At 72.0% G+C, this 56,242-nt stretch carries 58 protein-coding genes (1 of these 58 cut by a window edge); 30 read left to right on the plus strand and 28 right to left on the minus strand.

Annotated features, from left to right (window positions below; translation table 11 throughout):
• From IE244_RS39190 to IE244_RS42910, 4 genes are all read right to left on the minus strand, one after another.
• Positions 1-2,026, minus strand: a 2,026-nt coding sequence (locus IE244_RS39190) for a non-reducing end alpha-L-arabinofuranosidase family hydrolase (RefSeq protein ID WP_229854760.1), incomplete at its 3' end; no start/stop codon positions are given.
• Between the two features lie 206 nt (positions 2,027-2,232).
• Complete coding sequence (locus IE244_RS39195) at positions 2,233-3,030, minus strand: hypothetical protein (protein WP_191878351.1); 798 nt, start codon at positions 3,028-3,030, stop codon at positions 2,233-2,235.
• Entirely contained in the window at positions 3,027-3,557 is a 531-nt protein-coding gene (locus IE244_RS39200) for a SigE family RNA polymerase sigma factor (RefSeq protein WP_191878352.1), read from the minus strand. Before IE244_RS39200 ends, IE244_RS39195 begins: the two co-directional genes overlap by 4 nt.
• A 138-nt stretch (positions 3,558-3,695) precedes the next feature.
• Positions 3,696-3,824, minus strand: coding sequence for a hypothetical protein (locus tag IE244_RS42910; protein ID WP_268252927.1), 129 nt, complete (start codon positions 3,822-3,824; stop codon positions 3,696-3,698).
• 320 nt (positions 3,825-4,144) lie between these two features.
• Between IE244_RS42910 and IE244_RS39205 the strand changes: the two genes are divergently transcribed.
• Complete coding sequence (locus tag IE244_RS39205) at positions 4,145-4,870, plus strand: glycoside hydrolase family 16 protein (protein ID WP_191878353.1); 726 nt, start codon at positions 4,145-4,147, stop codon at positions 4,868-4,870.
• A gap of 200 nt (positions 4,871-5,070) precedes the next feature.
• On the opposite strand, the gene IE244_RS39210 is transcribed toward IE244_RS39205, so the two are convergent.
• On the minus strand, positions 5,071-6,108 hold the full coding sequence (locus tag IE244_RS39210) for a fatty acid desaturase family protein (protein ID WP_191878354.1): 1,038 nt from the start codon (positions 6,106-6,108) through the stop codon (positions 5,071-5,073).
• A gap of 40 nt (positions 6,109-6,148) precedes the next feature.
• A complete protein-coding gene (locus IE244_RS39215) occupies positions 6,149-7,270 on the minus strand; it encodes a ferredoxin reductase (RefSeq protein WP_191878355.1) in 1,122 nt (373 codons plus the stop codon).
• A 612-nt stretch (positions 7,271-7,882) separates the two neighbouring features.
• On the opposite strand from IE244_RS39215, the gene IE244_RS39220 reads away from it, so the two are divergent.
• The 17 genes from IE244_RS39220 to IE244_RS39300 all read left to right on the plus strand — a co-directional run bounded on the left by IE244_RS39220 (position 7,883) and on the right by IE244_RS39300 (position 20,587).
• On the plus strand, positions 7,883-8,086 hold the full coding sequence (locus tag IE244_RS39220) for a cold-shock protein (RefSeq protein ID WP_030342329.1): 204 nt from the start codon (positions 7,883-7,885) through the stop codon (positions 8,084-8,086).
• Between the two features lie 180 nt (positions 8,087-8,266).
• Positions 8,267-9,751 carry a DEAD/DEAH box helicase gene (locus IE244_RS39225; RefSeq protein ID WP_191878356.1) on the plus strand — a complete coding sequence of 495 codons (1,485 nt, stop codon included), beginning with the start codon at positions 8,267-8,269 and terminating at the stop codon, positions 9,749-9,751.
• Between the two features lie 101 nt (positions 9,752-9,852).
• On the plus strand, positions 9,853-10,200 hold the full coding sequence (locus tag IE244_RS39230; protein ID WP_191878357.1) for a CBS domain-containing protein: 348 nt from the start codon (positions 9,853-9,855) through the stop codon (positions 10,198-10,200).
• A 61-nt stretch (positions 10,201-10,261) separates the two neighbouring features.
• A complete protein-coding gene (locus IE244_RS39235) occupies positions 10,262-10,582 on the plus strand; it encodes an SCO5918 family protein (protein WP_191878358.1) in 321 nt (106 codons plus the stop codon).
• A 696-nt stretch (positions 10,583-11,278) separates the two neighbouring features.
• Entirely contained in the window at positions 11,279-11,629 is a 351-nt protein-coding gene (locus IE244_RS39240; protein WP_191878359.1) for a MerR family transcriptional regulator, read from the plus strand.
• Positions 11,630-12,034: 405 nt separating this feature from the next.
• Positions 12,035-12,295: a hypothetical protein gene (locus IE244_RS39245; RefSeq protein WP_191878360.1), complete on the plus strand. Its 261-nt coding sequence runs from the start codon at positions 12,035-12,037 to the stop codon at positions 12,293-12,295.
• A gap of 76 nt (positions 12,296-12,371) precedes the next feature.
• Entirely contained in the window at positions 12,372-12,689 is a 318-nt protein-coding gene (locus IE244_RS39250) for a hypothetical protein (RefSeq protein WP_191878361.1), read from the plus strand.
• A gap of 193 nt (positions 12,690-12,882) precedes the next feature.
• Complete coding sequence (locus IE244_RS39255) at positions 12,883-13,266, plus strand: DUF5994 family protein (RefSeq protein WP_191878362.1); 384 nt, start codon at positions 12,883-12,885, stop codon at positions 13,264-13,266.
• A gap of 71 nt (positions 13,267-13,337) precedes the next feature.
• Positions 13,338-13,793: an STAS domain-containing protein gene (locus tag IE244_RS39260; protein WP_191878363.1), complete on the plus strand. Its 456-nt coding sequence runs from the start codon at positions 13,338-13,340 to the stop codon at positions 13,791-13,793.
• On the plus strand, positions 13,790-13,948 hold the full coding sequence (locus tag IE244_RS39265; RefSeq protein WP_191878364.1) for a DUF5994 family protein: 159 nt from the start codon (positions 13,790-13,792) through the stop codon (positions 13,946-13,948). The genes IE244_RS39260 and IE244_RS39265 overlap by 4 nt, the downstream gene beginning before the upstream one ends.
• A gap of 211 nt (positions 13,949-14,159) precedes the next feature.
• A complete protein-coding gene (locus IE244_RS39270) occupies positions 14,160-14,498 on the plus strand; it encodes a MerR family transcriptional regulator (RefSeq protein ID WP_191878365.1) in 339 nt (112 codons plus the stop codon).
• Between the two features lie 228 nt (positions 14,499-14,726).
• A complete protein-coding gene (locus tag IE244_RS39275; protein WP_067116135.1) occupies positions 14,727-14,933 on the plus strand; it encodes a cold-shock protein in 207 nt (68 codons plus the stop codon).
• A gap of 194 nt (positions 14,934-15,127) precedes the next feature.
• Positions 15,128-16,663 carry a DEAD/DEAH box helicase gene (locus tag IE244_RS39280; protein ID WP_191878366.1) on the plus strand — a complete coding sequence of 512 codons (1,536 nt, stop codon included), beginning with the start codon at positions 15,128-15,130 and terminating at the stop codon, positions 16,661-16,663.
• Positions 16,664-16,742: 79 nt separating this feature from the next.
• Entirely contained in the window at positions 16,743-17,165 is a 423-nt protein-coding gene (locus IE244_RS39285) for a CBS domain-containing protein (protein WP_191878367.1), read from the plus strand.
• 19 nt (positions 17,166-17,184) lie between these two features.
• Positions 17,185-17,472 (plus strand): SCO5918 family protein, encoded by a 288-nt coding sequence (locus tag IE244_RS39290; RefSeq protein ID WP_191878368.1) that lies wholly within the window; start codon positions 17,185-17,187, stop codon positions 17,470-17,472.
• Between the two features lie 268 nt (positions 17,473-17,740).
• Positions 17,741-18,568, plus strand: a complete 828-nt coding sequence (locus tag IE244_RS39295) for a ZIP family metal transporter (RefSeq protein WP_191878369.1) — start codon at positions 17,741-17,743, stop codon at positions 18,566-18,568.
• Between the two features lie 180 nt (positions 18,569-18,748).
• A complete protein-coding gene (locus IE244_RS39300) occupies positions 18,749-20,587 on the plus strand; it encodes a glycoside hydrolase family 15 protein (protein WP_191878370.1) in 1,839 nt (612 codons plus the stop codon).
• Between the two features lie 19 nt (positions 20,588-20,606).
• Here IE244_RS39300 and IE244_RS39305 read toward each other — a convergent pair whose 3' ends face one another.
• The 6 genes from IE244_RS39305 to IE244_RS39330 all read right to left on the minus strand — a co-directional run bounded on the left by IE244_RS39305 (position 20,607) and on the right by IE244_RS39330 (position 26,916).
• On the minus strand, positions 20,607-21,416 hold the full coding sequence (locus IE244_RS39305) for an SDR family oxidoreductase (RefSeq protein ID WP_191878409.1): 810 nt from the start codon (positions 21,414-21,416) through the stop codon (positions 20,607-20,609).
• A 198-nt stretch (positions 21,417-21,614) separates the two neighbouring features.
• Positions 21,615-23,195 carry a GMC family oxidoreductase gene (locus IE244_RS39310; RefSeq protein ID WP_191878371.1) on the minus strand — a complete coding sequence of 527 codons (1,581 nt, stop codon included), beginning with the start codon at positions 23,193-23,195 and terminating at the stop codon, positions 21,615-21,617.
• A 120-nt stretch (positions 23,196-23,315) separates the two neighbouring features.
• Positions 23,316-24,281: a cyclase family protein gene (locus IE244_RS39315; protein ID WP_191878372.1), complete on the minus strand. Its 966-nt coding sequence runs from the start codon at positions 24,279-24,281 to the stop codon at positions 23,316-23,318.
• A 233-nt stretch (positions 24,282-24,514) separates the two neighbouring features.
• Complete coding sequence (locus IE244_RS39320) at positions 24,515-25,192, minus strand: GAP family protein (protein ID WP_191878373.1); 678 nt, start codon at positions 25,190-25,192, stop codon at positions 24,515-24,517.
• Between the two features lie 210 nt (positions 25,193-25,402).
• Positions 25,403-26,152 carry a ferritin-like domain-containing protein gene (locus IE244_RS39325; protein WP_191878374.1) on the minus strand — a complete coding sequence of 250 codons (750 nt, stop codon included), beginning with the start codon at positions 26,150-26,152 and terminating at the stop codon, positions 25,403-25,405.
• Positions 26,153-26,238: 86 nt separating this feature from the next.
• Positions 26,239-26,916, minus strand: a complete 678-nt coding sequence (locus tag IE244_RS39330; protein WP_229854769.1) for an HNH endonuclease family protein — start codon at positions 26,914-26,916, stop codon at positions 26,239-26,241.
• Positions 26,917-27,220: 304 nt separating this feature from the next.
• Between IE244_RS39330 and IE244_RS39335 the strand changes: the two genes are divergently transcribed.
• Positions 27,221-29,875, plus strand: a complete 2,655-nt coding sequence (locus tag IE244_RS39335; RefSeq protein WP_191878375.1) for a SpoIIE family protein phosphatase — start codon at positions 27,221-27,223, stop codon at positions 29,873-29,875.
• A 75-nt stretch (positions 29,876-29,950) separates the two neighbouring features.
• On the opposite strand, the gene IE244_RS39340 is transcribed toward IE244_RS39335, so the two are convergent.
• Positions 29,951-30,853: a serine/threonine-protein kinase gene (locus IE244_RS39340; RefSeq protein WP_191878376.1), complete on the minus strand. Its 903-nt coding sequence runs from the start codon at positions 30,851-30,853 to the stop codon at positions 29,951-29,953.
• 104 nt (positions 30,854-30,957) lie between these two features.
• Here IE244_RS39340 and IE244_RS39345 point away from each other — a divergent pair, with 104 nt between their 5' ends.
• From IE244_RS39345 to IE244_RS39355, 3 genes are all read left to right on the plus strand, one after another.
• A complete protein-coding gene (locus IE244_RS39345; protein WP_191878377.1) occupies positions 30,958-31,503 on the plus strand; it encodes an RNA polymerase sigma factor in 546 nt (181 codons plus the stop codon).
• 17 nt (positions 31,504-31,520) lie between these two features.
• Positions 31,521-32,267, plus strand: a complete 747-nt coding sequence (locus tag IE244_RS39350; RefSeq protein ID WP_191878378.1) for a hypothetical protein — start codon at positions 31,521-31,523, stop codon at positions 32,265-32,267.
• Positions 32,268-32,405: 138 nt separating this feature from the next.
• A complete protein-coding gene (locus tag IE244_RS39355) occupies positions 32,406-33,104 on the plus strand; it encodes a hypothetical protein (protein WP_191878379.1) in 699 nt (232 codons plus the stop codon).
• A gap of 123 nt (positions 33,105-33,227) precedes the next feature.
• Here IE244_RS39355 and IE244_RS39360 read toward each other — a convergent pair whose 3' ends face one another.
• Positions 33,228-34,031 (minus strand): calcium-binding protein, encoded by an 804-nt coding sequence (locus tag IE244_RS39360; RefSeq protein ID WP_191878380.1) that lies wholly within the window; start codon positions 34,029-34,031, stop codon positions 33,228-33,230.
• 149 nt (positions 34,032-34,180) lie between these two features.
• Between IE244_RS39360 and IE244_RS39365 the strand changes: the two genes are divergently transcribed.
• Positions 34,181-34,672 (plus strand): MarR family winged helix-turn-helix transcriptional regulator, encoded by a 492-nt coding sequence (locus tag IE244_RS39365; RefSeq protein ID WP_191878381.1) that lies wholly within the window; start codon positions 34,181-34,183, stop codon positions 34,670-34,672.
• Entirely contained in the window at positions 34,669-35,151 is a 483-nt protein-coding gene (locus IE244_RS39370) for a winged helix DNA-binding protein (protein ID WP_191878382.1), read from the plus strand. The genes IE244_RS39365 and IE244_RS39370 overlap by 4 nt, the downstream gene beginning before the upstream one ends.
• Positions 35,152-35,411: 260 nt before the next feature.
• On the opposite strand, the gene IE244_RS39375 is transcribed toward IE244_RS39370, so the two are convergent.
• The 4 genes from IE244_RS39375 to IE244_RS39390 form a co-directional block, all read right to left on the minus strand.
• Positions 35,412-35,666 (minus strand): hypothetical protein, encoded by a 255-nt coding sequence (locus IE244_RS39375; protein WP_191878383.1) that lies wholly within the window; start codon positions 35,664-35,666, stop codon positions 35,412-35,414.
• 287 nt (positions 35,667-35,953) lie between these two features.
• On the minus strand, positions 35,954-36,601 hold the full coding sequence (locus tag IE244_RS39380; RefSeq protein ID WP_373305832.1) for a hypothetical protein: 648 nt from the start codon (positions 36,599-36,601) through the stop codon (positions 35,954-35,956).
• 317 nt (positions 36,602-36,918) lie between these two features.
• Entirely contained in the window at positions 36,919-37,545 is a 627-nt protein-coding gene (locus IE244_RS39385) for a transposase (protein WP_506005186.1), read from the minus strand.
• Positions 37,546-37,657: 112 nt separating this feature from the next.
• Positions 37,658-38,689: a medium chain dehydrogenase/reductase family protein gene (locus tag IE244_RS39390; protein WP_191878386.1), complete on the minus strand. Its 1,032-nt coding sequence runs from the start codon at positions 38,687-38,689 to the stop codon at positions 37,658-37,660.
• Positions 38,690-38,795: 106 nt separating this feature from the next.
• Between IE244_RS39390 and IE244_RS39395 the strand changes: the two genes are divergently transcribed.
• A complete protein-coding gene (locus IE244_RS39395; RefSeq protein ID WP_191878387.1) occupies positions 38,796-39,452 on the plus strand; it encodes a TetR/AcrR family transcriptional regulator in 657 nt (218 codons plus the stop codon).
• A 538-nt stretch (positions 39,453-39,990) separates the two neighbouring features.
• Here the strand turns inward: IE244_RS39395 and IE244_RS39400 are convergent.
• The 3 genes from IE244_RS39400 to IE244_RS39410 form a co-directional block, all read right to left on the minus strand.
• Positions 39,991-41,199, minus strand: coding sequence for an NAD(P)/FAD-dependent oxidoreductase (locus IE244_RS39400; RefSeq protein WP_191878388.1), 1,209 nt, complete (start codon positions 41,197-41,199; stop codon positions 39,991-39,993).
• Between the two features lie 106 nt (positions 41,200-41,305).
• A complete protein-coding gene (gene sigJ / locus IE244_RS39405) occupies positions 41,306-42,250 on the minus strand; it encodes an RNA polymerase sigma factor SigJ (RefSeq protein WP_191878389.1) in 945 nt (314 codons plus the stop codon).
• Between the two features lie 65 nt (positions 42,251-42,315).
• Entirely contained in the window at positions 42,316-42,585 is a 270-nt protein-coding gene (locus IE244_RS39410) for a hypothetical protein (RefSeq protein ID WP_229854771.1), read from the minus strand.
• A 185-nt stretch (positions 42,586-42,770) separates the two neighbouring features.
• On the opposite strand from IE244_RS39410, the gene IE244_RS39415 reads away from it, so the two are divergent.
• A complete protein-coding gene (locus IE244_RS39415; protein ID WP_191878390.1) occupies positions 42,771-43,874 on the plus strand; it encodes a hypothetical protein in 1,104 nt (367 codons plus the stop codon).
• Here the strand turns inward: IE244_RS39415 and IE244_RS39420 are convergent.
• Positions 43,861-45,159 carry an MFS transporter gene (locus IE244_RS39420; RefSeq protein ID WP_191878391.1) on the minus strand — a complete coding sequence of 433 codons (1,299 nt, stop codon included), beginning with the start codon at positions 45,157-45,159 and terminating at the stop codon, positions 43,861-43,863. The two genes, IE244_RS39415 and IE244_RS39420, sit on opposite strands and share 14 nt — an antisense overlap.
• Before the next feature lie 10 nt (positions 45,160-45,169).
• Entirely contained in the window at positions 45,170-45,928 is a 759-nt protein-coding gene (locus tag IE244_RS39425) for a GntR family transcriptional regulator (protein WP_191878392.1), read from the minus strand.
• A 187-nt stretch (positions 45,929-46,115) separates the two neighbouring features.
• On the opposite strand from IE244_RS39425, the gene IE244_RS43310 reads away from it, so the two are divergent.
• Entirely contained in the window at positions 46,116-46,247 is a 132-nt protein-coding gene (locus tag IE244_RS43310) for a hypothetical protein (RefSeq protein ID WP_373305831.1), read from the plus strand.
• A 101-nt stretch (positions 46,248-46,348) separates the two neighbouring features.
• Here IE244_RS43310 and IE244_RS39435 read toward each other — a convergent pair whose 3' ends face one another.
• Positions 46,349-47,122 (minus strand): VOC family protein, encoded by a 774-nt coding sequence (locus tag IE244_RS39435; RefSeq protein ID WP_191878393.1) that lies wholly within the window; start codon positions 47,120-47,122, stop codon positions 46,349-46,351.
• A gap of 189 nt (positions 47,123-47,311) precedes the next feature.
• Between IE244_RS39435 and IE244_RS39440 the strand changes: the two genes are divergently transcribed.
• Positions 47,312-48,256 carry an SCO2400 family protein gene (locus tag IE244_RS39440; RefSeq protein WP_191878394.1) on the plus strand — a complete coding sequence of 315 codons (945 nt, stop codon included), beginning with the start codon at positions 47,312-47,314 and terminating at the stop codon, positions 48,254-48,256.
• A gap of 82 nt (positions 48,257-48,338) precedes the next feature.
• Positions 48,339-48,878, plus strand: coding sequence for a hypothetical protein (locus IE244_RS39445; RefSeq protein WP_191878395.1), 540 nt, complete (start codon positions 48,339-48,341; stop codon positions 48,876-48,878).
• A 23-nt stretch (positions 48,879-48,901) separates the two neighbouring features.
• Here the strand turns inward: IE244_RS39445 and IE244_RS39450 are convergent, their stop codons facing one another.
• From IE244_RS39450 to IE244_RS39460, 3 genes are read right to left on the minus strand one after another with little or no spacing between them, the layout of a single operon-like run.
• Positions 48,902-49,483: a hypothetical protein gene (locus IE244_RS39450; RefSeq protein ID WP_229854773.1), complete on the minus strand. Its 582-nt coding sequence runs from the start codon at positions 49,481-49,483 to the stop codon at positions 48,902-48,904.
• Between the two features lie 59 nt (positions 49,484-49,542).
• A complete protein-coding gene (locus tag IE244_RS39455; protein WP_191878397.1) occupies positions 49,543-49,863 on the minus strand; it encodes a hypothetical protein in 321 nt (106 codons plus the stop codon).
• A 1-nt stretch (position 49,864) separates the two neighbouring features.
• Positions 49,865-55,033 (minus strand): caspase family protein, encoded by a 5,169-nt coding sequence (locus IE244_RS39460; protein ID WP_191878398.1) that lies wholly within the window; start codon positions 55,031-55,033, stop codon positions 49,865-49,867.
• Between the two features lie 129 nt (positions 55,034-55,162).
• Here IE244_RS39460 and IE244_RS39465 point away from each other — a divergent pair, with 129 nt between their 5' ends.
• Complete coding sequence (locus IE244_RS39465) at positions 55,163-55,558, plus strand: hypothetical protein (RefSeq protein WP_191878399.1); 396 nt, start codon at positions 55,163-55,165, stop codon at positions 55,556-55,558.
• A 122-nt stretch (positions 55,559-55,680) separates the two neighbouring features.
• Here IE244_RS39465 and IE244_RS39470 read toward each other — a convergent pair whose 3' ends face one another.
• A protein-coding gene (locus tag IE244_RS39470) for a DNA repair ATPase (protein ID WP_191878400.1) crosses the window boundary here: on the minus strand, positions 55,681-56,242 show its 3' end. It continues 4,319 nt past the right edge of the window; the window shows 562 of its 4,881 coding nt (coding positions 4,320-4,881); its start codon lies off the right edge, out of view — the gene reads right to left on this strand; it ends in the stop codon at positions 55,681-55,683.

Raw genomic sequence — 56,242 nt, forward strand, 5'->3', positions numbered from 1 at the left:
GGAAGTTCCCGATCGGCATGCTCGCCCGGTAGATCTTGCCGTTGTCACCGGCGAAGAACAGGTACATGTTCTGGTCGTCGGCGATCAGGGTCTGGTCGATCGGGCCGGTGGGAGATTCAGTCTTGGGGATGCTGCCGGTGAACAGCGGCTGCGGCGCGGACCAGCCGTTGGGGTCGGTGGGGTCGCTGGACGTGCGGTAGACGAAGGGCGACGCGCCCCACTGGGACGCCAGGACCCAGATCTTCTTGGGCGCGAAGTAGAACAGCGTGGGCGCCACCGCTGACTGGCTCGTCCCGGTCTGGCCGGCCGACGCCATGTCCGACCAGTTCGTGAAGGGCTTGAACATCATCGAGCCGTACGACGATCCCGACACGCTCGACGCGTAGACCAGGTGCTTGCCGTTGTACACCACGTCGGTGAAGTCCTTCACCGCGTCCCACCCGTTCGCCGGCTGCGCCAGCGCACCCGTCGAGCTCCACCGATACGTCGACGGAAGAGCACACGTGGCGCCCGCCGGCGCGGGCGTCGAAGTCCTGAGGTTCCAGTGCTGGTGGGCGCCGCCGCCCGAGTCCCAGATCTGGACGGGAGTGCCGTTGGCGGTCCGACCGCCGGGGATCTCCAGCGCACGGCCGCTGGCGACGTTGGTCAGCGTGTAGGAGCCGTCACTGTCGCGGTCGGCCCGCCAGTGCTGGTTGGCGCCGCCGCCCGAGTCCCAGACCTGCATCCTCGTCCCGTTGCCCGTCCGGTTGCCCGGCTCCTCCAGGACCCGGCCGCTGGCGACGTTGGTCAGCGTGTAGGAGCCGTCGCCGTTCCGGGCGGCCCGCCACTGCTGATTGGAGGCACCACTGGCGTCCCACACCTGGAGCGGGGTGCCGTTGCCGTTGTATCCCGCGGGCTCGTCGAGAACGCGTCCGGCGGCCACGTCGGAGAGCGTGTAGACGGTGCCGGAGGTGATGCCCCCGCCCGCCGTGCCGCCGCTGCTGCCGCCCAGGGCGGTGAGCACGGCGTTGTAGGCGGGCTTCTTGTTGCCGCTGCCGTCGAACAGCAGCGGGTTCTCACCGGTGCGCCAGGAGTCGCTGTCCCTGATCCCCCACGCCGTGATGCCCGTGCAGCGGGCGACGTTCATGCACGCCTGGACGGCGCCTGCGTACGCCGTCGGCGACGCCTGGGCGATGTCGAGTTCGGTGATCTGGACGTCCACGCCGAGCGCGGCGAACTTGGACAGAGTGGTCTGGTAGCCGGCCGGCGGGCCGCCTGCGCCGAAGTGGCTCTGGAAGCCGACGCAGTCGATGGGCACACCGCGGGACTTGAAGTCCTTGACCATCGCGTAGACACCCTGCGTCTTGGCGTCGGTCCAGTTCTCGATGTTGTAGTCGTTGTAGCAGAGCTTGGCCGAGGGGTCGGCGGCCCGGGCCGTGCGGAACGCCTCCTCGATGAAGCCGTTGCCCAGCACGTCCTGGAAGACCGAGCTGCGGTGCTGACCGCTGCCGCCGTCGGCGAACGCCTCGTTGACCACGTCCCAGGCGTAGATCTTGCCCTTGTAGTGGGTCATCTCGGTGGTGATGTGGTTCTTCATCACGCTGCGCAGGGTGTTGGCGTCGGTGATGGACCTGACCCAGCGGGGCAGTTGGGAGTGCCAGACCAGGGTGTGGCCACGCATCCGCTGCCCGTGCGCGGAGGCGTGGCCGACGATCGAGTCGGCCGGGCCGAAGTTGAAGGTGCCGCGGGACGGTTCGGTGGTGTCCCACTTCATCTCGTTCTCCGGGGTGATCATGTTGAACTCCCGGTCGAGAATCGTGGAGTACGTCGAGTCGCCGAGCCTGCCCGAGGACACCGCCGTACCGAAGTAGCGGCCGCTGCCGGCCGCCGTAGCGGCCAGGGTCGGCGTGCGGGCCTTCGGCGTGTGTGCGGCCTGGGCGACCAGCGGTACGGCGGCACCCGCGGCGGCGAGGACCACGGCGGCGGCGAGCACGCGGCGGGTGGCCGGACGGCGGCGATGAGAGCGGTTCTGATCTGACAACGGCATGTCCTTCTGGCACAACGGGCCTTGATCCGGCCCTGGTTACCCGCCAGTTGCCGCCGCGCACACAAAGGTTGCCGCGATCGAGGGAAGAATTTTCACGGCCGCCGTCACCGTCCCCACCCGGTTCCACGGCGACTGCGGGCGACGGCTTTGTTCTCCCCTCGGGGCTGTGCGGCAAGGGGACGAGTCCCCTTGCCGCACGGCGGCGTTCACCGGGTCGGGACGAACCCTCCCCGGACCGACGCGGAGCCGCCCGACCCCTGTGCGTCGACGCGGTAGCCGTCGCCCGCGGCACTGCGCACGCCGGTGGCGTGGTTGAACTGGGCGGCAAACTCATGGCTCCCGGCCGGCACGGTCAGGCCCGGCTTGAGGACCCAGCGGTAGACCAGGGTGCCGCCGGCCTCCTGGGCGGTGACGGTGAAGTCGGCACTCGGCAGGGTCTGCCAGGTGCCGGTGTTCTTCACCCCGCCGCTCTGCACGATCCGCATCTCGATCGTGAGCGAGGTGAGCGGCTGGGTCGTCTTGAGGACGAGGTTGCTCTGCGTCCAGTAGACGGTGCTGTGCGGGTCCACCGAGCCGGCCGACCACAGCGCCCCGTTCTGGCTCTCACCGGCGGCCGGCGATGGACTGGCGGCCGGCGGAGTCGGGTGCGCGCTGCCCGGGGTGGTGGCCGGGGTGGTGGCCGGGGCCGGCGCGACAGGGGTGGGGCGGGCCGATGTCGGGTGCGGGGAGCCGGCGGTCGGGGACGGGGTGGCAGGCGTGGTCACGGTGGGCGACGGCGACGAGTGCGCGACGATGGCGGCGACGGCGAGGCCGCCGGTCGCCAGGATGCCGGTGGCGGCGAGCCCGGCGAGCGCGACCCTGGTCCCGGACCTCGCGAACGGCCTGGCGCGGTGACGGACGGCGGGGCCGGCCATGCCACGTTGCACCCGGGCCAGCATCCTCGCACGGTCGGGCCGGTGGGCCTCGGCGGCCTCGCGCAGCCGACGGGCGATCTCCTCGTTCACCGGTTCCTCCTCCCTGCCACCAGGTCCCCGACCGCTCGCGCGCCCAGTATCCTTTCCAGCTCGGCCATTCCCTTCGAGGTCTGGCTCTTCACCGTACCGACCGATATGCCCAGCGCTGCCGCCGTGTCCTTCTCCGACAGGTCGAAGGCGTGCCGCAGCACCACGCAGGCGCGCTTGCGGAACGGCAGCCGGGCGAGCGCCGCGCGGACGTCCAGCACGGCCGCCATGTCCGGCCCCTCCACCTTCTCGGGGCTGCGGGACCAGAACAGCGTGATCCGGAGTCGCTCGCGCACCGCGCTGCGGATCCGTCCTCGCGCCAGGTTGGCCACCACACCGCGGGCGTAGGCGAGCGGGTGCTCGGCCTGCCGCAACCGGTCCCAGCGCTGCCACAGGGCGACCAGGGCATCCGCCGCGAGGTCGTCCGCCGCGTCGGCCTCGCCGGTCAGGAGGCGTGCCAGACGGGCGAGTTCGGCATAGTGGCGTTCGAAGAATTCGTGGAACTCCGCGGACGCGTCATCGAGGAGCATCCCCCGCCCTCTCCTGGCAACGATGTGCGCGTTAGTTGCGCGTTTAACAATGGGGGCGCAGCCTAACAGTGCCCAGCCCGGGATCCGAACGGCGGTCGTGCTCGGTTGCGGGCCGGTGACGGCCGACCGCCAGGCTGGTCAATGCCGGGCGAACCAGACCCTGGTCGGCTGCGCGACGTCCGGCCGCACGGCGATGCCGTCGGCGGTCAGCCGCTCCCGGTAGATGCCGGTGATCCTGACACCGGTTCCGCCCCCCCCGGGGGGCACGCCGGCACACCGACGACCGGCAGCGCCAAGGGAATGCCCGTGACCAGTCCGCGCCTGCGCCACGGTTGCGGGGCAGGGTCGCGGGCCACAACCTCGTGCGGGGCGAAGGGCCCCGGCCGCGACGCGTGTCGGGGTGGGGTCGGGGCCTGTATCCAGTTGCCGTCGAGCCGGGGTGCGGCACATGGCGTCTTCAACTCCGGAAGCCGTGAAGCGATCGACGCCGCACATCTTGTCAAACCTTGAACTGACTTCTAGAGTCCGGCGCCAAGGGAGCGTGGGACCGCTCCCACGCCTCATGTCATCCGAGCATTGGAGCCGCGATGTCCTCTGCACTTCTCAGGCCGGGGCGCCTGACAGTCGCCGCCCTGGCGACGCTGTCACTGCTTCTCCTGGGACAGCCGCAAGCGCACGCGGCGTCCTGGGGAGCCCCCCAGACCATCGACTCGTGGAACACCATCAACGGACGGTGGACCGCCAACAACGAGCTGGAGACCTACACCCCCGACTGCGTCTGGTACGAGGGCAACACCCTCGTCATCAAGACCTACAAGTCGGGCAGTACGTACTACTCGGGCCGCGTGGAGTCCAAGGCACTCTATGGCTACGGCACTTACAGCTTCACCGCGAACATGCCGGGCGGCCAGGGCCTGCTGCCTGCGGTATGGGCGGCCTACCTGAATCCGTGGCTGCCCGAGTTCGACGCCGCCGAAATCGTCGGCCAGAAGCCGAACACCGTCTACCAGACCTCCCACGACTCCAACAACGCCCAGACCCAGTTCTCGAAGACGAATTCTGCGGGCTGGACCAACGCGTACCACACGTACTCGTTCACCTGGTGGCCCGATCACATCGACTTCGCCGTGGACGGCACCATCACCGGCACCAAGTGGTACACCACCGCCCCCGGTGTCGGGATGCACTTCATCGTCAACACCGCCGTCGGCGGCGACTGGCCGGGCAACCCCAACGACTCGACATGGGCCACAGCAGACGGCGCGAGGTACCTGAAGGTCTCCTCGATCACATACACCCCGTACCAACCGTAGGGGTTCCGCTTCAGGACCCGAACCGGAGGACTACCGAGACCGTGCCCGCCGGTCTGGCCGGGCGCCGTCCACGGAGACGACCCCCACGCAGCGCGTCTGTCAGACCTCGCCGCCCGGATCGTCTCGGGCGGCTTCGACACGGTGGTCGTCCCGGCGCCCGAGCAGCCCGGTGCCCCCGAAGCCGACCGGCCCGCGGCGGATCACGGCAGCGCGTGCCGAACGACGCGGCCCCACATCGACAAGTACTGCCGCCACAGCGGCCCGGTCACGTACGGGACCCCGTACTTCCCGCACAGGCGGCGCACCCGGGGGGCGATCTCGTCGTAGCGGTTGCTGGGCAGGTCGGGGAAGAGGTGGTGCTCGATCTGGTGGCCGAGGTTGCCGGACAGCACGTGGAGCAGGAAGCCGCCCCCGAAGTTCGCCGAGCCCTGGATCTGGCGCAGATACCACTGGCCGCGGCTCTCGCCGTCGATGTCGTCCTCGGTGAAGGTCCGTACGTCGGAAGGGAAGTGGCCGCAGAAGATGACCGTGTGCGCCCAGATGTTGCGCAGGCCGTTGGCGGTGAGGTTGCCGAGCAGGCAGGGCAGCGCGGAGGGGCCCGCGAGCAGCGGGAAGAGGACGTAGTCCTTGGCGGACTGGCGCACTGCCTTGCGGCCCAGGTTCGCGATCTCGCCGAGGAAGGACCGCACGCTCTTGCGCCCGGCGACGACCGAGTCCGCCTCCAGGTCGTACAGAGCGATGCCCCACTCGAAGACGGGCGCGAGCAGGGCGGCGTACAGCGGCTGGAGCAGGTGGACCGGGCGCCAGGGCTGCTCGGGGCTCATGCGCAGGATGGTGTAGCCGAGGTCGCGGTCACGGCCCACGACGTTGGTGTACGTGTGGTGCAGGTGGTTGTGGGTGCGCTTCCAGGCGTCGGCGGGGCTGGCGAAGTCCCACTCCCAGGTCGTCGAGTGGATCGCCGGGTCGCCCATCCAGTCCCACTGGCCGTGCAGGACGTTGTGGCCCAGCTCCATGTTCTCCAGGATCTTTGCGACGGTGAGCATCGCCGTGCCCGCGCACCAGGCCGGCGGCATCAGCGAGACGGCGAGCGCGAGACGCCCGCCCGCCTCCAGCCCGCGCTGGACGGCGATCACCGTACGGATGTAGCGGGCGTCGTCGGCCCCTCGCATCGCGATGACTTCGGAACGGAGCCGGTCGAGCTCCTCTCCCAGCTCCTCGGTACGGTCGACAAGCGTCATGGGAAGGACAGTTGCGGTCACGGGAGCTCCTCGGGAGTTCCTAGACGTCGAGGACGAGCGGGCCTGTGGCTCCGTTGACACAGGTCTGGATCAACTCGCCGGGTTCACCGTGCACTCCGCCGGTACGCAGATCGCGGACCCGCCCGTCGACGAGCGGGACGAGGCAGCCGAAGCAGATCCCCCGGCGGCACCCGTACGGCATCGGCACGCCCGCCGACTCGCCGGTCTCCAACAGGGAAACGGAGGCGGGCGACTCGGCCGCCACGCCACTGCGCCCGAACCGCACCCGGCCACCGGACTCGCCGACGGCGGGTGCGGGCGGCGCCGCCGGGCGGAAGCTCTCCACGTGCAGCCGCTCCTGCGCCACGTTCCTCCACGCCAGGTGCTCGCGCACGACGTCGAGCAGCCCCGCCGGACCGCAGGCCCAGATCTCACGGGCCCGCCGGTCCGGGCAGAGTGCGCCGATGTCCCCGACGGTGAGCCGGCCGGCGGTGCGCGTGTACCGCAGATGCAGGCGCAGCCACGGCACCCGGGCCGCCAGACCGGCGAGTTCGGCACGGAACAGACACGCGTCCGGGCGCGGCGCACTGTGCAGAAGCACGACATCCGGGGCCGGCCCCGAGCGGCCGGCGAGCGTGCGCAGCATCCCCATCACCGGGGTGATGCCGCTGCCGGCCGTCACGAACAGCATCCGGGCGGGCGGCGGGTCCGGCAGCACGAACTCCCCCTGTGCGGGTCCGAGTCGCAGGACGGTGCCGGGCGGAGCGCGGTGCACCAGGTACGGCGACACCTTCCCGCGCGGGTCCGCCTTGATCGTGATCGTCACATCGCCGCCCGGCGCGTCCGGAACCGACGTGAGCGAGTACGTACGCCAGTGCCATGCACCGTCCAGCTCCGCACCGACCGGGACGTACTGTCCGGACCGGTAGCCTGCCCACCCTCGCCCCGGCCGGATCACCAGTGTGGATGCATCCGCCGTCTCGGGCCGCACGGCGGTCACCACGCCCGCCGGATGCCGCGCGGACAGCAGGGGGTCGACGAGACCGAGGTAGTCGTCCGGCGAGAGCGGAGTGGTCAGCCAGCCCAGACCGGCGAGGACCCGGCCGGGAAGAGCCGGGGGCCTCAGCCGAGGAAACCAAAACGGAAGTGCGAAGGCGGGCATGCACAGGCCCTTCCGAGGACGCCGGGACGGGATCACGACAGAGAACCACGCCGGCGTTCCGGCCCCGGGGCTCAGGGAAGCGATCCCGCCACCGGTCCCTCCGCTCCCACCTGGCAGGACGCACACGGCCGGAACGGGCATCGGCGCCGGTGCGGGCCGTGGACTGGAAGGACGGCGAGGGCCGGTGCGGGAGCGGAATCAGCCCCGAACGTCCGGATCGGACCGGGCCCTCCCCGCACACGCGCGCGGCTGACCTCACCTGCCTCGGTCGAGGTGCGGCGCATCATGTCATCCGCTGACGACGGTGGCAGCGGCACATCTCCCGTCGAGGGAGGTCACAGGGCTGTAGGTGGAAGCGCACGCCAGGAAATCCGCGTCCCCGGAGAGTAATATCTGTGCCCGCGAAATGAGAAATAGGTGCGGGGTACGGCGAGTATTCCTCGGCCGCCCGGCGGAGCGGAATATCGGCCGCGCAAGGCCGATCGCACCGTGCTACTGTGGATATCAGTTGCAGGTGTGGTTGCCAGAAGGTTTTTCCGACGGCTGATCATCACGGCGACACGGAATGCGCACAGGGTGCATTCCTGACACCGTCTCCGAAGGAGAAACAACATGGCTACTGGCACTGTGAAGTGGTTCAACGCGGAAAAGGGCTTCGGCTTCATCGAGCAGGACGGCGGCGGCCCCGACGTCTTCGCCCACTACTCGAACATCGCCGCCCAGGGCTTCCGCGAGCTGCTGGAAGGCCAGAAGGTGTCGTTCGACATCGCGCAGGGCCAGAAGGGACCGACGGCCGAGAACATCGTTCCGGCCTGACGCACCGGCACTGACACATACTTCGTAGCTGGGGCCCGCACCTTGGGGTGCGGGCCCCAGCTCGCTTCATTCCCAGGGTGATTCGGCCCTGTCATTTTCCGGCCCGTTCTCGCGATTCCCCGCGCCGCTCATTCTGCTGCGGAAATTCCTTGATACGTGCCACATCGAGGAAGGTTCCGCATGAACCGCACCACTCGCGCACGCACCAATCGCACATACGACCGCTCCGGAGGAAGCGCCACTGCGGGCCGCTCCGGCGTTCCGCGCCGCTCCAACGGTTACGGAAACCGACAGCCGGCTCGGGGCGAGTTCGCCCTGCCGAAGACGGTCACGCCCGCGTTGCCCGCTGTCGAGTCGTTCGCCGATCTCGCCATGCCGGCGCCGTTGCTGGCCACGCTCGGCCATGAGGGCGTGACCGTACCGTTCCCGATCCAGGCGGCGACCCTGCCGAACTCCCTGGCCGGCCGTGACGTGCTCGGTCGCGGCCGCACCGGCTCGGGCAAGACCCTCGCCTTCGGCCTCGCGGCACTGGCCCGTACGGCGGGCCGGCGCGCCGAGCCGCGCCGGCCACTGGCCCTGATCCTCGTCCCCACCCGGGAACTGGCCCAGCAGGTCACCAACGCGCTCGCTCCCTACGCCCGCTCGGTGAGCCTGCGACTCGCCACCGTCGTCGGTGGAATGTCCATCGGCAGGCAGGCCGGTGCGCTGCGGGCCGGCGCGGAGGTGGTCGTCGCGACGCCCGGTCGGCTCAAGGACCTCATCGACCGGGGCGACTGCCGGCTCGTCGACGTCGGCATCACGGTGCTCGACGAGGCCGACCAGATGACCGACATGGGCTTCATGCCCCAGGTCACCGCCCTGCTCGACCAGGTGCGCCCCGGGGGCCAGCGGATGTTGTTCTCGGCCACCCTGGACCGCAACGTCGACCTGCTGGTCCGCCGCTACCTGACCGACCCGGTCGTCCACTCCGTCGACCCGTCGGCCGGTGCCGTCACCACGATGCAGCACCACGTACTCCACGTGCACGACGCGGACAAGCACCGCACGACCACCGAGATCGCGGCCCGGGACGGCCGGGTCATCATGTTCCTGGACACCAAGCACGCCGTGGACCGGCTGACCAAGCACCTGTTGAGCAGCGGTGTCCGCGCCGGGGCCCTGCACGGCGGCCGGTCCCAGCCGCAGCGCACCCGGACCCTGGCGCAGTTCAAGGACGGTCACGTCACCGTCCTGGTGGCCACCAACGTCGCGGCCCGCGGCATCCACGTCGACAGCCTCGATCTGGTCGTCAACGTGGATCCGCCCAGTGACCACAAGGACTATCTGCACCGTGGCGGCCGCACGGCCCGCGCCGGGGAGTCCGGCAGCGTCGTCACCCTGGTGACCCCCGACCAGCGCCGCGGCATGACCCGGCTGATGGCCTCGGCCGGCATCACCCCGCACATCACGCCGGTCCGCTCGGGCGAGGCGGAGCTGAGCCGCATCACAGGCGCCCAGGCGCCCTCCGGGGTCCCTGTGGTCATCACCGCGCCTGTCGTGGAACGCACCCGCCGCGCTCCTTCGCCGTCCCGGGACCGCCGGGGCCGCACCGGCCAGGGCCGACCCGCCGGCGCGCGGGTGCGGCGCAGGGCACAGCGGCGCCCCGGCAACGACTCAGCCGCCTAGGCCGGCGCAGTCCCCGGAGCCCCGTCGGCCTCCCGGAAGCCGCCGTGGTCTGCCGGGGCCGAAGGCCGCCAAGCCGACCAGCCCTACCGAAGGAGACAGCCTTGACGCCAGCGCGGACGCAGTACCGCAGGCCGGACCCCGCCCCCGTGTCCGTGGTGAACGACAGCGAAGGGCACGGGCCCCGGGTATGTGATGACATGACCGTCGAGGTGGCTCTGGCCGTCATGGCGGGTGCCCGGGTCGAGTACCTCACCGTGTGCGACGGGGACGACGAGAGCACGGGCTTGGTCACCCAGGTCGGACTCGCCGTTCTCCGCGGCAGTTCCACGTACACGGACCGGATCCGTCTGCGGGACGTCCTCGACGGACCACTGCCCTCGCCCGGCGGCCACTCGGGCGGCGGCGGTGAGTACGGCCGGGTCCCGGGCGTGCCCGCCCTCGCGTGCTGATCCGTCTCGCCCCGGGCGGCCGTCTCTCCTTCCCCCCGCGACTTCTCCCCTGTGAGGCATCATGCGCTGTGTCATCGCCCGGTACCCGTTCGATCTGACCAGGACCGGGGTGCTGGCCTCGATGAAGGGCGTCAGGCCCGCACTCGTCACGGGTGCGTCCGTGACCATCGGCCGCCGCCGCTACCCCGTCAAGCAGGTGGGCCAGGTCATCACGCGACAGGACCCCCGTGACTTCACCGTCGGTGAAGTCGTGCGCGCCATGACACGCCTCGGCTTCACCTGCCACGATCGCCCCGCGGACGCGCCCGTGGGCGTGGGTGGACCCACTGTCCTCCCAACCGCGTCCGCACTGCTCGGCGGCACCGGCCCCGTGGCAGTTTGAGGACGGGCGGGAGACCGCCCTCAGGAACCCGCCGGGGGCCCTGCCGACGCGCGTCGGCAGGGCCCCCGGCGTTGTGTCGCCGTCCACTCGGAAAGCGCTTGATCGCGACACGGTAGATGCCACCCGGCCTCCGGAGCCAGCCGACCGGTGATGCCCGATCGCGGCAGGCTTCTTCCTCCACCAGAAGGGTGAAATCTGCTTTGGCATGAGTAGATTTTCGTTCCTGACATGGGTACGCTTCATCTCGTAGAGACGGTCGAACGAGACCCGGCAGACACGAACTGGCGGGTGGCTGAATACGAAGTACGCAGGTCAGTGCGGCTCTAGAGCCTCGAAGCCAGAGTGTTCCCAGAAGGTGACGGGACTGGGAGCCGCACTGGGCGGCTCGCACATGGAGGAGCTGCCAACAGCAGTACCGGTCATTCAGTGGTTGGTTCGGAGCAGAGAGGAACGGAGGAGCAGACGCCATCAGGATCGCCCGGCCCGAGAAGCACTCGGCCCGGGTACCGCAAGACCCCGGAATGGATGGTGGTCCCCGGTCACGCAGCTGCGATCCCCCGCTACGCCCTGCCGGGCCGGGTAGCGGAAACAGAAGGTCGGCAGAGCAGTAGGGCCGACAGATGGTGTTGAATTCCCTTCGGGGCCCTGGTGCCGTTCGGCATCAGGGCCCCTCGACGCGTTGCACAGCGAGGTGACATGACATCGGACAACCCACTGAATGATCGTCTGGACGACGACGACTACCCCGCGTACACGATGGGCCGTGCAGCCGAGATGCTCGGCACCACCCCGGCCTTCCTCCGGGCCATCGGTGAGGCTCGTCTGATCACTCCGCTCCGCTCCGAGGGAGGACATCGCCGGTACTCCCGCTACCAACTGCGGATCGCCGCGCGCGCCCGCGAGCTCGTCGACAAGGGGACTCCGATCGAGGCCGCGTGCCGCATCGTCATCCTCGAGGACCAGCTCGAGGAAGCGCAGCGCATCAACGCCGAGTACCGCCGTGCCGCCGGCCAGTCGGCGGGCGGTTCCGGCTCCGGGTCCGCCTGAACACGCGGGCACGTGCCGTATCCGGAACGCCGTCGTGCGGCCGAAGAAGAGCACGGCCCGGAAAATCGCCGGCCCGCTTCTGCCGATCCGGCGCCGCCATCGCCCCGCAGAGCCCGTTCACGCAAGCGCTTCGGCCGGCGTCCTTCCCCGCCGTGCCCAGAGCGTGCCCAAGCTGAGAGCGCGAGTTCGATTCCCGTCACCCGCTCCATGAAGAAGGCCCAGGTCGCGGACCCGGGCCTTTTTGCTGTCAGTCGGTCGATCATGGGACGCGCGGCCACCCTTACCCGGCATACCCTTCAGAAGGGGGCCGCCGTGGAAACGCGGCGCAGCCCCCGCACCGTCGCCCGGCGTTTCGGGCAGCGACCGGAATCATGATGTGTATCCGTCGCCTGCCAGGAGGTCCGTATGGAGCACGAACCCTTGCCCTCCCAGGACCACGCCGAGGTCCGCATCGTCGCCGCGACGCCGGAGGTCGCCCGTCGCGTCGCCGAAGTGCTCCGGCGCTGCTTCGACTCGACCGAGCAGCGCAGCTACCCCGCCGGCCGCGAAGGAGGGACCCGGCTCCATCTCACCCTCGACACCGCGCACGCCGCGGAACCCGCACGGTCCTGGCTCGCGACCAGTGAATCGACAGCGCAGGCGCACGCTCACGCCGACGAGGTGTGAACCGGGTCCGTGAGACTGCGGGGATCCGGCATCACGTCTGTCCCCGCGCGCCCGTCACCCCCGGAGAACGACAGCCATGACGAAACTCCGCGAACGCAAGAACAACCGGGGGGCGGTCCTGCGGTCCCTGTACGGGGCGGTCGGACTCAATCGCCCCGAGGTCAGCGGATCGGCTCTCCGCGCCGAGCTGGGTCTGCCCGACGAGGACCTCTCCGCCGCCTGCGCCTATCTGGCCGACGAGGGCTTGATCAGCGTGGAGTGGACCTCGCGCCGGACCCCCGCGGCCCTCTCGCTGACACATGAGGGCATCTGCCTGATGGAGGAGCTGGAGGAAGAACAGGAGGAGGAACAAGAAGAACAGGAGAGGGCCGAGAGGGCGGGGCCGGACGGTTGAGCCGTCCGCTTCGCCTCGGCCAGGAGTAGCCTGACCGTACCGAGAGCCTTTCGCGCAGCGCTTCCGGCGGTGCCGTTCCCGGCGAGGGACGAAACGGGTGGTCGTCCCACGGCTCCCGGGACGGGATCGCACGATGGAACCCACCAGAACACCGGCCGAAGGCGCATCCGGTGCCGATGCGCACACGTACCGTATGCCCCTGCCCCGCCTGGCCCTCACCCCGGACCTGGAACTCGAACTCCCCTCGCTCGTCGGCTCGTCGGAGCCACAGCTGGGGGCCGCGATACGGGTCACCGTGAACCCCGCCGGGTGGCCCGGCGCCCCGCACACGGTCATGGCGCCCGGCCGGGTGATCGCCGTGGATCCGGCCGGACCCGGGAGCGACGCGCACGTCATCACCCTGGCCTGCGGCACCGTGAGACGCTGGGTACTCCTGGTCGTCCCGCCCGGGGAGCCCGCCGGAACAGCCGCCCGGCTGCCGGCCGACGCCGGCCCCGAGAACCCGCTGAGCGCCGCGCGCATGCTGATGCTCGCCGAAACGGGTCGCCCGGTGGGCGCGACCGGGGAAGCGGAATGAGGCACGGGGCCCGTCGGGAGCCCACGGCAGGGACTCCCGGCCCGCCTCGACCACCGTACTCGCGCGAGTCGTTGCCCACCCGGCACGAAGCGCCTGCGCTCTTCGAGGAGTGCCGCATCGTCCGCGCACACGGCGAACTGGACGCGTGGACCGTGGCCCCCCTGGTCCGCGCCCTGGCCGAGGCCCGCGCGGCCCGGCCCGGACGACTCCTCCTGATCGTGGACCTGGGCGAGGTGACCTTCACCGACTGCAGCATCCTGACTCCCCTGTGCGAGGCGTGGGCCGACTGCCGCGCCCGGCGCGGCTGGATACGCATCGTGTACGACAACCACACGACCGACCTGGTCTTCCGCCACTCCGGCCTGCTCGACCGCTTCCCCGCCTACACGAACGCACAGGACGCCTGGGAGGGACGAACGGCCGACGCCGCACCCCGCCTCCCCGCGAGCGCGCTCCCGGGCGCCGAGGCGTACCGGCCGGCCGGGGTCGACGTACCGCGCCGAAGCACTCGGCAGGACACCCCATGAGCGACCGGCTACGACGCCCGCCACCGGCCCCGCCCCTCCTCCGCCCGTACCTCGCGCCCGAGAGCACCGTGCCACGCCGTATCGACGGGGCCTGGTGGCCGCGCACCTTCGATCTCCTGGCGGAACTGCCACGGCTGCTCTCCGGTCTGAGCTGAGTGCGCGGGTTCCACCCGTCCGGCGGCACGGGGAGGGGGCAACCACGGCGGCTCGTCGGACCGCGCTCGGAAGGAGATCTGTCATGGCGAACCCACATCTTCGTGCCTGCCGGAGTTAGGGTTGTCGCACGACGCGGATGGCGCTGAGTACGTCGGAGGCCGGTGCCAGGAACGCCCGGGTTCCTCGCCGCGTCCCCGAGACGAAGGTGTCATGCCCGCTGAGAACGCCCCTGTCGCAGGCAGCCTGGACGATGACGACTATCCCGCCTACACCATGGGACGGGCCGCGGACGTGCTCGGCACCACCCCCGCTTTCCTCCGGGCCGTCGGCGAGGCGGGGCTGATCACTCCGCTGCGTTCGGGAGGCGGTCACCGCCGGTACTCCCGCGGCCAGTTGCGCATCGCCGCCCGCGCCCGGGAACTGGTCGACCAGGGCACCCCCGTCGAGGCCGCGTGCCGCATCATCACCCTGGAGAACCAGCTCGACGACGCCCGTCGTCTGAACCGGGAAATGCGTCGGAAGCTGAACGAGCACGGCGCGGATACCTAGTCCCGCCGATGCAGAAATACACAGTCCAGCGGGATGAGAAATGGCAGGCGATCCGGAAAACGCAGGACCGCTCGCACCCACTCTGTGTTAACGTGAAACGGTTGCAGTTTTGGTTGCCAGAGATTTTTCTTTGCAGAGCTTTCCGGATCTTTCCGGAGGGGTAATCATCGCGGCGACTCGGCTCCGCAAAGTGCGGAGTCCGGCACTGCCCCCCAAGGGAGATTCAATATGGCATCTGGCACCGTGAAGTGGTTCAACGCGGAAAAGGGCTTCGGCTTCATCGAGCAGGACGGCGGCGGCGCTGACGTGTTCGCCCACTACTCGAACATCATCAGCAACGGTGGCTTCCGCGAGCTTCAGGAAGGCCAGAAGGTTAGCTTCGACGTCACGCAGGGCCAGAAGGGCCCGCAGGCCGAGAACATCGTTCCCGCCTGACGCTGACGCGAACGTCGCGAGCCACCGGCTCGCGCATCACATGGCTGGGGCCCGCACTCTTGGGGTGCGGGCCCCAGCTCATTGTTTTACCCGGCTCTTCGCATTTCCCTTCGGCTCATTCCTGTGGTTCCTCGTGCACGGCGGCCCGCCGCTGGCCGGAATTCCTCGATACGCCGCATCGAGGAAGGTTCTCCATGAACCACACCCGCCAGACCGGCGGCAGTGCCGGTCGCTTCCGCACGGACAGAAGTTCCACCCGCTCGACAGGCTCCGCTCGCGGCAGCCGCTTCCGTACGCAGGAGACGGACCGGCAAGGTCCTCGTCCGGGCGCCGGGCGGAAGAGCGCCCGGGGAGCACGCCCCACCGCACGGCGACAGGAGTTCGCCCTGCCGGTCACCCTCACCGAGCCGCTCCCCGCGGTCGAGACGTTCGCCGAACTGGACATGCCCGCACGGCTGCTGGCCGCGCTCCGCACCGAGGGCGTGACCGTTCCCTTCCCGATCCAGGCGGCCACCCTGCCGAACGCGCTGGCGGGCCGGGACGTCCTGGGCCGGGGTCGGACGGGCTCGGGCAAGACGCTCGCCTTCGGCCTGCCGGTACTGGCCCGCCTCGACGGGCAGCGGGCCCAGCCCAGACAGCCGCTCGCCCTCGTCCTCGTCCCCACCCGGGAACTGGCCCAGCAGGTCACCGACGCGCTCACCCCGTACGCCCGTGCCCTGTGCCTGCGGCTCGCCACCGTGGTGGGCGGCATGTCGATCGGCCGGCAGGCGAGTGCGCTGCGCGGCGGTGCCGAGGTCGTCGTCGCCACGCCCGGCCGTCTCAAGGACCTCATCGAGCGAGGGGCCTGCCGGCTGGACCAGGTCGCCGTCACCGTCCTGGACGAGGCCGACCAGATGGCCGACATGGGCTTCATGCCGCAGGTGACCGCGCTGCTCGGCCAGGTCCCCGCCCGTGGCCAGCGGTTGCTGTTCTCGGCCACCCTGGACCGCAACATCGACCTCCTGGTGCGCCGCTACCTCCACGACCCCGTCGTGCACTCGGTCGACCCGTCCGCGGGAGCCGTCACCACCATGGAGCACCATCTGCTGCACGTGCGCGACGCCGACAAGGACGCCGCCGCGGCCGAGATCGCCGCCCGCGACGGACGCGTGATCATGTTTCTGGACACCAAGCACGCGGTGGACCGGCTCGCCACGCACCTGCTGTCCGTCGGGGTGCGTGCCTCGGCCCTGCACGGCGGCAAGTCCCAGCAGCAGCGCAACCGGACGCTCGCCCAGTTCAAGGACGGCCACGTCACGGCCCTGGTGGCCACCAACGTCGCCGCCCGCGGCATCCACGTCGCGGGCCTCGACCTCGTCGTGAACGTCGACCCTCCCGGCGACCACAAGGACTACCTGCACCGCGGCGGCCGTACGGCACGCGCCGGCGAGTCCGGCACCGTCGTCACCCTCGTCCTGCCGCACCAGCGCCGGGCCGTGGACCGCCTGATGGCTGACGCCGGCATCACTCCGGGCACCGCCCGGGTCCGTCCCGGCGAGGCCGAACTGCAGCGCATCACCGGCGCCCGGACCCCCTCCGGCATGCCCGTCACCCTCACCGCCCCGGTCGACGGACGAAGCGAGGGCAAGGGATCCGCCGGCCGGAACCGCAGGGGCCGGGCCGCCGGCCGCGGCGGGAGCGGCCGGGCCGCCACCCGCGCCCGTCGTCCCGCTCAGGGAAACACCCCGTAGCCCCCGTACGGGGATGCACTCCCAGCAGTCAGGCAGATCCGTCGCCCGTCCCGCCCGCCCCGACGAAGAGGAGAAGCCCTTGACGCAGTATCCGTCCCGAACGCAGCAGGCCGGCAGCGCCGACGGCATCGGTCTGACCGCCCGCGACGCCATGCACGCTCCCGGGCCCCAGGTCGACGACCACATGACGGTCGACGTCGCCCTGTCCGTGCTCATCGGTGCCCGGGTCCCGCACCTGCTCCTCCGGGACGAGGACGGGCGGTGCGCGGGACTGGTCACCCGGGCCCAGCTCGCCGCGCACCGCGGCGGCTCCTGGTACAGCGACCGGACCCGGCTGCAGGACATCCCGCTCGACCGCGGACCCTTCACCTCGTCCGGTGCCGCACTCGGCGAGGCGGAGGCCGCCATGCGGGACCGGACCCTGGACGTGTCCCCCGTGATCGACGAACACGGCTACGCCCTGGGCATCCTCGCCCTCACGTCCCGAGCCATCACCCCCTGACCATCCTGTGGAGGCATCCATGCGCTGTGTCATCGCCCGGTTCCCCTTCGACCTGACCAAGTTCGAGGTCGAGCAGTCGATGAGCGGCATCACGCCCGAACCCGCCACCGGCGTGTGCGTGACCATCGACCGCCGTGCCTACCCCGTGATGCAGGTCGGGGAAGTGATCACCAGACAGGACCGCCGCGACTTCACCTCGGTCGAGATGCACCGGGCACTGACCCGCCTCGGCTTCACCTGCCACGACGCGCGCCCGGTCACGCCGGACTGGAACGCGCGAGCCGACGAGCATGCGTCCGGTTGGTGACGTCTTCCAGATGCGCCAGAACGCCTTTCGGGGTCTTCCTCGGCGCGGCCGCACGAGCCGTGCGCGCGGTGGCCCCAAGGCGGCGCGGGCGGTGGGCGGTTGTCGGACATCGCCCCTGCGCACGAAAGGGGACTGGGCCCACGCCCCGGTCCCGAACGCGTAACGACTTCTCCAAGTCTCGCTGAAGCCAGGCTTCCGCCACTTGTTAGGTAAGCCTTGCCTCCCTTACGGTCTGTGCGCTTCCCCTGCACGTCAGACCGGAGTCCCTATGTCCAGCGGCAACATCGCCCTGCTCGGAGCCATCGCAGGCTTCACCATCTACCTCGGCCTTCCCCTCGGCCGCCTCCGCACACCCACGCCCCGGCTCAGGGCCGGCCTGAACGCCGTTGCCATCGGCATCCTGATCTTCCTCGTCTGGGACGTGCTGACCCACGCCTGGGAGCCCATCGACGGGGCGCTCGGCGAGCATGCCTGGGGAACGGTGGCGTCCGGGGGCTTCACCCTGGCCGCCGGCCTGACCATCGGCCTCGCCGGGCTCGTCCACTACGACGGCTGGATCGCCCGCCGCCGCGAAGCCGCCGCTCGGACCACGGGCCCCGGCGCCGCCACCACCGCCGAACTGGCGCCGAAGACCCGCAGCCAGGCGGGCTCACTCGCGCTGATGATCGCCACTGGCATCGGCCTGCACAACTTCGCCGAAGGCCTCGCCATCGGCAACTCCGCCGCCCAGGGCGAACTCTCCCTGGCCCTCCTGCTGATCGTCGGCTTCGGCCTGCACAACGCCACCGAGGGCTTCGGCATCGTCGCCCCCCTGGCCGCCGAGGGTGAACGCCCGTCCTGGCTCACCCTCCTGTGGCTCGGCCTGATCGGTGGCGGCCCCACCTTCCTCGGCACCCTCGTCGGCCAGCACCTGGTCAACGACACCCTGTCCATCGCCTTCCTGGGCCTCGCCGCCGGCTCGATCCTCTACGTCGTCATCGAGCTGCTGGCCGTCGCCCGCAAGGCCGGTCTCAAGACCCTCACCACCTGGTGCATCCTCCTCGGTCTCCTGCTCGGCTTCGTCACCGACGCCGTCGTCACGGCCGCGGGCGCCTGAGCAACGGGGCGGTACGCGTGATCGTCGGAACCCTCACCCCGCGGGTGCAACGGCACCTCCGTGCCGGCGCACGGGGCCAGCGGCCCCCGGGGTCTTTCCGGCGAGCCGGAGCAGGAGCCGCGGCATAGGCTGATCGAGGGGGTGCGTTCGGGTGAATCCCACACCGGAAGGGGCGCCCCGATGGACGACTACCCGTTGATCGAGAACCACGGGCTGATCGGCGATCTGCAGACCGCGGCGCTGGTGACCACCGAGGGGGTGGTCGACTGGTTCTGCTCCCCGCGGTTCGACTCACCGAGTGTGTTCGGGGCACTTCTGGACAAGGAGAAGGGCGGCCACTGCACGGTCCGGCCGGCGCACCCCACCCATTCGACCAAGCAGTTGTACCTGCCGGACACGGCGATCCTGGTGACCCGGTTCATGACCGAGGCGGGCGCCGGTGAGGTGATCGACTTCATGCCCGTGACCGGTACGGCGGTCACGCACCGGCACCGGCTGGTCCGCCTGGTCCGCTGTGTGCGCGGCACCATGACCTTCGATCTGGAGATCGCCCCGCGCTTCGACTACGGGCTCATGAAGCACCAGTTGCACATCACCCCGCACGGAGCGGTCTTCGCCGCCAAGGACGGTACCGAACTCACCGTGCATCCCATCCGGGAGCCGGAGGACGAGCGGCTCGCGGACTTCCTGGCGGACGGGGAAGCCGACCTGCGGGTCTCACTGACCCTGGAGGCCGGGCAGCAGCGCGGGCTGATTCTGGAGACGGGTGCCGAGGGACCGCCCAGGGAGGTCCGCCGCGACGAGCACGAACGGCTCTTCGAGGAGACGGCGGCGTTCTGGCGTTCCTGGCTGGCGCAGTCGCGCTACACCGGGCGCTGGCGGGAGATGGTGGAACGATCCGCGATCACGCTGAAGCTCATGACCTTCGCCCCCAGTGGCGCGGTGGTGGCCGCTCCCACGGCGGCCCTCCCGGAGCAGCTTGGCGGCGAGCGCAACTGGGACTACCGCTTCACCTGGATCCGGGACGCCTCCTTCTCCGTGTACGCCCTGCTGGGGCTGGGTTTCACGGAGGAGGCCAGGGCGTTCATCATCTGGCTGGGCGACCGGGTCAAGGAGCGGGCCGGCCGCGACGGGGAGACGGGCCCGCTGAACATCATGTACAAGGTCGACGGCGCCTCCGACCTGACCGAGCGGATCCTCGACCACTGGGAGGGCTACGCGGGTTCCGCCCCGGTACGGATCGGCAACGGCGCCGCCACCCAGCTTCAACTGGACATCTACGGCGAGGCGTTGGACAGCATCTACTTCGCGCACCGGCACGGCTTCCAGGTCGGGCACGGGGGCTGGACCTCGCTGCGGACGGACCTGGAATGGCTGGCCGACCACTGGGACCAGGCGGAGGAAGGCATCTGGGAGACCCGCGGCGGCCGCCAGGACTTCACGTACGGGCGGGTGATGTCGTGGGTGGCGTTCGACCGCGCGCTGCGACTCGCCCAGGCAAAGGGGTGGCCGTCCGCGGCCGGACGCTGGCAGGCCGAACGGGACGCCGTCTACGAGCAGGTCATGGCCAAGGGCTGGAGCGAGGACCGGCACGCCTTCGTCCAGCACTACGGCAGTGAGGTCCTGGACTCCTCGCTGCTGCGCATGGCGACGGTCGGTTTCCTCACCCCGGGGGATCCGATGTGGTCGGCGACCCTGGACGCCATGGAGGAGGAACTGGTCAGCGACAGCCTGGTCTACCGGTACAACCCCGATGCCTCGCCCGACGGCCTGCGAGGCTCGGAGGGCACCTTCTCCCTGTGCACGTTCATGTACGTCGACGCCCTGGCGCGCGCGGGACGGACGAACCGGGCCAGGCTGGTGTTCGAGAAGATGATGGGGTACGCCAACCACCTGGGCCTGTACTCCGAGGAGATCGACCCGACGGGCCGTCAGCTCGGCAACTTCCCGCAGGCGTTCACCCATCTCGCCCTGATCGACTCGGCCATCACGTTGAACGAGGCCCTCCAAAAGCGCTAGTCGGGCGCGGGTGTCCGGGTCAGCCGCCGGTGGCGAATCCCGGGAAGAGCGTCATCCCGCCGTCGACGTACAAGGTGGCGCCCACGACGTAGTCCATGAGGTCGGAGGCGAGGCCGACGGCCGCGTAGCCGATGTCCTCGGGGTCGCCGATGCGGCCGTAGGGGATCAGCCGCAGCAGGTCCTGCCGGGCCTGTGGCGTCTCCCAGGCGCTGCGGTTGATGGGGGTCCTGATGGCTCCGGGGGCGATCGCGTTCACGCGGACCTTCTTCGGGGCGAGCTCCTGGGCCAGCGTCTCCATCATCATCTGCACGCCCCCCTTGGAGGAGGCGTAGTTGACGTGCCCGGCCCAGGGGATGATCTGGTGCACCGAGCTCATGCAGATGATCTTCCCGGCCGCGCGCGACACCTCCGGGACCACTCCGCGGCGCAGGAACTCCTTGGTCGCCTCGCGGGCGCACAGGAACTGCCCGGTGAGATTGACGTCCAGGACCTTCTGCCACTGGGCGAGGGTCATCTCGGTGAACGGCGCGTCCCGCTGCAGTCCCGCGTTCGCGACCAGGATGTCGATCGTGCCGAACTCCTTGACCATCCGGTCCATCATGGCGACGACCTGCTGCTCGTCGGAGACGTCCGCCTGGTGGGCGGCCGCCCGGACGCCGAGGGCGGTGATCTCCTCGACCACCTTCTCGGCCTCCTCGGCACCGGCCACGTAGTTGACCACGACATCCGCCCCCGCCCGGCCCAGGGCGACGGCCGTCGCCCGGCCGATGCCGGAGTTCGCGCCGGTCACCAACGCCTTCTGGCCCCGCAGCAGGTGGGCGGGGACCATCACGCCCTGGGATGTCGCCTCGGTGGAACTCACGATGTCCTGCTCCTCCAGTGCGTGCCCGCTTCCGCCGGGCCCGTCGCCCGGAGGTCCGCTCATCAGACAAGCACCGGGGAAGAACGGCGGCATGCCGTGGCGAACCGCGTTGCGCTGCCCGGCGCACGATGTTCGCCCGGTCGGGGTGCGGGCGGTGCCGGGGGCTCAGCCGAGCCGCTCCAGCAGGTGGTCGCCGACCCGCAGGGCGTTCGCGATGGCCGTCAGGGACGGGTTGACCGCGCCGATGCTCGGGAAGAAGCTGGTGTCGACGACGTAGAGGTTGTCCAGGTCGTGGGCCTTGCAGTTGAGGTCCAGGGCCGAGGACGCCGGGTCGGTGCCGAAACGCACCGTGCCGGCCTGGTGTGCGGTGGCACCGATCGGCATGCCCTTGTGCAGGTAGATGCTGCGGGACAGCAGACGGTGCTCGTGCATGCCCAGGTGGCCGAGCATGTGCTGGAGCTTGTGCCGCAGGCGCCGCAGGCCGGCGATGTTGTTGCCCTCGTCGAGGGTGAGCCGGATCCGGCCGTCGTCCTCCAGGGTCACCCGGTTGTCCGGCCGCGGCAGGTCCTCTCCGCACAGCCAGAAGTCGACGGCGTGATGGGCCAGGACCTCGAAGGGCATGTCCGGGGTGACCGCTCCGGCCCAGCGCGGGGCCTCGCCGTGGATCTGGTCGGCGTCCGACTTGCCGAGCATCTGGATCCCGCCGAGCGGGTACTCCCAGTCGTCCGCGCCCAGGTACCAGTCGTGCAGGGCGAGGGTCTTCTGGAACTGGGTGTCGTTGGGTTCCTTCGAAACGGCCATCAGCGCCAGGTTGTTGTGGCGCATGTAGTGCCGCCCGACCACGTCGGAGCTGTTCGCCAGGCCGCGCGGGTGCCGGTCGTTCGCCGAAGCCAGCAGGAGCGCCGCCGAGTTGACGGCCCCGCACGCCACGACCACGAGGTCGGCCGAGAACCGGGCCTCCCGCTCGCCCGGGAGCTGGGCGACGACGCTGGTGACGCTGCGTCCGCTGGTGTCGGTCTCCAGCCGGGTCACCCGGGCGTTGGTGAACATGTCCACGTTCGGGTGCCGCAGCGCCGGCTCCACGCAGATCACCTGGGCGTCGGACTTGGCGCGGACCAGGCAGGGGAAGCCGTCCACGCGGTTGCAGCGGATGCAGGCGCTGGAGTGGGTGGCCCGGCCGTCCTCGTCCTGCGTGAGGTCGACCCCGATGGGGAGGTGGAAGGGGTGCAGTCCCTGCTTCTCCAGGTCCAGGCTCAACTGCTCGATGCGCGGCTCGTGTTCGACCGGAGGGTAGGCGTACTGGGCGCTGCAGGGCCCTTCCCAGGGGTCCTCGCCGTGCCGGCCGTGCACCAGGTAGAGGTGCTCCGCCTGGGTGTAGTACGGCTCCAGATCGTCGTAACCGAGGGGCCAGGCCGGGGAGATGCCGTCGTGGTGGCGGAGTTCGCCGAAGTCCTCGGGGCGCAGCCGGAACAGCGCCGCGCCGTAGAACTTGGTGTTCCCGCCGACGTAGTAGTTCACCTCGGGCGGGAACTCGTTGCCGTGCCGGTCCAGCCAGAACTCCGGGGCCCGGTACTTGGCCTTCACGAAAACGGCGGTGGAGTCCCAGTTGTCGCGTTCACGCGGGAGGTAGTCGCCGCGTTCGAGGACGAGCACCCGTTTGCCGGACGGGGCGAGGCGGTGGGCCAGGGTGCCGCCGCCGGCACCGGAGCCGATGACGATGACGTCGTACGCGGGCAGGGCGTCCATGGCAACCACCGTCCTTGTTCGCGTGGTCTGCGCCCGGTGCGGGTTCTTGCGGGTCCCCTTCTTCGAACGTACGCGCCGTATGAGGGTGCGGCACCCGGAGCGGGCGCCGCACCGGCACGGTCACAGCACGGCGATCGGGTTCACCGGGGAGCCGGTCGCCGCCGGAAGCCGCAGCGGGGCGATGACGCACAGGAAGTGCCAGCGCGCCTGCTGTTCGCACAGCGGTACCAGTTCCTCGAAGTCCAGCCAGTCCAGCAGGTGCAGCCCCATGGCGTTGACGGCCAGCACATGCACGGGAAACCCGACCTCGGCGACCGCGCTCGGCGCGGCGTCGCTGTTGCCGTCCGAGCCCAGGACCGACACGCCCCGCTCGGCCAGGAAGTCCATCGCCGTCGGATGCAGGCCCGCCCGGGCCCGCGTCACGTCCCAGGGCCCGAGGGTACGGCGCCGCAGGCGGTGCCCCACCCGCACGAACAGCAGGTCACCCGGTTTGACCGTGGTCTCCTGGACGGTCTCGGCCGCGGCGAGGTCCTCGGCGGTCACCTGGTCGCCGGGATCGAGCCAGGGCACCCCGCGCAGCCGCGGGAGGTCCAGCAGGACACCGCGGCCGACGATGCCGTCCCGCACCAGGTCGAGGGTGAGCGCTCCGGCACCGTCAGGTGTCACGGTGCTCGACGGGACGCCGCCGTACAGCTCGCCGTCGAAGATCACGTGGCACAGCGCGTCGAGGTGGCTGTCGACGTCGCCGTGCACGTTCATGGCGAACCGGTCGCGGGCGAACACGAGGCCGGGTGCGGCGGTCTCCTCCCGGTGCGTGGGCGCCGTCATCCGATGGGACGCGGGCTCCGGACTGTCCGGTGCGGACCGGGTCTCGACGGTCGCGGCGAGCGACACGGTGCGCCCGCACCGGACCTCGGCGGCCGCCGCCACGACCCGCTCCGGCGTCAGCCGGTCCAGCGCGCCACGCCGTACCGCCCCACCGTCGTGCGCCCGGCCACGCAGCCGGCGGTACAGCTCGCGGAAGGCCGCCTCGGACAGGGGCCGCGCTGTCGGGGGGCGGAAGGGTGCGGGCGGGTCCGGGGCCATCGGGAAACCTCCTGCTCCTGTCGGCGCTGCTGACGACACCGAATCATCCGGAAGGCCGGGCCACCCGCCGGGCGCGGGCGGACTGCGCCGATCGGCCGCACGCGGCCGGGCCCCGGACAGCTGGATTCCCGCACACCCGGCTCCCCGCGCACCTGGCTTCCCCGCGCACCTGGCTTCGCCGGGTGCGGGCGATGTGTGCGCGCCATCGGCGGGCCAGGAGGAGTGTCAGGGTCTCAGGCGGCGAGGATGCTGATGCCGTCGCCGAGGAGTTTGAGGCCGAACACGAAGAACAGGACGGCCATGACGGCGACGTTGTGCCGCGCGGCCCACTCCCGCCAGTCGGCGAGGATGCCCTGGGCGCGTCGGCCCGTGACCAGGTAGACGGCGAGTGGTGCGAGCACTCCGAGGGACGCGATGGCCACGAAGATCGCGAGTGCTCCGATCTGCTGGGGCACGGGGATCCCGGCGGAGCTGATCGAGGCGCCCGCGGCGATGGTCAGGGGGGCGTTCTTGAGATTGGCCGCCGAGAGCAGCAGCCCCAGGCCGAACGTCTTGACGGGGGTGAAGCGGTCGATCGCCGCCATCCACTTCGGAAGCTGTGCCTGGGTGGCGTCCTTGGGGCGGCGCCGCCACCGGCCGGCGCCGAAGAGGGCGAGCAGTGCGCCCAGAACGACTTTGAGGGCTCCGACCCAGGTGGCCGGGTGCCTAGGGGCCGAGGCGCCGCCTGTTCCGCCCACGACCAGCGTGATCGCGCCGAGCGCCGCGAGCCCCAGGACCCATCCGAGGGCGAAGAGCGGTCCGTTGAGACGCCCCCGCGGGGTGGCCAGGACGAGGATGACCGCCACGATCGGCAGGGGGCTGACCGCGACACCCGCGGCCAGGCCCAGCACGTCCCCGACGGCGTGTCCCACTGCGGCCTCCGGCGGGGGGAGAGACGGTGAGCCCGAGCGGACCGCCCGTGCCGATCGGCTCGAAACCGGCGTGCCCGGCCCTGGTACGGGCGTGGCCCGCTCCGCCATCGTGGGGCTCTCCGGGGCCGCGGGCCATCGGCCGGCGGCGAACGGGTGACCTGGTCACCGGCCCCGGAGGAGTCCGGTGGCGTGCTGATCCGAACGACACCCCTAGCCCCGCCGGTGAAGTGGGGGCGCGCCGGTCCAGGCGTCCGGGCGGGGCGTCAGTACCGCGGAGACGACCGCACCGGACGAGGCGGCCGTGTCAGCGGTGAAGCGCAGGCGGCCGACGCCGAGTTGTCGCAGTGCCGGACCGTGGTCGACGGCGACGACGAGGCAGACGGCGAGCAGCAGGAGTCGCCACAGGGTCATCACCGGACGGCGCAGGGCGCGGGGCAGCTCCGCCAGGGAGGCGTGCAGGCGCTCGCAGTGGAACGGGACGTGGCGCTGCTCGTCGGCGAGGATCCGCCCCGCCACGTCCGAGGTGAGCGGGTCGTCGGTGCCGTCGCGCAGGGCCTGGTAATAACGCAGTGCCACCACTTCCGCGATCATCAGCACCAGCAGTTCCATGCGCAGGCCCATGAGGCGCCGCAGCCGTACGAAGACCGCGTCGCTCCAGTGGCCGCTCAGCGTCGGTACACCGCCCGCGGCCAGCAGCCGGGCGAGCAGGCGGGCGTGGTTCTGCTCCTCGGCGACGAAGAGGCGCACCGCCTGTGCGTAGTCGCTGTCGCCGGCCTCCTCCGCTTTGCCGACGAGGTTGGCGCCGTCACCGTCCTCGCCGACCTGGAAGCGCTGGATGCCGGCCCACACCGCCGGATGCAGGGTCGGGCGCTGCGCCCAGTCCGGGTCACCCTGGGTGCGCCTGCGCTCAAGCTCGTCCTCGAACCGCCTTGTCCACTTGGCGAAGCCGCCCGTATCCACCCGTCTCCCCTCTCCGGGGCACAGCCACGGTGCACCCCGGAGAGGGACGACGCCGACGGGCGCCGAACCGTTCCGCCGCCGCGGTTCTACGGGGCCGGCTGGTAGGTCACGGTCCTGCCGGGGCACGCCCCCGCGAGTTGGTCGAGCGCTTCGAGTTCCACGGCGTCCGCGGTGAGTCCCCAGCGGAGTTTGGTCCCGACCCATTCCGAGATGTACCGGCACGTGACTTCGGCCGTCGGCGGCAGCCACTGGGCCGGGTCCTGGTCGGCCTTGCTGCGGTTCGCGGCTGCCGAGACGGCGACGAGGGAGGTCGGAGCGTCCAGGTCGTTCGCGTAGGCCTCGCGCCGCGCGGCCGTCCACTGCGACGCCCCGGAGTCCCAGGCCTCGGCCAGCGGCACCATGTGGTCGACGTCCAGGGCGGCGGCCGAGGTGATCCACTTGGAGTCGTAGTACGACCACCAGCGCCCTCCGGACAGCTTGCAGCCCGGAAGGACCTGGGGTGGGTCGATCGCCTCCGCGAGAAGCACCTCGGCCCGGGTGTTGCAGCCGTCGGCCGGGTTCTTGCCCGCGTTCCAGTGCTTGAAGCTCGTGCGCTGGTACCCGTCCCGCACCTCCGCGGCGACGGGCAGTTCATGAACGGCCGCCGCGAGGGTGACGGTGTACGCCGGGGCGTCGTGGTCCTGCGCTTGGGCTGGAGTGGGTGCCATGAAGGGCACGACGAGGAGTGCGACCGCGAGGGCGGCCCGCCTGAGGTTCTTGATCACGTCAAGCAGAGTTGACGCTGGATACCTCGTTCGAGGGATCCGACTCGAATGAATGAGCCATACGGACGCCCTGGTTCACCGTACAGGTGTGCCAACGGAACGTTCCGCCCGCGGCCGCCCCGGTCAGACCCCTGTTCGGGCGCACTCCCGGCCCCAGACATGCGGCTGGTGTTAATAATGGACCGTGAAGAGGCGTTTTGGCCTAGTCAGAGCGTCGGCGGACCCCGCCGGCGCCGGGACGGCCCCGCCCGCCCCGGGCGAACCTCGTCGCTCCCCGTTCAGCGTCCGCAGCCTCGCCGGTCAGGTGTTCGTGCTGCAGCTGGCCCTCCTGATCCTGTTCGGCGTGGCGGCGGTCACGGCCCTGGTGCTGCAGGCTCAGGGAGCAGGCGTGCAGGAGGCGCGGGAACGCTCTCTCGTCGGCGCCGAGACCTTCGCGAACGCTCCGGGCACGCTCGCCGCGATGCGGTCCGCCGACCCGAGTGCGCTGCTGCAGCCGAGGGCGGAGGCGGCGCGCAGGAGGTCGGGGGTCGACTACATCGTCGCGTTCAGCCCGGCCGGGTACCGGTGGACCCACCCCGACCCCCGGCTGATCGGCAAGCACGTCACCGGCACCTTCGCCGAGGCGCTGGCCGGGCACCCCCACACCTCCACGTTCGGCACGCCCGTCGGCCAGGCCGTGGATTCGACCGTCCCCGTCTTCGACAGCCACGGCAAGGTCGTCGGGCTGGTGGCCGTGGGCATCACGGTCAGGAGCGTGCACCAGCGGATGGCCGGGCAGCTGCCGCTCCTGTTCGGCGCCGCGGGCGGCGCGCTGCTGCTGGTGGCGGGCGGGTCGGCGCTCGTGAGCCGGCGGCTGCGACGGCAGACGCGCGGCCTGGAACCTGCCGAGCTCCGGCGGATGTACGACCACCATGACGCGGTGCTGCACGCGGCCCGCGAGGGCGTGCTCATCGTCGACGAAGGCGGGCGGCTCGTGCTCGCCAACGACGAGTCGCGTCGGCTGCTGGGCCTGCCCCCGGGCACCGAGGCGCGACGGGTAGCCGACCTGGGCCTCGCACCGGTCCTCACGGAGCTGCTGCTGTCGGGGCGGTCGGTGACGGACGAGGTGCACGCGGTCGGCGAACGTCTGCTCGCGGTGAACGTACGGCCGACCGCACCCTACGGCGGTCCCGCGGGCAGCATGGTCACCCTGCGCGACACCACCGAGCTGCAGGCCGTCACCGGCAAGGCCGCCGTGGCCGAGCGCCGGTTGCGGCTGCTCTACGACGCCGCGACCAGGATCGGGACCGCGCTCGACATCGTCCGCACCGCCGAGGAACTGACCCGGTTCGCGGTACCGCGGTTCGCCGACTACGTCAGCGTCGATCTGGTCGACTCGATCCTTCAGGGCGGGGAGCCGCAGGGCACCCTGATGCGCCGGACGGCCGTCACCGGCCTCCACGAGGAGCATCCGCTGTACCCGGTCGGCCAGCTCATCGACTTCGGCGCCGAGACCCCGCAGGCGATCGGGTTCGGCACCGGTGAACCCGTGCTGGAGGCGAACCTCCCCGCGCTGACCGGATGGCAGGAGGACGACCCCGTCAACGCGCGCCGGATCATCGCCCACGGCATCCACTCGATGATGGTGATCCCGCTGCGCGCCCGCGGCATCCTCATGGGCGTGGCCAGCTTCTGGCGCTCCGAGCGGCCCGATCCCTTCGAGGAGGAGGACGTGGCGGTCGCCGAGGAGCTGGTGGCCCGGGCCGCGCTCGCCATCGACAACGCCCGCCGCTACACGCGTGAGCACACCACGGCCGTCACCCTGCAGCGCAGCCTGCTGCCGCGCGGTGTCCCCGACCAGACGGCGCTCGACGTGGCGTACCGCTATCTGCCCGCGCAGGCCGGCGTGGGCGGGGACTGGTTCGACGTCATCCCGCTGCCGGGCGCCCGGGTGGCACTGGTCGTCGGTGACGTGGTCGGGCACGGGCTGCACGCGGCGGCCACCATGGGCCGGCTGCGCACCGCCGTGGACAACCTCTCCGCACTCGACCTGCCCCCGGACGAGCTGCTGGTCCGCCTGGACGAGCTGGTGAGCCGTATCGACAGCGACGAGACGAGCGAGCAGCCCGGGGCGGGCATCACCGGAGCCACCTGCCTGTACGCCGTCTACGACCCGGTCGCCGGCCAGGTCACCGTGGCCCGGGCCGGCCATCCCGGCCCCGCCGTCGTGCTGCCCGACGGCACCGTCTCGTTCCCCGACGTACCGGTCTTCCCGCCCCTCGGCCTGGGCGGCGGCCTGCCGGTCGAGTCGGCACACCTGGTGCTGCCCGAGGGATCGCGGATCGTGCTGTACACCGACGGGCTGGTGGAGGACCGTGACCGGGACATCGACACGGGCCTTGAGCAGCTGCGCGCCGCGCTGACCGCCGCCACGGACCGTACGCCGGAGGAGACCTGCGCGGACGTCCTCGGCGCGCTGCTGCCCGCCCGGCCCAGCGACGACATCGCCCTGCTCGTGGCGAGGACCCGCCTGCTGCCCGCCGAGCGGGTCGCCACCTGGGACGTGCCGCCCGACGCCGCGGCCGTGGCACCGGTCCGCGCCGACTGCGCCCGGACCCTGGAGGCCTGGGGCCTGCGGGACATCGGGTACGCCACCGAGCTGATCCTCAGCGAGCTGATCACCAATGCCATCCGCTACGGCTCCCCGCCCGTCCAGGTCCGCATGCTGTACGACCGCTGCCTGATCTGCGAGGTCTCCGACGGCAGCAGCACCTCCCCGCACATGCGGCGGGCGGCCCCCACCGACGAGGGCGGCCGCGGCCTGTTCCTCGTCGGCCAGTTCGCCGAGCGCTGGGGCACCCGCTACATGGCCCGCGGCAAGGTGATCTGGAGCGAACAGGCGCTCCATGACGGTCAGGGGGAACCAGGTCCCGAGGCGGTCGAGGACCTCCTCGACCAGTGGGACGACTCCGCCCTGTGAAGAAGGGGGCGGCGGGGCCGGGATGACCCCGAGCCCGCGCCCCGCCTTCGGCGCGGGGCGTGATCACGGGCACGCTCAGCGGGCCGCCCAGGTCAGCACCGCCGTCACCAGGAACACGACGACCGCCGCGAGCCAGACCACAAGGCGTGCCGGCCCCGAAGCCCCGGCCGGCGCCCACTCCCCTCCCTCCCGTGACAGCAGCGCGTCCGCGAACGCCTGAGCGGTGGGGGGCCGGTCCCCGGGCTCCACGGACAGCGCGGCACGCAGAAGGACGTCGATGCCGTTCGGCACCCCGGGCCCCCGGGGGACCGCCGGCAACACGGGTGCCCGCTCCGTCGCAGGGACCGCACGACCGCCCGGACCGAACGGCTTCTGCCCGGTGAGCAGTTCGAACGCGACGGCACCGAGGGCGTACACATCGGCCCGGCCGTCGAACCCGCCCGTCTGGAAGGCCTGCTCGGGAGCCATGTACGCGGGAGTGCCCGTGGTCACGGTCAGCCCCGACGCGTCGGCCAGCCGTTTCGCGCTGCCGAGGTCCGCGACGAGTACGGCGGGAGGCGTGCGGCCGGCGTCGAGCAGGAGGTTCGACGGCTTGACGTCGCGGTGGACGACGCCCGCGTCATGGAGCACCTGGACGGCGTATCCGGCCTCGGCCGCCAGCCGGAGCGCCTCCGCGGGCCGGCAGTGCCCGATCTTCTCGGCCAGCGTGCCGCCACGGACGTAGTCCATGACGAAGTAGGGCCGGTCGTCCTGCACACCGACGTCGTGGACCCGTACGACGCGGGGGCTGGAGATCCTGCGGAGCAGCTTCGCCTCCGCCAGGAACCGTTGTCGTACATCGGCGTTCGACGCCCAGTTGTCGGCCAGCACCTTGACCGCGACATCCGTGTCGAGCTCGGGATCGTATGCTTTCCAGACGGTGGCGAACGAACCGGCTCCCAGCCTCTCCTCAAGGAGATAACGGCCTAGCTTCTGCATGTGGCGACATTGTGCCCGAGGCCATGGGACGGGGAACTCCGGGTGGGGCCGGGGGGATCCGGGTCGGATGCGAACGCCGGACACGAACGGGGGGCGGCAGGGTGATGGAAGAGGATGAGCTGACACAGCTCGTGGCGTCCGCCCAGGCGGGTGACCGGGCGTCCCTGGACCGCCTCCTCGTCAGGCTCCGCCCCACGGTCCTGCGCCGCTGCTCCAGGTTCCTCCCGCACCACGCCGACGCCGAAGAGGCCGCGCAGGACGCCCTGTTGTCCATCAGCACCCATCTGCACGACTACAGCGGGCGGGGCGCCTTCCTCGGCTGGGTGACCGTGATCGCCTCGAACGCCGCCCGGTCCACGTACCGCTCGATGCGCCGGCGCGCGGAGGACAGTCATCCGGTCCTCCCCGAGGGCACCGACCCCCGGACGACCAGCGTCATCGCGGGAACCCGGCTGGATCTGATGGAGTCGCTGGCCGCGCTCGAAGAGCGGCATCCGGCCCTGGTGGAGTCCTTCGTGCTGCGCGACCTCGGCGACCTGACCTATCTTCAGGTCGCCGAGGTCACCGGCGCGCCCCTGGGCACGGTCAAGGACCGCATCCATCAGGCCCGTCGCTTCATGCGCGACCGCCTCGCCCTTCAGCCGGACTAGGGCAGGGTGGTGCTGTCGTGCGGGCTCGTACGATCGTCGCCATCCTGGCGGCAGCCGTCGGACTCGGCCTGCTGACCGGGCGGTTCGTGCTGCCCGCTCGCTCCGCTACGGCCACCCCCGCGGCGACGCCCGGCGCCGCCGCGTCCTCGCCGCGTGACGGCTCTCCCCCGCCGAAGCCCGCCGCCGGGCCCATGACGGAACGGCACCTGCTGGCGGCGGCCGCGTTCAGGAAGGCCGGCATCACCCGCCGCGTCTACGTGCGGGACCGTGTCGGCGACGGCAGGTACGCCAACGCGGTCTGCGCCGGCGAGAAGACCCTCAACGAGACCCTGGGCGGGCCGGACGCGCACTTCCGCGGGTTCGCCACGAGCAGGGACACGGACCCCGACGACCCCACGCTGGCGGTGCACATCGAGGACCAGGTCGCGCACGAGGTCGCCGCCGACGCCAGGAGCCCGGCACTGGCCCAGAACTTCGCCGAGCGCCTGCTGCTGGAGGAGGTGCCCTGCCAGGAGGAACCGGCCGGCCACTGGGTCTACGGGCCGACGCACACGATCACCGTCGCACCGGGCATCACCGCGAGCTGGATGGGCACCTACGACGGCGACCTGAACACCACAGGGACCGCACCACGGGGCAAGGAGCCCTGTGGAGGCATCGCCGTACTCCGGAACGGCTCCCACTTCGGCGTGCTGGAGGTCGACGCCTGCCTGGGCACGGCGGCGACGACGCGGATCGTCCGTGCGGCCGTGACACAGCTCTGACACCGCCTCGAACGACGGCGACAGAGGTGAGGTGGATCACACAGATCGCGGCGGACCGGCATCCAACATCTCCCGTGGGGCCGGCATCTCCCAGGTGTACGAGGACGCGAACCGCGTCACGACCAGACAGGAGATGAGATGTTCGAGGTGCTCGACAACCAGGCAGCCCGCAAGAAGTCCTCGCGTCGCCGCCGTACCGCGGGCGCGGCCGCCCTGGCCGGTGCCGCCCTGATCGCGGTCGGCATCGGCGCGCAGCCCGCTGCCGCCGGCGCGGACACGGACGCTGCGAGCCGGTCGGCCATCGCGCGTACCGCTGAGCCGGGCCTCGGCTCCGGCAACCTGATGCAGAGTGAGGACTTCTTCCAGCAGGGCCTGGCCCCGGTCGGCGCGACGGTGGACCTGACCGGGAAGCAGGCCCTCTCGGCATGCTCCGGCGAGGAGACGATGCGCACCCTGACCAAGGGGAAGGCCGCCGCCTACGCCGACGTGACCTGGAAATTCGACACCAGGGCCGTCTCGCTGACCGAATCCGTCGCGGAGGGCTCCGGCGACACGTCGGCGGTCTCGTACGAGAAGCGGCTCGACGAGCTGGTGCGCGGCTGCCAGAACGAGCCGGCCGGTCACTGGCACTACGGCACGGGACACGCGATCACCGTCCGGGCCGGCGAGGGCCGTTGGTACCCGGCCTTCAACGGCGGCGGCAAGGTCACCGGCGGTGTCGCGGTGATCCGCAGCGGTCACCGGTTCGGCATCGTCGAGCTCTCCGGTCAGCCCAGCGACGACCCCGGCTCCATGGAGGGCATCGCCGCCGCCGCCATCAACCGGCTGGCCGGCTGATCCCGCCGCCCGGGCTGCTCCTGCCCTCGCCCCCGGAAGGGAGCGAGGGCGGCGCGAGGAAGCGGGGGGAGTACCTCTACGGGAGCGTCGCGGGTGGGTCCGCTGCCGGGGGCGGTGTTCGGGCTACTGCACGTCCACGAAGTCACCGGTCGCCTTGACGGGCGGGGTGGTGGAGGTCCCCGCGAAGTTCCAGCGCCAGTAGCCGTCTTCGGCGGCGGGAACCGTGGTCGTCAGGCTGCCGGTGCCGGAGGTGTACACGGTCTTGACGGTGGTGTACGTCGTCGTACCGGCCTTGCGGAACTGGAGCCTGACGGGCTGATTGGTGTACCCGAAGTAGGCGAGATTGTCCCAGTCGGCCCGGGTGAGCTTGCCGGTGACGGTGAGGGTCTTGCCCTTGGCCACCGGCTCCGGGCCCGCGTTCACGGTGAGTTGGGACTGCCGCTGCAGACGGGTCGTGGTGTAGCTCGCCGTACGGGTCAGGGTGTCGTCATTGGCCACCGCCTGCACGCTCACCTTCCAGGTGCCGGCGTGGGCGTTGGTGAGCGCGGTGCCGCCGTACCTCCAGTCCGGTTCGAGGGAGAACGTCTGCGAGCAGGTGGACGTGGTGGCACTTGAGGCGACGCAGTCCGCGTGGGAGTAGTACTGGTCCGACTCGATGCGGTCGTCGTACGCCTCGTAGGGGTTCGTCCCGTCCGGTCCACGCCACAGGAGGAAGTCCGCGTCCTGGATGCCCGACGGATGGGTGAAGGTCCCTGAGACCGTGACCGTCTTGGCGTAGAGACCGACCACGATGTTCTTGCCACCGTCGAAGAGGACGTTGCTGATCTGGACGTCGCTCTGGGTCTCGTCCGCGTGGGCAGCCGGGACGGCGAAGCCGGCCAGCGCGGTGACGGCGCTGAGGACGGCAAAGGCGGCGCGCTTGCGCATGCATCTCCTTCATGAGGGGGAGAGGGGGGAGCCGCCGGCGGGGCACGGCGGGTCCGCAGTATCAAGCGCACCTGCATGCTCAAACGTCACACCGAGGAGACCGGGTGAAATAGTAGCCATGGATATAGTCGCCATGTACTCTATTCGCCATGAGCAAGGGTTCTCCGGGCCCCACGCCCGGCTTCCTGGTGTGGCGGCTCGCCAACAAGTGGCGCGTCGCGGTCGATCGCGCGGTGGCTCCACTGGGCCTGACCCACGCGCAGTACTCCGCGGTCGCGTCGCTGCACGGCATGCAGCGCGCCGGTGAGCGGCCCAGTCAGCGTCAACTCGCCGACCACACCGGCCTGGAGGCGCTGTACGTCTCGAAGCTGGCGCGGGCCCTGGAGTCCGCCGGACTGATCGAGCGCACCCGCGACCCCCGCGACCCGCGGGCCGTGCAACTCGCCCTCACCGAGCGGGGACAGGCCGTCACAGAGCAGGCCATCGCGGTGGTCCAGCGGCTGCTCGAAAGCCTGCTGGAGCCACTGGGCGGCCTCGACGCCCCGCGGACACGCGCCTTCACCGACGAGTTGACGACCCTGCTCGACGCACCTCTCGCTCCATCCGTACCGAACGACGAGAGCACTCAGGGGACACCATGACCACCACCGCAGCCACCACGACCGCGTCCACTTCGACCGCGGCCGTCGCCGACGCCCGTGCCCTCGGCCTGGCCCACTACGCCGCCCGAGGCGTCCTGGAGCACGTCCTGGCCCGGCACGGCACCACGTTCCAGCAGCAGATCGCCCTGCGCGCCGCCATCGCCGCCGGCACCCCGCAGACGCCGGACGATCTCGTCACCCAGGTCCAGGCCTCCCTCAAGGCCGACCCGGCCGACATCCGCGCCACCGTCGCGGAGTTGCTGGTCAAGCGGCTGCTCACCGCGGACGGCGCGCACCTTCGCCCCACGGCTGCGGGGCGCGAGCTGATCGCCGCCATCAGCGCCGAGACCGCCCCTCTCACCGCCCGCGTCTGGGGCGGCATACCCGCAGCGGACCTGGCCGCCGCCGGCCGCGTCCTCGCCCTGGTCACCGAGCGTGCCGACGCGGAGCTCGCGGCGCTGACGGGTCATCGGTCCTGAGCCGGCGGCCGCCGACGAAGGTGCCGACGCGCGGGTCGTCCGTCGCCGCCGTAGCGGACGTCCGCGCCCTGGACGGCGTCGGTCGGCGGCCGGGGGCGGCCCCCGGGCGCCGGGGGGCCACGCAAAGGCCCCGGACCGGGGACGGTCCGGGGCCTTTGGCATCCACTTCTCACATGAAGACAAACGGCCATGACGGCCGGACGGGCGACGGGCCGGTGGCCCTGGCGCCGGGACCCGATGCGGTGAGCCAGGTGCCCCGGCTACCGATCGTGACCGCAGTCGGAACCGACATGGGTGATCTGCGCACCTGGACTGCCCTCACCATTGACCAGGTTGCCGAGCAGGCCGTTGGCGATGCCCACCTCACCGAGGAGGTCGAGATCCAGGTCGTGCGACTTGCACCCACCGCCGCCATACATGGGTACCGCGGCTTGCGCGGTGGCGGTGCCGGTGGCTATGAAGCTCACGCTAGCGATGACCGCGGCCGCGACAGCGGCCTTGGAGAGCTTGCGCATTTCTCCTCCTTGGGGCGAGTGGAGCGCACCGTGACAAAGATCCATTCAGCGCTCATTTCGGAGGCTAATCCGACCTGCACCACGGCGCTCTTCCGGTGGCGCCATCCGGGGGCACCGGGGGTCACCCATTCGACTCTGCTGGTTAATGCCTGGCCCCTGCGTGTGTCGACGGTCATGCAATTCCCCACCTGGGGCGTGTTGGGCGTCACGTATTTCCCCACCCGTACGGTCACATGTCCCCATGGGAATCGCGGAAGGGGGCTCGGAGGGTACCGGAGCCGGTCCGTCTACGAGTCGTGCAGCCAGATACGCAGCGGACCCACGGGCTCGAAGCCATGGCGGATGGCAGCCATCAGGTCGTCGCCCTGCTCGTAGCCGACTACTGGCAGGGTGGGAAACAGCCGGTGCACCGCGCCCAGTACGACCGGCCAGGCCACGTCAGGGCCGCCGTCCAGCGCGAAGACATTGGTGATTCCGACCACGTGGTTGCTGCGGCTAGCCACCGCCCCGGCGACCACTCGGCCGCTGGCGGACTGCCCGGCGAGCACGAAGGTGGCTGAGTCGTCGAGCAGTTCGGGCCGGAAGAGGTCCGCATTGCCGTTGCCGTCGTCCCACGCGAGCGCCCACGCGCGCAGCGTGTCCGGGGCGCCCACCACATACCAGTCAAGGTCCGACGTAAGGGCGGGCGCACCTGCCGGGCGGTGGATCCACTGCGCCTCGAACAGCACCTGAAAGCCGGCCTCCGTCAAGTCGAGGTCGGCGAAGCTGTCCTTGACCGAGGCGCCGGGTGTGGCGGTGTCGATCCGAGTCGCCAGCGCGGCCCGGTCAGCGTGCGGCACCAGCGTCACCGCGTCGGGGTAGTAGAGCGGCGTGCGAGCCGGAGCGGCCCATGCTTGTGGTCCGAATTCGCTGGCCAAGCCGTGCGATCGAGCCATCGCCGCGCACCACTCGGCGTTGTTGCGGGCGGCGGCTTGGACCAGGAGCTGCTTCGGTGTACTCACGATTGCTGATCATGACGCGTCCGGCTCGGACCGGCGAACGGCTTTCCTGCTCGCAAGAGAGATGCCCCCGAAGGCCCCTTGGCCAGCCACCCCAGGTGGGGAATTGCGTGACCGTAGCGCTGGGGAATTACATGACCGTCCACAGCGTGAGGCCCGTCGCCGTCAGGCGGCGGGCCTCAGTGCTTCGAAGCGGGAGGTGCGGGCGCCGATTCGTGGTGTGCCGCTGGTCCATTTGTCGAGCCGGGAGAGGTTCACCGCGGCTGCGGCGAAGAGGTGCTGGAGGTGCGTCTTGGGCTGGCCGCGGTAGCGGGACCTGTCGGTGCGGCGGAGGCGAAGACCGCGGTCATCAGCCTCACACCGTCCACGCCGACCTGCGTCGTCCAGGCCCGCTGTTTGTCCTTGCTCCTGGGCAGCCGGGCTTCCTCGACCCGGTGGCCGTAGCGGTTGAACCCTTCCAGCTCGACCCGGCCAGCCAGCCAGTCCGGCGCCACGGCCGCGATCGAGTTCAGGGCCGACCGCAGACTCTCCCCGACCAGCGCTAGCCGGTTGAGTCCTGTGATCGCTCCCAGCACCTTCGCGGAGTCGGTCCGCTGCCGTCCCGCGGTCTTCAGTAGCCCGCGTTCCCTGGCCAGCCGCAGGACGAGATCGAAGACCTCCCCGGCCTTCTCGCCTGACAGCAGCCGGGACCGGAACTCGCTGAGTACCGAGTAGTCGAACCCGGTGTCCATCAGCTCCAGGCCGATCGCGTACTTCCAGTCGATCCGCGTGCGCACTGCATCTGCCGCCTGCCTATCGGACAGCCCCTCGGCGAACTGCAACACCGTGACCAATGCCAACACACCCGGTGCCACAGCAGGGCGCCCCCGCTCGGGATACAGGTGGGTGAACGCTTCACCCTAGAAGACCTCGGCGAACTCCTCTCGCAGCCGCATCGCGAAGGAGCCGCGAGGGCCCCGGGCCCCCTTCGGGGCCGCCGGTCAGGGGTGCCGGCTACGGGTTCAGTACGACCTTTCCGGCCACCGTGCCGGACTCGGCCAGCCGCAGGGCGTCCGCGACGCGGGTGAGCGGCAGTTGGGCGGCGATCTGGGCGGTGACCTCCCCGCGCTGGAGGGCGGCGAAGACCTGCGTGAGGTCGGCGCGGAGCCGGGCGCGGAACCGGTTCCTGGCCAGGGCCCGGCCGGCCCAGACGTTGAAGAAGAAGGCGCGACGGCGATTGGGCAGGGCGTTCCACAGCCATACCCGCCCGAGGAGTTTCAGTACGGGCCACTGCTTGGAGCCCTCGGCGTCACGGGTGGAGGCGCTGCCGTACGACACGAGCGTGCCGCCGGGGGCGAGCAGGCGCCAGGAGTCGACGATGCCGCGTCCGCCGACGTGGTCGAAGACGGCGTCCACGCCGCGGGGGGCGAGGGCCCGGATGCGTGCGGCGACGTCGTCGGCGCGGTAGTCGACGGGGACGACTCCCCGCTCCCGCAGGGCGTCGTGGTGGCGCAGGGACGCCGTGCCGATCACGCGGGCCCCGGCGGCCTGGGCGAGTTGGACCAGGACCGAGCCGACGCCGCCGTTGGCGCCGTACACCACGACCGTGTGTCCGGCGCGGACGCGGGCCTTGCGGTGCAGCATCTGCCAGGCGGTGATGCCGTTGACGACGAGGGTCTCCGCCTGGGCCGCGCCGATCCCGTCGGGCACCGGCACCACGTCCGCCGCGTCGACGAGCACATGGCTGGCCCAGCCGCCCACCTTGACCAGCGCGGCCACCCGGGTGCCGGCCAGGCCCGGCTCGACGCCCACGCCGGTCGCCAGCACCGTGCCGACGAGGTCGTAGCCGGGCACGAACGGGAACGGCGGCTGGTCGTAGTAGCGGCCTCGGCGCATCTGCTGCTCGGCGAAGGACACGCCGGTCGCCTCCATCCGGATCACGACCTGGCCGGGGCGCGGGGCCGGGACGGCCCCGCGCCGGATCCGGAGCCCTTCGGGCTCCACCTTGCCCGGGAGGACGACCTCGACGAGTTCTTCGGTGTGCATGACGACCTCCACTGCCGCTCCGGTGAGTTACTTGCTCTCTTGTTCGTTAGATGTTGTAACTCCGCGAGCACGGGAATGTCAATAACTTCAGTGATAACCTCTAACCATGGTGAGTTCGGAAGCGAAGTCCCCCCGCGAGCGCTACCGCGCCCAGGTACGCGCGGAGATCAAGGAACGTGCGTGGGAGCAGATCGCCGCGGCGGGCGCGTCCGCGCTCTCCCTCAACGCGATCGCCAAGCGGATGGGCATGAGCGGGCCCGCGCTGTACCGGTACTTCAGCGGTCGGGACGAGCTGATCACCGAGCTGGTCAGGGACGCGTACCGCAGCCTCGCCGACACCTTCGGCGCGGCCTCACAGGCCGGTGCCGACGTGGCCGCGCTGGCGCACGCCCTGCGGGGATGGGCCCTGGAGGACCCCCAGCGCTACTTCCTCGTCTACGGCACGCCCGTCCCCGGCTACCACGCGCCCGACGACATCACCGCGATCGCGTCCGAGATCATGGCGACCCTCCTGGACGCCTGCGCCGCCCTGCCGTCCGACGGCCCGGCCACGCCGTTCGACACGCACCTGGAAGGCCACCGGGACTGGGCGGACGGCCATCCCGCCCCGCCCGCGGCCCTCCGCCGGGCCCTGGCCTTCTGGACCCGGCTGCACGGCGCCCTGTCCCTCGAACTCGCCGGCCACTTCACCGGGATGGGATTCGACCCCGCTCAGCTCTTCGCCGCCGAACTGGACGACCTGACCGGCCTGCGGTCCGTGTAGCCGGGCGGCGGGGCCGGCCTGCCGCCCCGGGCGAACGGTCATCCGCAGCCGGACGGTCACGCCCGAGGGGCCCGGGCGGCGGGAGCCGTCCGGACGCCAGCCGTGCCGGGCGTAGACCGTCCTGCGCCCGCGCGTGGCCCGCCCGGCACTCGCGCGGCCCTCGGACGCGGCGGCGCCACACACCCGGCCTTCGGCGACCGCGCGCTCCCCGTAGGGCAGGATCTGCACCGCGGTGGCCTCCGTCGCCGGCAGGCCGCCCGCCGTGCAGTACGCCGTACGGGTGCGGGTGTGCGGCGCGGCCGGGACCGCGGCCGCCTCCTCGCGGGCCGGGCGGACGCCGATCCGGGTCTCCGCCACACGGACGAGGGCGCCCCGGGGCCGGCCCCCGGTCTCGAGACCGCCCACGGCGGGGGCCTCCCGGTCGGGCGACCGGCTCGGGGGGCGGACCGGCGGCTCGGGGCGTTCGAGGCGTCGCCACGCCGAGCCGGCCGCCGGCGAAGGGCCCCGCGAGGGCGCCCGTTCCGCCGCCCGTGGCCGGTCAGGCCGTGGCCTCGGCCGGGGAGGGGGTCTGGGCCGGCCGGTGGGCCACGCGGTGGCGCCGGGCCGGCAGTCCCATCGTCGGGTTGGCGACGCCCCAGGCCGCGCCCTTGCAGACGAGTTCCTTGTAGAGGGCGGCGAGCCGTCCCGTCAGGGCGGCCCGGACGGGACGGTCGTCGGCGGTGACGTACTGGATCAGGCCTTCCCTGCGCCCCAGCGAGACGCACTGGTTGAAGTAGCGGATCGGCACCTTCGGGAGCTTGCCGCCGGTCAGGCGCGCCGCGATGGCGTCGGCCGCCTGCCAGGCGGTGGGGACGCCCGAGGCGCACGACATCCGCAGCGGCTTGTCGCCGGGGCCCGTCACCATGGCCGCGTCGCCGATGGCGTACACGTCCGGGTGCGAGACCGAGCGCATCGTCCGGTCGACCACGATCTGGCCCGAGCCGGTGACCTCCAGGGTGGTGGCCCGCGCGATCGGGTGGACCGCGAATCCGGTCGTCCACACGGTGACCGCGGCGGGGATCGTGCCGCCCCCGGCGGTGCTGACGTGGTCGGAGCCGACGGCGGTGACGACGGCGTGTTCGTGCGCGGTGATGCCGAGCCTGCCGAAGACCTTCCGCAGGTGCCCGCGACCCTTCGGGGAGAGCCAGTCGCCGAGGCCGGCGCGGGCGACGAGGGCGACGTCGAGGTCCGGACGGGCCTCGGCGATCTCGGTCGCCGCCTCCACGCCGGTGAGGCCACCGCCGACCACGACCACGGGTGCTCCGGCGGCCAGGCCGGCCAGGCGCTCGCGCAGCCGGAGCGCTCCGGGGCGGCTCGCGAGCTGCTCGGCGTGCTCGGCGGTGCCGGGGACGCCTTGGTCGTTCCAGCCGCTGCCGAGGGCGTACACCAGGGTGTCGTACGGCAGTTCCTCCGCCCGCCCGGTGCCGTCGGTGCGGTGGACGGTGACGCTCCTGCGGTCGACGTCGACACCGGTGACCTTCGCCAGCCTCAGTTCGACGCCGGTGCCCGCGAACATCTCGCCGAAGGGCCGCGGCCTGAGGTCCTGGCCGGCCGCGAGCTGGTGCATGCGGACGCGCTCGACGAAGTCGGGCTCGGCGTTGACGAGCGTGATGGTGACGTCCTCGCGGTGCAGCCGCCTGGCCAGGCGCCCGGCGGCGATGGCTCCGGTGTACCCGGCCCCGAGGACGACGATGCGGTGCTGCTGCATGTCCCTGCTCCTGTCTCCAGCGGATTCGCTTCAGCGGATTCGCCCCTTGAACCGGGCGGCCCGCCGTTTCCTGACAGGAAGACGATGTGAAGCAGCTCACATCAGGTCAGAAGGCGTCGAGCAGGGGTTCTCCGTGGTCGGTGGCCGCCCACCGCCGGCTCGCGCGCACGAGCTTGTCGGGGTTGACCTGGTTGCGGAACGCGGCGATGCCCTCGGGGGTGATCTCCAGGCACATGACGCCGACGATCCGGCCGTCGAGGACCGCCACCAGGGCGGGGCCGCCGTTGGCGGTGGTGACGTGCAGCGCGGGCGAACCACCGACCAGGGCGCGCTTGGCCGCGCTGGGCTTGAACAGCCCCCGCATGAACGTGGCGACCGCGAGGGCGCCCTCGAACGCCCTCGCGCGGGCCGGGACCTTCCCGCCGCCGTCGCCGATCGCGATGGCGTCCTGGGTGAGCAGCCGTACCAGCGGCTCGGTCCGGCCGCTGGTGGCGGCCACGAGGAACTCGTCGATGACCCGCCGGGCTGCGGCCTCGCTGACCTCGGCGCGGGCCCTGCCGTCCGCGACGTGCTTCTTGGCGCGGTGGAAGGTCTGCTGGCTGGCGGCCTCGGTGAGGTCGAGGATCTCGGCGATCTCCCGGTGCGGGTAGCCGAACGCCTCCCGCAGGACGTACACGGCCCGCTCGCCCGGGGACAGCCGCTCCAGCACGGCCATGACCGCGTACGACAGCGATTCGCGCTGTTCGGCGGTGTCGGCCGGGCCGAGCATCGGGTCCCCGGCGAGGAGCGGCTCGGGGAGCCAGTGGCCCACGTAGGTCTCGCGCCGGGCGCGGGCCGAGGTGAGCTGGTTGAGGCACAGGTTGGTGAGGACCTTCGTCAGCCAGGCCTCGGGCACCTCGATGCGCTCGATGTCGGCGGTCTGCCAGCGCAGGAACGTGTCCTGTACGGCGTCCTCCGCCTCGCTCGCCGAGCCGAGGAGGCGGTAGGCGATGGCCTCCAGGCGAGGCCTGGACGCCTCGAACCGGTCGACGTCGTTCGCGGTCAGGACCATGGCCCGGATCCTAACCCGCGGGGCGAGGCCCCAGCTGGGCTACGGCCGCTTCGCGCCAGGCCGGGCTACGGGCGGCCGGCGGCAGCCTGTTCGGCCGCTCCGGCCTGGTGCAGCAGGAGGCGGGCCAGACCGCGGGCCTCCTCGGGGGTGAGTGCCGCCCAGACTCCCGGCTCGCCGCCCTGGTCCTCGCCCACGTCGAGCGTGATCCGGCCGACGGGACGGTCGGGACGCCCGAGCCACAGACACCGCACGGCTATCCTGCGGCCGCACCTGGTCACGACAGGGGGGTCCAGGCGGTCGTCCCCCGCCGTACGCGTCGTACCCGCCATCACCATCGGTCTCACGCTCCTTCGCCGGCCGGCTCCGTCCACTCGGACACCGGGAACAGCGCGCTGTACGCCCGGATTGTTCCGGGCGTCCCCGGGCGCGGGCGGGCCGCGGGCCGGGCTGTGTGATGATGCGGGCCTGTGAGCGGCCCTGGGGAGGGGCCGAACGGGCTGGATGAGGGGCGGAGTTCGTCGTGGGCGAGGGCGGGCAGTCCATACCGGACGAGGAGTGGGAGCGCTTCCTGCGGGAGGCCGAGGCCGGAACCCGGGACGCGCCCAAGGAGCCGTCGGCCCGAGCCCGGATGGTGGCCCGGCGGCTGCGGGAGGAACCCGGCAGGCCGGACGCCTGGCGCGGTCACGAACCTCCCCGGCGGCGCGGCGGCAAGGGCCGGTACGTGGTCGGTCTGCTGGTCGCGGCCGGCCTGCTGGCCGTGGCGCTGGCACCGGGGCGGGTGACCGGATGGTTCGGGGGCGGCGGCGAGGACGGCCGGGGCACGCCGCTCGCCGTGGAGTCCCGGCGCCCGGACCAGGCGCCGCCGACCGAAGGCGCGGACCAGCGGCCCACCGTGGCCCAGCCGTTCCGGGGTTCCCCCGCGGCACACTGGGGTGACGGGACGGCGGGGATCGGCATGCCCGCGGCTCGGGCGACCGGCTGGATGAGCAAGGCCCAGGTCGCTCAGGCCCTCGGCCGCAGCCGGGACTTCCTCGCCGCGGCCGGCCTGGATTCCGCGGTGCTGGGCGGGAAGCGGCCGGCGAGGGCGATCGCGCTGGTCAACCCCCACCAGCGGGACGTCCAGGACTACCTGGCGGCCGCGTTCCGCGCGCCCAGCCGCACGAACGACCCGCTGCTGCTGTTCAGCCGGTTCGACACGGCGAAGGTCCGGCTCGTCGGGGACGTCGTCAAGACCCGGGGCCGGATCACCTACCGGGAGGGCAAGCGCGGCGCGATCGAGGTGACGGCCGATGTCACCTTCGTCTACCCGGTCGTGCGCGCGGCGGCGGGAAGCGACGACGTCGAACGCACCATCGTGCGCCGGGAGATCGTCATGAGCTGGGACGACCCGGCGAAGGTGATCACCGAGCCGGGGACGTTCTCGCTGCTCTCCTACAAGGTGGACACCACCAACGGCGGCTGTGGCACCTACACCGGCTATCTCAGCCCCGGGTTCGGCACCGAACGCGCGACCGCGAGCCCCGACGGCGGGCCGGCCATCGACCCGTACGACCGCAGCACAGCGGTCGGCGCCGGCACGCGGGGCGACGGCGGCACGGCCTGCGGGACGGCTACCCGGTCGTAGCCGGCGACGGGCGCGCGGTGCGCGGCGCCCGCAGCGGTGAGAGGAAGGCCGGCAGGAAGCTCAGCGTCATGCCGGCCGCGCCGATCCACAGGGTGGCCGCCGCTCCGAACGCCGAGCCCAGGGCGCCGCCCAGGACTCCGCCGAGCGGAAGCCCACCCCAGGACACGAACCGGGCCGTCGCGCTCATCCTGCCCAGGAGCCGGTCCGGGGTGAGGGCCTGCTGGACGCTGGACTGGGCCACGACACGGACCACCCCGCCCAGCGAGAGCGCCGAGAGGCCGAGCGCCGCCCCGCACACGCTCCACCCCGGTCGCGCGGCCGGCATCAGGGCGGTCAGCGGGCAGGTGAGGAGCGGGGCGAGCCAGATGACCGGGCCCTGCCCGAGCCGCCGCGCGACGCGGGTGGCCAGCAGGGCGCCCAGCAGCGCGCCGCACCCCATGCCCGACAGCACCAGGCCGACGGCGGACGTCCCGAGGCCCACCCGCCGTTCCAGGAAGACCAGCAGCATGGCCTGGTACATCACCAGGAAGAGGTTGAAGACCGCGTCGCCGAGCACGGTCGCGCGCAGGACGGGCTGCCGGAACACGAACTTCAGCCCCTGGCCGATCTCCTGACGCAGCCGGGGCCGCTCGCCCGCCGCACTCGCCCGCGGCTTCTCCTCGCGCCTGCGGATACGGCTCGCGAGGAGCCCCGAGACGGCCATCCCGGCCGCACTCACCACGAGCGTCCCCGGGCCACCGGCCCAGCCGGCCAGCGGACCCGCCACGGCCGGGCCTCCGATACTGGTCACCGAACGGATCGCGGAGAGCTTCGCGTTCGCCTCGACGAGCTGCCCGCGGCCCACCAGGTGCGGCAGACAGCTGACGTACGCGACGTCGAAGAAGACGGTGAGCACTCCATGGGCCAGTGCGACGGCGTAGAGCCAGCGGATCGACAGCACACCGGCCCACCACCCCGCCGGCACGGTCACGAGCACCAGTGCCCGGGTGAGGTCGGCGCCGGCCATCACCGGACGCTTGCGCATCCGGTCCACCCAGGCTCCGGCCGGCAGCCCCACCAGCAGCGACCCGGCCGTGGTCAGCGCGGAAAGCAGTCCGACCTGGAACGCGTCGGCGTGCAGCGCGACGATGGCGGTCAGCGGCAGCGCCAGGAAGAGGATGCGATCGCCCAGCTGACCGAGCGCGGTGGCGGCGAACAGCCGCCCGAAGTCCGGGTCGCGCAGGAGCCCGATGCGTGCGGACACCGGCACGGACGTCCGCGCGGCCGGGGAGGGGGACCTGAGCATGCGCTTCACCTCACGGCCTCACGTCGACGGCGAACTCGTAGACGACTTCGCGGCGTACGTCCGGAATGACGATGTCGGCGGTCTCCACCGGGCGTCCGCCGGTGTCGTAGATGGTCCGCTCGATCCGCAGCACCAGGTCCCCGACGCCGATCCCGAGCAGGTTCGCCTCCGCCCGTCCGGCCCGGGCCGGACGCGGCACCTCGACGACGGTCTCGACGACCACGCCGATGGACCGCATGCGCTCCACGACCCCCTTGCCCGCGAGCGGGCCCCGCTCGGGCAGGACGACCGGCGTTCCGTCCGTGACGGCGAGCGGCTCCCAGGAGTCGGAGAGCTGGACGGGCTGCCCGTCGGCGAGGAACTCGTACTGCGTGTTGACGCACAGGTCCCCGGGGGCGAGGGCGAGCCGCTCGGCGATGGCCTCGGGGGCGGGGACGCGGACCAGGCTGTGCGCGTCCCAGGCGGCGGCCCGTCCCCGCTCCTCGCGGCCGGACAGGGCGAGGGAGCCCCGGTGTTCGCGGTGCCAGGAACGGACCATGCGCAGACGCTCGCGCGGGGTGCGGACATAAGTGCCGGAACCCGCGCGCCCTTCGAGCAGGCCCTCGATGATCAGACGGTCCACGGCCCGCTGCATGACGTTGCGTCCGACGCCGTACTCCTCGGCGAGCCGCGCCCGGGACGGCAGCCGCCTGCCGATCTCCCACTCTCCCGCGAGCACCCGTACGCGCAGCGCGTCGGCCACGGCGAGGTACGGCGCCTGGTGGGGCATGTGCGACTCTCCGGTGGGTGAGGTGATCCGGACGAGTTCGCAAGCTACTTCACCGGCGGAAAGCTACTGGAGCAGCACCGCGCTCGGTCAGCCCGCCGCCAGCGCACTCCGCGGGTCCGTCCCGACAGGGGGCCTCGCGGTCCTGACCGCCGGGGCGCTGCTCGTGGGATGCTCGGCGTCGGTCACCGTGAACGAGAAGCCGGCCGCTCGGACCGGCCGGCCCAAGCCGCGTGTCACCTGCCCGGAGGACCTCGCCGGAAAGGCCGGCACCACGACCCGCCGCACGCTCACCGCGGACGACGGCGCACGCTGGGCGTGACGGTCACCGTCACCTCGGTGAAGGACGGCCGGGTGCACTTCGACTTCAAGGCCGACGACCACGCCTCGCCGGCCCCCGGCTAGAGCCCCGACGCGGGACGTTCACATCTGGCGCGGGTCCGGCCTGAGCACGGCGAACACCGCCTGGGCGGGATCGGCCAGCCAGGCGATACGGCCGACGCCGGGGACGTTCGCGGCCGGCATCAGCACCGTGCCGCCGTTGTCGCCCACCGCGGCGACGATCGTGTCCGCGTCGGCCACGGCGAAGTACGGCACCCAGCGCGCGTCCTGCCCGCCGTCCTGCAGCGGGGCCACACCGCCGAAGGAACCCTCCTGCTGGTCGCCCTCGCCGATGCTGAGCACCTGGTACGTCATGCCCGGCGCCTGCATCTCCTGGGCGCGCCAGCCGAACAGCCCGCGGTAGAAGGCGATGGCCGCCTGCGGGTCGCGGACGTGCAGCTCCACCCACACCAGGGTGTCGTCCTCCGACGCCCGCTGCAGGCCCTGCGCGGACTGGAGCACGGCGAACTGCGTGCCCTGCGGGTCGGTGAGCTGGGCAAAGGTGCTCTCGCCCAGGCTCACGGGCGCGACGCGCACCGCACCGCCGGCGGCGGCCACGGCCCGCGCGGTGGCCCGGGCGTCGTCGGCCCGGAAGTACGTCGTCCAGGCGGATCTCGCTCCCGGCTCGGTCAGCGGGCCGAGGGCGGCCACCGTGGCGCCGCCCTTCTGGAAGAAGCCGTAGCCGCCCGTTTCCGGGCCGGCGGAGGCGAACTCCCAGCCGAAGACGGCGCCGTAGAAGGCCGCGGCCGTGGCCGTGTCGGGGCTGCCCAGGTCGATCCAGATGGGCGATCCGGTGCGGAACTGTGTGCCGAGCATGCGTTTCCTCCTGCCGGTCCGGTACGCAGCCGCCCGCCACTATGCCGACGGCTCCGGCCGGACCTCGCCGGGACACGGGCAAAGACCCTCACGAATCTGTGCAGGAGTGCCACACGGGCTACACACAGCCTTTCGAAAGGCTCGTTAGCGTGACTGCTCGCCCGCCCCCCTGGACTCAGGAAGACACTGATGGACTACTGCTCCTCGTGCCGCCGGCACCTCAACGGTGCCCTGGTGTGTCCCGGGTGCGGCGCCTACGCCCCCGACATCGCCCCGCCCGGCACGGACGGCTACGGCGCGGACGGCCTCGGCGTTCACAGGTTCGGCACCGAAGGGCCCGTCGCGAACGCCGGCCGGCCGGAACCCTCGGCACCGGCCGCCGAGGCCACGGACACGCGGCACCCCGGCACCACGCCGGTCCCGGCCACCGACATCCCGTTCACCCCGGCCGCCGACGCCTCGCCCGCCGACGTCACGGACGCGCCGCCCGCCGCGCGGGGACGCGCCGCCCGGCGCCGTCAGCGCGCCCGCTGGAAGAAGAGCCGGCGCCGGGCCGTGGTGGCGACCGCCGTGGCCCTGGTCGGCGGCGGCCTGACCCTCGCCTCGCTGGACCGCGGCTCCGATGACCGGGCCCAGGCGGCCACCGCGCCGGACAACCGCACCATGGGCCTGACCGGCGAGCCACCGGCCGCACCCGACCGGCCCGCGTCCACGCCGGCCCCGCCCGCCACCTCGCACCACCGGCACACGCCCGCCACCCCGACGGCACGGACGGCCGCCGTGACCGTCCCGCGGCAGCAGACCCTCGCGGCCACGCCGCAGACGCCGCGGCCGGCTCCCGGCACGCACACCGCGGCCGTGGCCGCCCACCCGGCGGCCCCGGCCGCCCCGCAGGCCCGGAGCACCGCGCCGTCCTCGTCCGGCACGACCACCGGCGCCTCGGGGACCTCCGGCACCTCCGGTACTTCGAGCACGTCCGGCACGTCCGGCACCGCGGCACAGCCGGCGCCCGCCCACACGTCGGGCAGCTCAAGCAGCTCCGGCACCACCGGCGGCGGCACCTCCGCGTCGGCCCCGGACCCGGCGTCGACCACGTCCCACCAGCTCTGCCTGGTGCTGGTCTGCCTCGGCTGACCAACCGGGTGCCGGAACGGCCGGACGGGGAAGCCCGTGGGCCGATCGGCTACGCTGCGCGTCCGATCAACGGGGGAGAACCATGTCCGACAGAAGCCTGCGACTGACCATGGCCGCGGTGACGGCGGCTCTGCTGGCCGCACTCACCGCGTGCGGCGGCGGGGGAGGCGACTCGACCGTCCCGGGCGCGGCGCCCGCGAGCGCCGTCACCACCTCCCCCGCCCCGAGCCCGACCCCCGTCCACGGTCTCAAGGACACGGTCCGCCACATCACCCGGAAGACCACCCGGGCCACCCGCCCGCACCTGGTCCGGCACTGCACGACCAGCACCCGCCGGGTCAGCCACACCTCGACCTCCGGCTCCGGCAGCCACCGCCGGACCCGCACCTGGTACACCACCGAGCACTCCCGCGACTGCCGCAAGGTGCCGAGCGGCACCGAGACGTACCGCAGGGAGCTGCGCCCGGAGCGCTGGTGCGTCCGCCTGGACGACGTGAACGGCGACCGCACACGGGACGACCTGTGGATCCGCGTGGACCGCGTGGACTACGACCGCGTCCTGGGCGCCGACGACCACAGCCGCGTGCAGGTCGTCCCCCTGGCCCCGAACACCGGCTGCTGACGGCCCCGGCCCCGCGGGCACCCTCAGGAGCACCGGTCGACCGGAGCCACGCTCACCGCGCCGTTCCGCCAGTCGAGATGCCGGATCGTCGTGGTGCCGTTCGGGTCCTTCCCGGTCTTCACCCTGACCGTGACGCCGGATCCGTCGGTGGCGAGGAGTTCGCCGCACACCGATGCCCCCCGTGTGTGGACCACGACCGTCGACGCCGGGTCGTCCGGCCCCGGGGCCACCCAGGTGACCATGATCCCGGCCGCCGTCGCCAGGACGCCGAGCAGGGTCGCCCAGCACGCCCGGCGGATCAGCCACGCGATGCGGTTCCTCTCCTCCCGCTCCCAGTCGAGCAGCTTCTCGGCATCCGCGTACTTCAGCTCGAAACCGGGTTTGCCGTGGACGGCCCGCACCGCGAGAAAGGTGGCCAGGAGCAGCGACAGCAGCCCGGCCGCCACCAGCAGCAGCACCGTCAGCCGGTACCCGGAGGGGAGTTCGGCGACGTTCTCGCGGCCCTTGAGGACCAGCACGGCGGCCAGCAGGCCGGTGGCGGCGGTGAGGAAGTTCCGCCAGCCCTCGGCCTGTCCGCGCGCGATCTCCAGTTGGGTCTCCGTCATCGTCTGGAGCCGCTGATGGGCGCGCCGCAGTTGCCGGGGGGCGTACCTCCTGGGTGGGGTCACGGAGTCCCGCCCGTGGATCGGACCGCCGTCCAGGCCGCGCCGCAGCCGCCGGTCTCGTCGGCGTCTCCCCGATGGGGGTACGCGCAGGCGCACTGCATGTAGACCCGCCCGGGGACCTCGTCGGCCGAGGCGCCGCCGCCGCGCCGGCCCTTCGCCACGGCACCCGGGATCAGGTGCGGGACCGGCTGCTCCATCTCCCCGGCGCACTCCGGGCAGGCGCCGAAGACGCTGAGCGACTCACCGGTCAGGTTCCAGGAGAACCCGTTCTCCTGGTCCGGCAGATTCTTGACCTCGTAGTCCTTGGACAGGTGCGGCACGTCACTTCCCTTCGTACGGGGGCAGGCGGAAGCCGAACAGGGGCGCGTAGTCCCCGAGCCGCTCGCGGACCTCGTCGGCGGTCAGGTCCGTCTCCTCGGACGCCAGGAGCACCTGGTCCTCGGTGAGGTCACCGGACAGTGCCGGTTCCCGGCCGGTGAGCCGGGCGGTGAGGATGACGACGTCCCGCCAGTCGGGGGTGCGGGTGAGGACGGGCTCGGGGAAGGGGATGTCGAGCCCGACCGCCTCGAACTGCCGGAGCCGGCGGTACGCCTGCGGCAGCGCGAGGCCGAGCCGGCCGGCCGCGATGACCAGGGCGAGCGGGGTCAGGGTCCACGACTCCTCCAGGTCCGGCTGCATGAGGGCGTACTCGGCGGTCACGTCGCGCTTCTGCGGCCGGTCCGGGGGCGCGAAACCGTCCGGCACCGGGACGGTGGGGGCGCCCAGGGACCGGTAGGCGTTCACCGTGGCGGCGGCGGTCGCGAGGTCGACCATCTCCCTGTCCGCCAGGAAGATCAGATCGGCCAGCCAGATGTGCCTGCGCCACTCACCCCGGTGGGACAGAGCGGTGAAGACCCAGGGACTCGGCCGCTGGCGGGCGGCCTCCTCCGGTACGTCGCACACCTCCAGGCCGTACACGGCCAGGCGGCGGCGCAGTCGTTCGGCGAGGTCGCCGAGACGCGTGTTGGACGACGCCGCGAGGCCCATCAGATAGACGGGGTCGACCCGGTCTCTCCGCGTGACCGACGGGGACAGCACCCTCGACAGGGGACCGGAGTCGGTCACGGGCATCACCCACGTGTTCTCCATGATCTCCCGGGGCCGGCCCGGCTGGCTCGTGGACAGCCAGGCACGCGCCGCGTCGACCGCAGGACGCTCGACCAGTCCCGCGTCCACCAGGGTTTCGATCGCCGCGACGTTCTCCGCCAGCGAGGACGGTTCGTCCAGGTCGCCGAGTGCGCGCAGCACCGCCCAGGCGGACAGCGGGCGCGCCCCGGACGGACCGCCCTCGTTGTCGGCGGTCTGCTCGGGGGGAAGTGCCTCGCACCACGCGGGCGGGCGGAAATCCGCCAGGGATCCTGGATCCGGCACCTGGAAACCCAGTTCCCCGGCCCAGCCGCTGAGCCACCTCACGGAGTCCCCCACCGTCTCCGCACGGCGCGCGGCAAGCCGCACCAGGTGCCGCAGACCGATCGGGCCGGGGGCGAGAGGGTACCTGTCCCCGTCAAGATTTCTGCTGACCGCGGCGAACTGGGCACGGTCCAGGGAGTGCACGAGGTCCGGACCGGTGAGCCGGAAGCCGAGGGGTTCGAACCGGCGCACCACGGCCTCGATCTCGGCTGCGGGAACGCCGCTCTGCCGGGACCGCCAGGCGATGTCGAACGGCCGCATGAGCTGGGCGAACGGAGGCTCACCGTCGACCGCCAGGGGAGGGCTCGTGCTCGGCGGGCCTGCCTCGTCGTCCAGGAGAACGTGCCGTTCCCGGGCCCCCACGACATGGGAGCCGAGCGCCTGAAGGTCCATGGGCGCCTGGATCGACGGTTCGAGACGGGACAGCCGCCCGCACGCTTCGACCAGTGCGCACAGACTCACCTGGCGCATGTCCGACACCCGCACCAACGCCGTCCGGAGACCGAGTTGGCCTTCGTAACCTCGCCGTTCCGCGTCCCGGTACGTCTCGTAGAGGTCGGCCGTCAAATGGTCCGGCACGACCTCGTCCAGCGCCCGCACGTCCGTCATCTCCGGAACGGGCACGCCCGCGATGGCGTACCGGCGCAGCTGACGCACCGCCTCCCGCAGTGAGCTCCCGGAGTCCGCGGCGGCTCGCAGCGCGGCGCCCCAAGAGCCGTCCGGGTGGGTCCTGAACACGAGCGCGTCGAACGGCTGGATGGCGGGGAGGGACGCTCTCTTCTCCAAGGGACGCTCACTGCGGATGATTCCCAGAGCGCTCTCGCGCCAGGCCGTGAACAGGTCCGTCCGCCCCTTGCCCCGCCGCCTGCTCCCGTTGCGGACACCCTGGTCGACGGGGAAGCATCCGACATCGCGCAGCGTGCGGTGGCCCTGGATCTGGGCCCGGCTCTTCCAGTCGAGACCCTCGGGAAGCGCCAGGGGCACATCGCTCTCCAGCAGATGGCCGACGACCATCTGCCCGAGCAGTGGCTGGTTCTTCGTCAGCTCCCAGAGCCATTCCAGCGGGAAGGGACTCCAGGCCGAGCGGACCAGCTCGGGCACGACGTCCTGGAGGTCGTCCTGCAGACGCTCCTTGTCGTACCCGAGGATCCGGTTGCGGTCCACGCTCAGCTTCGGCCGGTGTCTGCCCCGCAGGTTCACCACATACCCGAACGGGCGGTCGACTTCCTCGACGAACAGCCCGTCGGCCAACAGCAGGCCGGCACCGTCCACCCACCAGATGTCCTCGGCGGCCTGGAAGTGGCGGGTGGGCAGCCTGGAGTCGCCGTACAGCTCACCCTGCCGCCAGACGACGGGCTCGCCCTCGAACTCGGTGGCGGTCACCTTCACCGGACTGCACCACAGGAACCCGCGCAGCGCCTGGATGACGGACGGCTGGCGTCCGCTCTGCCCGTCGGGCTCGTCGTGGACGTACAGCCGGACCCTGGTGCCGCCCCCCTCCAGCTCCTTCTCCTCCCGGCTCAGGTGCATCAGCCCGGAGCCGGCGGTGACACTGGCCCGGTAGCCGCCGTCGGGAGCCGTCGCCCCGCCCGACATCCCCACCGGCCGGGTGATCACCTCGACCTCCTCGGCCAGCATGAAGTAGCTGAACACCCCGATGCCGAACCGGCTGTTCAGCTCGGTGGTGATGCCCTTGCGGCGCCACCGGCGCATCTCGCGCATCCGGGCCGAGGACTGCTCCGAGCGGCGGCCGGCCTGGGCGAAGAGATCGCGCAGCTCCTCGGCCGTCATACCGACGCCGTTGTCCTCGCACTGGATGTACATCCGGCCGGTGGCCTCGTCGACGCCCTGTGTGAACTCGATCTTCGAGCCGGCCAGCTGCACCTGTTCCGGCTCCGAGCCCGCCCACCGGTCACAGTCGGCGTAGCGCCGGCGGGCCTGCCGGACCCGGCAGGCGTCGAGGGCGTTCTGGTACAGCTCCCGCACGGCCAGCATCCGGTCGCCGTACAGCTGGGTGCCCATGATGAGCGGCTTGACCTCGTCCTCGGCCAGCTGGAAGCGGGGCGGCGGCTTGTCGAAGGCGCGGTTCTTCGGCAGCAGGCCGTCGGTCTTCACCACCTGCGGCAGGCCGAAGAGAAGGTCGCTCGGGCGCAGGGTGCCATGGGTACGGCGGGCCGCCTGGGACACCGCGGCGATCCGGACCGCGAGGCGGTCCAGGGCCGTGTACAGCGCCGCGCTGCCGCACTTGAAGACCAGCAGCCACCGGGTACCGGACGCCGCGGCCTCCGGGGACTCGGCGTCGCAGCTGATACCGAACCCCTTGTTGGCCCTGATCTCGCCGACGATCCCCTGCGGCCGGATCTGCGTGGGCTCGCGGGGGCCGAGATGGTCGATGAGGACGCCGTCGAGCATCCGCGGGTCGATGGCGAGGAGCCCGGCGATGTGCAGGAGCGTGGCCAGCTCGCGCGGCCGCCAGGTCCACCGCTCCTCGCCGCACAGCTCCTCGGACAGCCCCGTCACCCACTCGCTGCCGTCGGGTGCCGCCGCCTCGGCCGGTGTGCCCGTGCCGAGCTGGGAGACGACCTGGAGAACCGCACGGCGCAGCGTGGCCCTGTCGTCATGGCCGAGCTGCTCACCGGTGGCGCTCTCCGCCGCCCGCACCAGGAGGTCCACCGCGCTGCGCAGGCTGTCGAGCTGCGCGTCCTCGCCGCTCTCCCAGAGCAGGTCCCAGTCGGCGAGGAACCGGTGCCGCAGCCAGTACTCGGCGCCGCGCGCGTCCTCGGCCCGGTCGCGGCGCAGGAGCGTCTCGCGCCAGGACTCGGCCTGCCGGTGGGCGCGTCGCACGTCGCCCATGTCCCGGTCGAGCTGGGCTTCGAAGCAGCCCGCGGGCAGGTCCCGGGCGTCGGCCGTGTCCTCCGGGCCGCCGTCCCCGATGACGTTGCGCAACGCCGCCAGGCCGCAGGCCAGCGCGGCCTCACGGAGGAACGGGGCGCCCAGCAGGACCACGGTCTCCACCGGGCCGAGCCGTGCGTCGCTCGCGACGACCAGGTGGCCCAGCCGGTTGATCAGCCGCTCCGGGAAGAGGTCGTCGTCCCACGGGTCCGTGCCGGCACGCCGTGACTCACGTACGCGCAGCACCTTGGTCACGACGTCCGCCAGCTGTTCCTTGGCCTTGGCCTGCTCGGCCTCGGAGGCCTCGGTCAGTCCCCACAGGGCCGAGGAGAGGACGGCCTGCGTCCACGGGCCGGCGAACGGCATGGCCTCGCACAGCGGGACGGCCGCGTGCGCTCCGCCGGACTGGTCCTTGCCCAGCCAGAGGACGTCGACCGCCGGCGGCTTGAGGTACGAGTAGCGCCGCGCGATGTCCGGCACCCGGTCCTGGACGGCCCGGATGACGTCGCCCACCGTGCGGGCCGGGGCCTCCCGGGCCACGGCCTGGGTGAGGGCCCTGGCCATGAAGCTGCCGCCCTGGTCGTGCCCCAGGGCCGTCTCACCGGGTGCGCAGGCGCTCAGGATCACGACGTTGTCCCGGGCGCGGCTGAACGTCAGCTTCTCCAGACCCGCGGGAACCTCCCCGCCGTCGCCGCGGCAGGCGTCGAGGCAGAGCATCACCGTGGCGTCGGAGGTCAGCGACTGCAGCAGTTCGTCGGGCACCACCTCGATGAGGCCGTGCGTGTCCAGCACGTGTTCCCCGCCGGGCCGCCGCCTCGCCCAGATGTCACCGGGGACCAGGTAGTCGGTCTCCCCGAACCGCACCCCGTGTCCCGAGAAGTAGACCAGACCGACGTCCCCGTCCTCGCAGGAGGCGAGGAACTCGTCGAGCTGCCCGCGGATGTTCCGCTGGGTGATCGTCTCCTCGTCGTCCAGCACCGTCACGTCCTCCGCCGCGTACCCGGAGCGCAGCAGGGCGTCGCGCAGGTTCGCGACGTCGGTGACGGTGAACGGCAGGCTGGGGTAGGCGTCCCGGAGTTCGGGAACCTTCTCCAGGTCCGGATGCGCCGGCACCGCTATCAGAAGAGCCCTCCGGCGCCCAGACCTCATCGTGCTCAATCCCCCCACGAACCAGCCGAGTTCGCGAACCGCGAACCGCGATTATCGCAGACGGCGGCCCGGTACGAGTGAGTACGACAACGGATGTGGCCCGGCCCGGCGAACGGTCAGGATGCCGGTGTGAACCCTTCTTCCGAGGACTCCCCCGCCGAGGTGCCCGCCGCGCGCCCGGCCGACCGCGGCCCGGTCGTCGCGCTGCTGGTGGCGACCGCCCTCCTGCTGCTGCCGCTGCTGTACGGGTGGTACCGCTTCAGCGCGGACACGCTCGGCTGTCTCGGCCGGCCGGCCGGCTGCCGGGGGCAGCGCGCGCCTGTGATGTCGGCGGTCGACTGGGGGCTGCTGCTCGTCGCCGGGCCGGCCGCCGGTGCCGCGGTGCTCGCCGTCGGCGGTGCGATACTGCGGCGCCGGGCCGCGGTGTGGGCGGCGGCCGGTGCGTTCCTCGGCACGCTGGTGATGTGGGTCGTCGCGGTCCACGCGCTGGGCGAAGGGCTGCAGCACTCGAACATCGACTTCTGAACGCCGTCCCGGCTGTCACCTCCGGTAGCGGCGCGCCGCGCGCCGGTCCCGGCGGACCAGTACCGCCGTGCTCAGGACGACGAACGCCAGCGCGGCCGTCAGCGGCGCCAGGAAGCCGAGCATCACCGCTCCCCCCTCCCGGTGTCCGTCCGCGCCCGGACGATCGCGCTCTCCACGGCCGCCACCCGGTCGGCGAGCAGGCCGAGGGCCGCGACCGCGCGGGTCAGCGGGTCGTCCTCGGGACCGCCGAGGGTGCGGGCGCGTACGTGGGCGCTCTTCACCTCGGCCCAGCGGGCGGCCTGTCCGGCGTCGAGCGTGCCGCGCAGTTCGGCCAGCTTCAGCAGGTTGGCCTCGGCGCCCGTGGTGAGGGTCTGGGCCTCGGCGGTGTAGTGGTCGTCGACGACGGCCTCGCGTTCGGCGTCGTTCATGACCGGGCGCAGCCGCTGGGTGATCGTGTTCATGTCGCGGTAGGAGCCCTGGAGGCGGAAGGGGGGTTCCGTACGGGTCCCCGCCGAGCGGGCGGCGGAGGCGATGTAGGTCTTGTTGACCTTCAGCAGCGTCTCGCGGACCGCCAGCGCATGGCGCAACACCGCCAGTACGCCGTCCAGTTCGGCCGCCGGCAGGGGCCGCGACAGCCGGTCGGCGCGGGCCGTGGGGTCGGCCGCGGCCAGCCGGACCAGCACG

The organism is Streptomyces filipinensis, assembly GCF_014649495.1.
Classification (GTDB): domain Bacteria; phylum Actinomycetota; class Actinomycetes; order Streptomycetales; family Streptomycetaceae; genus Streptomyces; species Streptomyces filipinensis.

Excerpts from the sequence above, each read along its gene's own strand:
- IE244_RS39225 (WP_191878356.1), top strand. The coding sequence starts at position 8,267 with ATGAACCGCACCACTCGCGCACGCACCAATCGCACATACGACCGCTCC.
- IE244_RS39380 (WP_373305832.1), bottom strand. The coding sequence starts at position 36,601 with ATGGCTCGATCGCACGGCTTGGCCAGCGAATTCGGACCACAAGCATGG.
- IE244_RS39340 (WP_191878376.1), bottom strand. The coding sequence starts at position 30,853 with ATGCAGAAGCTAGGCCGTTATCTCCTTGAGGAGAGGCTGGGAGCCGGT.
- IE244_RS39205 (WP_191878353.1), top strand. The coding sequence starts at position 4,145 with ATGTCCTCTGCACTTCTCAGGCCGGGGCGCCTGACAGTCGCCGCCCTG.
- IE244_RS39370 (WP_191878382.1), top strand. The coding sequence starts at position 34,669 with ATGACCACCACCGCAGCCACCACGACCGCGTCCACTTCGACCGCGGCC.
- IE244_RS39425 (WP_191878392.1), bottom strand. The coding sequence starts at position 45,928 with ATGCCCCACCAGGCGCCGTACCTCGCCGTGGCCGACGCGCTGCGCGTA.
- IE244_RS39360 (WP_191878380.1), bottom strand. The coding sequence starts at position 34,031 with ATGCGCAAGCGCGCCGCCTTTGCCGTCCTCAGCGCCGTCACCGCGCTG.
- IE244_RS39265 (WP_191878364.1), top strand. The coding sequence starts at position 13,790 with ATGAGCGACCGGCTACGACGCCCGCCACCGGCCCCGCCCCTCCTCCGC.
- IE244_RS39305 (WP_191878409.1), bottom strand. The coding sequence starts at position 21,416 with ATGGTCCCCGCCCACCTGCTGCGGGGCCAGAAGGCGTTGGTGACCGGC.
- IE244_RS39410 (WP_229854771.1), bottom strand. The coding sequence starts at position 42,585 with ATGGTGATGGCGGGTACGACGCGTACGGCGGGGGACGACCGCCTGGAC.
- IE244_RS39220 (WP_030342329.1), top strand. The coding sequence starts at position 7,883 with ATGGCTACTGGCACTGTGAAGTGGTTCAACGCGGAAAAGGGCTTCGGC.
- IE244_RS39440 (WP_191878394.1), top strand. The coding sequence starts at position 47,312 with ATGGACTACTGCTCCTCGTGCCGCCGGCACCTCAACGGTGCCCTGGTG.
- IE244_RS39240 (WP_191878359.1), top strand. The coding sequence starts at position 11,279 with ATGACATCGGACAACCCACTGAATGATCGTCTGGACGACGACGACTAC.
- IE244_RS39290 (WP_191878368.1), top strand. The coding sequence starts at position 17,185 with ATGCGCTGTGTCATCGCCCGGTTCCCCTTCGACCTGACCAAGTTCGAG.
- IE244_RS39450 (WP_229854773.1), bottom strand. The coding sequence starts at position 49,483 with ATGACGGAGACCCAACTGGAGATCGCGCGCGGACAGGCCGAGGGCTGG.
- IE244_RS39400 (WP_191878388.1), bottom strand. The coding sequence starts at position 41,199 with ATGCAGCAGCACCGCATCGTCGTCCTCGGGGCCGGGTACACCGGAGCC.
- IE244_RS39280 (WP_191878366.1), top strand. The coding sequence starts at position 15,128 with ATGAACCACACCCGCCAGACCGGCGGCAGTGCCGGTCGCTTCCGCACG.
- IE244_RS39250 (WP_191878361.1), top strand. The coding sequence starts at position 12,372 with ATGACGAAACTCCGCGAACGCAAGAACAACCGGGGGGCGGTCCTGCGG.
- IE244_RS39355 (WP_191878379.1), top strand. The coding sequence starts at position 32,406 with ATGTTCGAGGTGCTCGACAACCAGGCAGCCCGCAAGAAGTCCTCGCGT.
- IE244_RS39215 (WP_191878355.1), bottom strand. The coding sequence starts at position 7,270 with ATGCCCGCCTTCGCACTTCCGTTTTGGTTTCCTCGGCTGAGGCCCCCG.
- IE244_RS39310 (WP_191878371.1), bottom strand. The coding sequence starts at position 23,195 with ATGGACGCCCTGCCCGCGTACGACGTCATCGTCATCGGCTCCGGTGCC.
- IE244_RS39390 (WP_191878386.1), bottom strand. The coding sequence starts at position 38,689 with ATGCACACCGAAGAACTCGTCGAGGTCGTCCTCCCGGGCAAGGTGGAG.
- IE244_RS39445 (WP_191878395.1), top strand. The coding sequence starts at position 48,339 with ATGTCCGACAGAAGCCTGCGACTGACCATGGCCGCGGTGACGGCGGCT.
- IE244_RS39270 (WP_191878365.1), top strand. The coding sequence starts at position 14,160 with ATGCCCGCTGAGAACGCCCCTGTCGCAGGCAGCCTGGACGATGACGAC.
- IE244_RS39395 (WP_191878387.1), top strand. The coding sequence starts at position 38,796 with ATGGTGAGTTCGGAAGCGAAGTCCCCCCGCGAGCGCTACCGCGCCCAG.
- IE244_RS39295 (WP_191878369.1), top strand. The coding sequence starts at position 17,741 with ATGTCCAGCGGCAACATCGCCCTGCTCGGAGCCATCGCAGGCTTCACC.
- IE244_RS39365 (WP_191878381.1), top strand. The coding sequence starts at position 34,181 with ATGAGCAAGGGTTCTCCGGGCCCCACGCCCGGCTTCCTGGTGTGGCGG.
- IE244_RS39200 (WP_191878352.1), bottom strand. The coding sequence starts at position 3,557 with ATGCTCCTCGATGACGCGTCCGCGGAGTTCCACGAATTCTTCGAACGC.
- IE244_RS39300 (WP_191878370.1), top strand. The coding sequence starts at position 18,749 with ATGGACGACTACCCGTTGATCGAGAACCACGGGCTGATCGGCGATCTG.
- IE244_RS39315 (WP_191878372.1), bottom strand. The coding sequence starts at position 24,281 with ATGGCCCCGGACCCGCCCGCACCCTTCCGCCCCCCGACAGCGCGGCCC.
- IE244_RS39460 (WP_191878398.1), bottom strand. The coding sequence starts at position 55,033 with ATGAGGTCTGGGCGCCGGAGGGCTCTTCTGATAGCGGTGCCGGCGCAT.
- IE244_RS39275 (WP_067116135.1), top strand. The coding sequence starts at position 14,727 with ATGGCATCTGGCACCGTGAAGTGGTTCAACGCGGAAAAGGGCTTCGGC.
- IE244_RS39245 (WP_191878360.1), top strand. The coding sequence starts at position 12,035 with ATGGAGCACGAACCCTTGCCCTCCCAGGACCACGCCGAGGTCCGCATC.
- IE244_RS39255 (WP_191878362.1), top strand. The coding sequence starts at position 12,883 with ATGCCCCTGCCCCGCCTGGCCCTCACCCCGGACCTGGAACTCGAACTC.
- IE244_RS39375 (WP_191878383.1), bottom strand. The coding sequence starts at position 35,666 with ATGCGCAAGCTCTCCAAGGCCGCTGTCGCGGCCGCGGTCATCGCTAGC.
- IE244_RS39210 (WP_191878354.1), bottom strand. The coding sequence starts at position 6,108 with ATGACGCTTGTCGACCGTACCGAGGAGCTGGGAGAGGAGCTCGACCGG.
- sigJ (WP_191878389.1), bottom strand. The coding sequence starts at position 42,250 with ATGGTCCTGACCGCGAACGACGTCGACCGGTTCGAGGCGTCCAGGCCT.
- IE244_RS39235 (WP_191878358.1), top strand. The coding sequence starts at position 10,262 with ATGCGCTGTGTCATCGCCCGGTACCCGTTCGATCTGACCAGGACCGGG.
- IE244_RS39435 (WP_191878393.1), bottom strand. The coding sequence starts at position 47,122 with ATGCTCGGCACACAGTTCCGCACCGGATCGCCCATCTGGATCGACCTG.
- IE244_RS39345 (WP_191878377.1), top strand. The coding sequence starts at position 30,958 with ATGGAAGAGGATGAGCTGACACAGCTCGTGGCGTCCGCCCAGGCGGGT.
- IE244_RS39420 (WP_191878391.1), bottom strand. The coding sequence starts at position 45,159 with ATGCTCAGGTCCCCCTCCCCGGCCGCGCGGACGTCCGTGCCGGTGTCC.